The sequence below is a fragment of the Anaerotignum sp. genome, from assembly GCF_030625865.1.
Lineage (GTDB): Bacteria > Bacillota > Clostridia > Lachnospirales > Anaerotignaceae > Chakrabartyella.
Map to the genome: position 1 here is coordinate 1 of NZ_DAOUQB010000024.1, position 49013 is coordinate 49013.

The window sequence follows — 49013 nt, forward strand, 5'->3', positions numbered from 1 at the left end:
ATTTAATTGAATCAGGAAGAACCTCATTAATTTTTTCTACCAGATAAGCCACACGCGCCTTATTATCGCCAACTTTGCCCTCTGCGTCGGTGAGATTCTCAAGTTCATCTATCATGTCTTGCGTTGTTTCCAGTTCTGACACTTGCGCTTGAACGTTATCCAGTCTTGCTTCTTTTGCTTTTTCCCACGCTTCAATTTCCTCATTCGTGGAATCAATTACTTTTTGGTTCTCTGATACTGTTTCTTCTTGCTTAGAATTAAAGTAAACAACTGTTGCCGCTAACGCCCCTAAAGCAATAGCCGCAAGTCCTATAGGGTTAGCCGCTATAGCTGCATTAAATAACACCCAAGCCTTTGTGCCTAGTCCAGTAGCTGCTGTCTCTGCTATCTGTGCCGTTGCAAGTGCTTCTGTGGCTGCTGTTGTAAGGTCTTTAATTAGCTTCGCCGCTTTAATAGCTACTTTATAACTCGCAAACGCCGTTGTCGCACCGACTATGACAGATGTTAATTCTTTTCCATGGTCAACCATATACGCAAAACTATTTATCAGTTTCGGCAATCCATCAGCCGCTAATTCTGCCGTCGTTGCCAATAAATCCCCTGCGGCATCGGCAATTTTATCCACACTTTTGTCAAGTTGTCCACTGTTCAAGCTTTGCAAAACCTTGTTTAGGCTGCTTGTTGCTTCTTGTGCCGCATTTCTCATAGGCAACTGGAATTTTTCATAAACCTTTATCCCGACACTCTCAGCGGTACTGCCAAGTATGGTTAAATCGCCTTTGAGATTATCATTTACGGTTTTAGCCATATCCTCGGCGGCACCATCGGCATTCTGAATAGCCCCTGTCAATTTGTTGTAATCTGCTTCACTAGCATTGACAATAGCCAATAAACCAGACATGGCCTCTTTTCCAACTAATTTCTCCGCATTAGATAGCTTTTCTGCTTCGGTCATTTTTGCAAAAGCTTCTCTCAAACTGCCCATGGTTTGCGATAAAGGAACCATAGTACCGTCTGCTTCTTGCATTTTAAGAGTATAATTCCCTAATTCTTTCCCTGTTAGTTGTACATCACCAGTCATATTTGAAAACATGGTTCTTAATGCTGTACCAGCCGTTTCTGACTTAATACCAGCATTAGCCATTAAACCAATCGCTACGGCTGTATCTTCGATGGAATATCCCAATGCACCAGCCAAAGGAGCCGCATATTTGAATGTGTAACCCATCTTGGAAACGTCAGTATTTGCGCTACTTGCCGCCGCCGCTAAAACATCAGCAAAATGACTGCTGTCTTCGGCTTTCAGTCCAAATGCCGTTATAGCATCGGTCACAATATCTGATACACTTGCCAAATCTTCACCAGATGCAGCTGCCAAATTCATGACACCAGGTAACCCCGAAATTGATTGTTGCGCATCCCAGCCAGCCATAGCCATATACTGCAAGGCATCTGCGCTTTGTGTAGCACTAAATTGAGTGGTTGCGCCCATTTCCTTGGCTTTATCGGATAAAGCTTGTAAATCATCTCCTGTTGCGCCAGATATAGCGGCAACCTTACTCATGGATGATTCAAAATCAGACCCTACCCGAATAGCCGCCACCGACATAGCCGTTATTGCACCTGTAGCCGCCGTCAGCCCTATACCAATTGCTTTCGCTCCCATTGCGGCCGCTGACTTCATGCTATTTACGCCATTATTGAATCCGCTCTGGTCGACTTCCGTGTTAAACCTTAAATATCCGTCATAACTGTAAGCCATTTAATCCCTCCTTTCTAAAATTTGCATGAAAAAAGCACCCAAGTTAATGAGTGCTTCGTAATTACTTTCCGAGATATGACTTTAATTTATCTAATTCGTCTTTTACTACTTGTGTTCCGTCTGATACATCGTCAGATTTGTGGACGTCCCAAGCTAAAGTGCCTATTTTTCCTTTTACAGATGAATCTTTCGGATAATCTTCATCTATAATAGCCCTATCTTCAATATCATCTAATTTTTCATATGCTTCATCCACGGTTAAATCTGCCGCCAAAAACTGTTCTGTCACATCAACCGCCTTTAAACCTAAATTATAAACATCTTCGCTCACATTTGCGGGCTTTCCGCACCCCGTCAAACACAACGCCAAACACAGCGCAATTAATATTTTTCTCATACAAATCCCCCTATTCTGGTATTTTTTCCAGAATATCACAAACTGACAATAATTACAATATACCTTTCAACTTACCGTCTCCCATTAAAGCTTGCTCTAATGCTTCTTGCTTCTCTTGTTCGGTCTTGGAAATAGGGATTGCATATTGTTCTTTCATCTTTTTGTAGAAGTCCATTTGTTCTTTTCCAACGCTGTTAATATCAACCGCCCTGTAGCCCATTATCTTAGATATAGCGCAGTCCTCATTTAAGCCCTGAAATAACGCTTTAAACTTCCACCAATGCAAACGGTCAACCTCGTTCAAATCAATGCCGTATTGCCCTAAAAATGCGCTGTAGATATAGGGCGCATCGTAGTCAAATGAATATATTCTATCTTGGTTGGTATTCCTTCCACGCTTCTTCCTTTTACCCCGTTCTTCTTCTCCACAACGATAGAACCATTGTATCCCCTCCAATGCTTCTTGCCAATCGTCGGGAATGGTTGGATAAAATAACCGCAAGGCAAGCAAAGGTTTTTCCTCTGCCAAAACCTCATTGTCCAACATCATCATTTCGTATAATATTGCCGTTCTAAATCCCCAGTTTATGGCATATTCTTTGTCTTTAATATAGATTGAGTGGGGTAAATCATCAATTAACAGGTTCATTTCACGCGCTTAGGGGAGTAAGGGGATTCTTCGTTAATGACCTCCATAAACTGCTCAACCAAGAACGTGTAAACATCAGCATGAAATACCGCTGTTTTGTCTTCTGCAAAAATCTTTTCGCTTGCTGTAATGTCACCAATAATATCATTGATGGCTTTTTCAAAGATTTTCTTGTTGGCTTCTACGATTGCATTGTATTCATCCTCAGGGGAAAGCCCTTTTTCGATTGTATTTGCAACATTTTTATTTTCCTCTGCAACCCTCTGAAATACGAATCTGATATGATCCTTACCAAAATCAACATTAAACTTATTGCCACCAATCTCAATTTCCCTTACTGTAGTTCTTTTCACAAATTTTTTCATATTAAAATCCTCCTTATAATGTTGGAATTATTTTCTTATCTAAATTATATCATAAATAGCCCACCCTGCAAAGCAAGGTAGGCTTTAAAATTAAACTGCTGTAAATGTTTTTGTTGATGTATCAAATGTGCCTTGAATTGCGTCACCTACGCCGTACAAGGTACCTGTTACTTTCACTGTTTCACCGCCAGCGCCTGTAATACCTGTCACGCTTGCTGCAACCGTGAATTTTCTCGCTTCATAAGTATTTTCCAGTGTAGGATGCGGCGCAAATAAATCAACTCTGATATATTCCAATTCCGCATCTGCGCCTGTTTTCTGATTCTTGCCGATTGTATATAAAGCCATTACCGCATCCTCTGATGCAATCAAGTCAGTATCGAAAGGAAATTGCGTCTGATAGCTTTTAATATGGGTTGTTTGTGATACTTGGTTGATGTAAGTTTTACTGTCCTGCTGTGCGTTGGGATTCTCGTCCAAAGTGTTAAAACCTACACCCATAAGTGACCATGCTGGTGTTTCTGCTGTGCCTGTGTTCAAATAATCTGCAATTTGATTTCTCATTACTGTTTCTGCCATTTATATCATCCTTTCTGCATATAAACTAAGCGGCATTGCACTTGGTACCTCGCCGCATTTTCTGTGTTTTCGAGTAAATATCCTGCTCCTTGCGCCTGTATTTCTATGGGTGTTTTATCGGCTTCAAGCGAAGGAAATTCTTTGTTACTGTTCTTTTGGTCAACCCATGCGGCGAAATCCTCATAGAATGTACTATTTGCTAAATTCGTGTCCACGTCTGAACCGTACGGCTCCACACTGCCGAAAGCAAAAACAAACTGTCTTACGGAACTACCATCCACATATTTTTTAATAATCGGGTCGACAGAGAGAGAATCAATGCTGTATTCCGTGGGAGTACCACTTAAATAGTCAACATTAAATACTCCATCTTTAAGATAGGGACACTCGCAAAGGAATGTTCTCACGCTATCCATTAAGCTTGCCAAATGCCCTCACCTCTCTCAATAATGATTTGCCGTGATTCTTTTTCATCTTCGAAAACCAATACGCCCCACGCCTTGGCGCACCGTTATATTTAATTAACTCAGCTGTTACTACTTTGCGTTCTCCTTTTTTTGCCCATGCAGAGCCAGTGGTAGGACTAACCATAACTTTGCCGTAGTACAAATATCTTGCATATGGTGCGTTGTAGGTAACTTCACCGCTGCCTATAACAGTGCCTAATGTTGCTGATCTGGTCAGAGTACCAGTCTGGAAAGGCGTATATGGCGCAGATAACGTAATTACTCGGCTGTCGATGTATTTTTGTATCACGCCACCCTTACCCAATCCATGACGTTTGGCAATCTTAGAAGGACTATCCAACTTAACTTCATATTTCATTTCGCTGTCACCTCCCAGTGCTGCATATCGGAACTACCATAGTCGAAAGTGTCAATGCCTGTAACGGTCAATGCATCATTTAATCCTACTGGGGTAGTCGCTGTTGTTGCACCTCTTAAAATTTTATCCTCTGGTTTTAAACTGAATTCAGATACAGCCGAAAACGGAATGAATACAATCGTTTCATTATCCTGTACCATACCAGATTTGTTATTTTTAGAACCAATAGAACCCTGCCAATATACGCCGCTAATGAATGCCTTAACCCAATCATTCTTTCGGGTAGCGGAGTTATATTGTTGGCTGAAAATCGTACAATCCGCGTTAGGTGTCAATTCCATCCACCCCCAAATACAAAAGGTCTGTGCGGCTTAAATATCGGCTCACAGCCTTATATAGTCTTTGGTCTTCCGTTGGTGCAATGGATGTGCCAACAATGTAATTCCTTGTAATTTTCCCAACTGTTTCAGATACCACACCGCCACCATTTTCATTTAACTGATAGGATTCAGCCACGGCACAGCAAGCCTTTTTTAATAAGTCTGCTGTATCATCATAGGTTGACGCTCTGCCAAATGTAGCATAGTCAATATATTCCGACGCTCTCTCGGCTAATCTCGCAAAGTCAGCTTCGGGGATTGCATTACCCCGATAACCGCTCTGATAAAATTCATAGGTTGTGTATGCCATTTAACCACCTCCTTATGCGTTCCAATTTGGCGCCCGTTCGCCAGTGTAGGCAATCCAATACATATAAATGTGCTGAGGGGCTGTCTCAGAATCACCACCAGCTGTATCATGTTCGGCTAAGGTAGTCTCGTTTGTCTTCGTGCTAGCTAAATTAATCTGATGTTGGTGTTCGCTGTTCGCCGAATCTATTTTATGCCTATGTTGTAATCTTGAAGAACTTACAGTGTAATTGTAAGGTAAACAAGGCAACTTATAACTAGTACCTGAAAAAGAGTTAAAAGGAAAAGTTCCCCAAGTTGCACCAGTTACATATGGGTAATAGTTGTTATTTGTAGTACCATCTGCATAGGCATCATCTGTATATCCTTTGCCCTCAGATATTGAGCCATGAACATGCAATCCTTTTCTGTTATCAACATTAGTTACAGTATCAAGCGTAGTTCCGTTACTTGTATTTAAAAGTGTATGACTATGCTTATATTCTGGTATCCGAAAGTTTCCACTTTGAGGTTGTGCAGTGCTACTATCTTTGGTTGTGCCAACCTGACTATCATCACTCGCACACCTTACAAATTGCTCTCTCATATCATCTGTATCATTTGTGCCGTCACATAATTGCCACCCTCTTGGGATTTCTGCTTTTGTCCCTCTAAATGGTAATGACATTTTGCAGTTGTACAATGCTTCGACCAGCCCGTTAAACATTACAGACATATCATCTTTAAAAAATCGGTTGGGCGAACTTTTATTAATATGCATAATATCACCCCTTGTACTCTACATAAATAGATGCCGTGGTGCTTGCAACCGCTCTAAAACTCTGCAATTCAGCCCAGCCTACTAATGTAATTATATCCTCTTCATTGGCTGTGAAACTGTTGTCTTTTGACGGCTCTGTTCCGCTGGTCGTAAAGTAGACTGTGCCGCTTTTGACAGTCACAATACCCCGTGCCGCATTTTTGTAAATACTTGCTGTTAATCCTGTTACAGTTGTGGCAATTTCAAGTGTTTCTTGCCCAATATGTATATTTTTAAATGCATCCAATCAAATCACCTCTCTCAAAAGAAAAGAGGGTTATTTGCCCTCTTTTTTGTCCAACCGTGCTTTTAGTTCTGCATTTTCTTTTTTCAAAGTTAAAATCTCTTTTTTCAAAGCCTTACTTTCATCAACTTCCTTTTCTGGTTTTACGTGCAATCCAATTTTACGCATATGCCTACCTCCTTATGCTTTATGGGATAAGTAAATCCCTGCCACTTTGTTTGCATACACATCGACAATTCCATATTTACGGTACTTTACAATATAGCTGTCTGCGTCGGGGTTACTTGCAGGGTCGATAACATTACCTACAACGTGCTTATCAAATTTAATGATTGCTGGCTTGTGGATAATCATAAAGTTGATGTCCTTGCCTGTTGCTGATTTCTGGTAGTGTCCAGCTTCTTCTCCTGCCGTAGAACCGTCCAACAAATCAATGTCAGTGTAAAAACGGCTTTGAGGAACAGTTTTCTTTGTGGTAAATGCCGCTAAAATCTCTCTTGACTTCGTGGTATCTAATGCCATTACGCTGTTCATTAATGTTGGTGTAGCATAAAGCAAGCGGTTTTCCTCTGGTACCTCGTCCTCGTCCATTTTATTCTTTGCTACAATTAAAGCCGCAAGGAAAGCTTCCGCATCTGCATATGTAGCCGCCGTGGCTGTGGAAATTCCTGTAATCCCCGCTAATGTTGCGAATGTGAATGCATCTGCTTCCGGTGCAACTTTTTCTCTCTGTAGAGATGCGCTTGCCTGTCCGAACGCAATATTAAATGTCTCCTGGTCATCCATGGTATCAACGGAGATTTTTGTACCTCTGTCGTAGTTAAAAGTGGCTGTTTTCCAAGATACATTAACCGCACCAGTAGTATATCCACTATTTCTGGTGTAATCACCTAAACCCGTTGTACTGATCTGTGGATACAAAATCTCGTTTGCATTTGCCCCAGCACGCATCATCGATCCATCACTAATAAGATCAGCGGTAACAGATGCATTTTTATAAACCTCGTCCAATAAATTGGTATAATTTTTTGCTAATACAATACTATTTGCCATGTTTTAAACCTCCCTTATTCTTTAGGGGCTAATCCCATGATCGCCCTCATTTGATTTTCTTCAACACTTGTCATACTTGCACTTCCCATACCTGGCATATCGCTAGGCTTATTAGGATTTTCAAAATAATTCTTATCTTTCGTCAATACTTCCAGAATATCCTTATCACCCTTTCCTTTGTTTGCTTCATCTGCCAGAGCCTTTCTAAACTCACCAAAAACAGCATTTTGCGTCAATTCATCCCGCCATTTCTGTTCACCGACAACGGAATTAAAGCGGTTTTGGAATTCTTCATGTTCTTTCGCTTCTTTTGCTGCCTGATCTGCGGCGGCTTTTTCATCCGCGATTGTCTTTTTCAGCGTTTCCAGTTCAGTTTTAAACTTCTCCGCATCACCACTGGAAGACTGCAACTCTGTAATCTTTGTCTCGTATTCAGAAATCTTAGTCTTAGATTCCTCCAATTTTGTTGACATTTCGGTTGTTTTTGCTTTTTCTTTCTCAATGTCCTTGCCGTTCTCTGCCATAATCTTGGAGATTGCATCATCCTCTAAACCAAGCGATTTCAAAAATTCTGTTTTCATATATTTATACCCCTTTCGCATTAAGTAGTTTTAGGTGTTTTACTGTCCACCACGAATTGACTGTTTTAAGTCTAATCTACTGACTAATAAGCCCTTTAACGTCTTGCCAAGGACGAGATAATCGGATCACCTCCAAGCTAAAAGCCAATAAGTAACTTTTTCACTCCGAAATCACCCCCTCAATATTTTTATCCCTTAATTGCTTTGTTACAATTCTTGTGCGTTCTGCCTTGGTAGGCAGTCCAGCCTTATCGCTGACTTCCTTATATTTATTCGATAAAATACGAATATCTGCAGTTGCTTCTCTTGTTCCGTCCACATCTTTAACAGCTTGAAATATCTGTTTTTCCTCTCTTTTGTAGCGCAGAGCAGTTTCTAATTTCCGTTGAATCTGTGTACATTCATATCTGGTGTATTCTTTGCCGTCAATTTTGATAATTTTATTGCTATGATGTTCTATACGCTTTAACGCACCTTCTGAATATGTGGGGCTACTAATCCCCAAAATGATTGGATAGGCAATATGGCGGCAATTCCATTCTCCAATAGGTCTGGTAAGGCTTTTTTGTAAACTGTCAAAATCTTTATTGCTGTACTGGTTACCCTGATACGGTATATGGTCAGGGGCGCATGGGCTATGGGCTGATATTTCCACCCCATCTGCGCCAAATTCTTCCCCTGTAGCCCTTGCAGTTTCTTGGGCGATATAGCTGATACCGTCAAGCACATTCTGCCTTACAGCGGAATCTAAACGCTTTGTATAGCCTTTTTCATATTTAATTCTTAAGCCGCTTTGGCTCATTTCTCTGATTGCTTTTTTAATTACTGTGTTGTAATCCTCTGCACCAGTAGCGGCGGCGGTAATAGCCTTATCAATCGTCTTTTTATAAAACGCTCCTATCGACTGAAAGTCTTTCCCTCCACCAATACCAATTGCCTTTGTATTACTTAGGTTTAACAGGCTGTTTTTGGTTGTCTTGGCGGCAGATGCTATAATAGTTTGCAACGTCTTGTTTTCAGCCAGCGGAATTTGTTTTATCCCTTTTGCATCATAAAACGGCTTTGACCAGTCATAACCCTCTTGTGCCACTGAATTAAATAATTTCTCAATATCCTTGAGACTTTTCCCTGATTCCCTGGCTAACTCTTTGGTAATCAAATCCACATCATAACCATAGGTATAAAGCTGTTGCAATCGGTTTGCATAGGATGGTATTAAATCGCCTGTCTCTTTCAGTGATTCAGCCATATCTTTCAACAGCCCTGCGCCAACATCTCCGAATCTTTCACCGAAAACATCAGCTAAGAAGCTTAATTCCTCTTCGGTAAGCATTCAATCACCCGATTCCTAAATCGCTTAATGTAGGCTCATTTTTCTTAATTTCATCAATCATGGATTGTGATTCATCGTATGTCTCATTCGGATTCATCCATTGTCTTAACTCAACCTTGCTCTTGATTCCCATTGCCTGTGCGTCCTTAAGCTGTGCCCATGTTTCTGTACTGCTCTCGATTAATGAATACGACCAGTCAAAAGCAACATCATATTCCCCTTGCGGCGATAACCCGTAGTAATTGGCAAGAACATTGCAAGCATAAATATAATCTCTTGTGCCGTTTTCAATGACCGTACGAATATCGCCGATCATTGCGTATGTATCATATAGTCCTGCCTTAATTTCCGTTGCTGTAGCCCCTCTGGTTTCGGGTGCGGTTAAAACGCCTTTACTGGTTCCGATAGCACGCTCTAATAGTTCAAATAAGTATTGTAGACGGCTATAATAACTACTGTCTCTAATATCAGGGCTAAATGTCTCAAGCATGGTATCTGTGTCATTACCATGAGCGGCAAAAAATAGCTTGCTAGGCATGATATATTTCCCTGTTTTCGGGTCTTTCTGAAACATTCTTTCATCAGCGAATACCTTAACCGTTTTTAGGTTGTATTCGTCTTGAATTTGGCTCATGCATTCCTTAATTTCCGCAATAATTGAATCACAACCGTAAGTAATTGGCACGCCGTAAAAGTCACTGAATTGTCGGTTGTCTACAGGAGACTTCAAATAAGCAAACAACACACGGTCAACACCCGTTATCGCCCTGTCCTCAATCCCTTCCCATTGCTCAATAAATTCGTCTTTTCCACTTTCATTTGTTACTCTGTTTGTAATAAATATTGTTTCATTTTCAATTTTGTAATCTGTCCACCGATAATACTTGACATTATTCTGTGTCACGCTGTCAGCCAATACCGTAGCAGAGGTAATTTTGTCACCTTGTTTCTCATGGATCATAATTCTATCCTGCGTCAGCACATCGAAATGAATCGCTCCGTCTTGCACATATGGAACAACAGCGCAGCCGCCAGTCCCAAGCATTCTGGAAGTAATCCGTTTTATCTTTGCCCACATATCAACCGCACATTCGTCCAAAAAAGCCACTCTCGCATTTTCCCCTACAATATCCGCTGTACTTTCGCTAACTGACAGAGTGGTCATTTTGGCGGCGAATATGGCTGTGAAATTAACTTCTTCGGCGTTTTCGAATTGGCTCGCATATGTTGCGTTGCTTGTTAAATCACTGTCTGTCGTGTCTGTTTTATTGCGACCAAACAGCTTTAAAATATATTCCCATAATGTCTTTAACACTTAATCACCCACCAATCTATAGATATTGTATTCAAAGCTATATTCGTCGGCATCTAAAATATCAATGTCGCTTGTGCCATCATCCAGACGCTTATCTTCCAGGCTCTTATCATCCCATACCGCAGTTTTCAAACCATTTACTAAATCGTCACATTCGCCCTCAACGATGTGATACCGTTCGCCGCCCATTAATAATAGTGTGCATCTAATACGGTCGTTTATAGGGCGTTTAATACTGTTGTAGACAGGGTAAGGCGTATGCTGTCGGTAGCTGTTAATCATGGTCTGCTCTGCGCTATCACAGTAAACACCATCGGGATAGCCGTAATCTTTTATAATACCTTCGACAAACTTTACAAACTCAGCTTGCAGTTTATCAAAACTCATTCCCGTTGCCTTTATGCTCTTGGCTCTAAGCTTGTAAAGATGATTGTCAAAGCTGATACCGGATGCTACAAATGCATGATTTGATTTGTTACCGCCAAAGTCATGACCTATGTTGATGCTTGAGAATCTAGGCAAATCTTTCTTTGCGATCATGTACTTTTCTGGACAGTCAGCAAACATTTTATAGATGAGCCCCTCAGCTAATGCCCATTTACCCAATATGTAGCGGTCGTAAAGAACCGTCCCGTAGTATTCTTTCTTTAGGTTTTCTACGAACTCTTTACTTAAAAATGGGTTATCATCTAATGTATAATGCCTTAAATAAATATCTGCATCACTCTGTAGAAACTTATAAAACCAATGGTTGGGGCTTTCTGGATTGCAAGTACCATCAAAACAGCTATACGGCTTATCAAGACGAGATTTAAGCATATTGAAAACATCCTCGTGCCATGTCACAACCTCGTCACCGTAGCAATACTTGATACTTGACCCTCGAATGCGGTCGACCTGATTAATTTTATCTGCACCCAAGCAATAACACTTTTCTCCAAAAAGCATTGCCGTATTGTCAGAGCGAATATCCGATACCAAAGCAGGAGTAAATATCTTTTGGAGCGGCTCAATTATATTTCTTTGCAATGTCCCCTTTGTATTGCCAAGTATAACTACAAGCCCCTCTTTGCCTGCTACAGCCCGAATTCTGCGTGGAATGATATAATAATCAAGATAAGTCTTACCCGAACGTGTAGCCCCTGATTTGATGTTCCAACGGCTGTGAGCATTGTTCCAGAAGTCCTTTTGCATATCACTTAGCTGCATTGTCAATCCCCTCCAAAATTAAGTCAAGCTTTTCAAGAGCATCTTTATATTCCTCAACCTTATCAAACATACCCAAATGCTTTCCAAGTAGTTCAAGAGCTTTAACTTTATCATTAAGTTTAACCTCAATTCCGTTTGCACCTTTTTTGATACCAGCAATTGCCCCTATTTTTTCTTCCTCAATTTCATCTGTTGATTTTATAAAAACATGGCCGTCATAAACAGAAAGAAAGTCAGTCACTTTGGCAAAGCCTATTTTAGCCAATTCAGCAACTACTTTATCCTGTGTTATCTCAGTTCTCTTCTGCCTGTCCTTCATGCGTTTTTCTATATATTCCGAAACCTTGACATTCCTCAACAGCCGACTTCCAGCTTGTGCAGCTACATCGTCATTCTTAATTTTAGGATACGCCTTTTTATATGCTCTGGTGGCATTAAGGTCGATTAAATATTCATTTGCAAACTTCTTTTGTTTTTCGGTCGTAAATACCACCCCTTTCTATTTTTACTAAATAGGCGTTGTGGGATTCGAACCCACGACTAACTGCGTATAAGACAGGTACTCTAACCAACTGAGTTAAACGCCTACAAAAAAGGACGCCGACCTAAGCCAACGCCCCTTTCCGAGGAATATCATGAATTATTAACACTATCATAATAACACAAAAGTATGTCCCTTTAGTTACCCTTTTTATCAGACAATATCTTAAAGAACCTTCTTCTTGCTTCGTAAAACTGTCTGCGACCGCACATAACATCTAAATATTCATACGCCACTCCATCCACCACATTAGTGATTATGTACGGATAAATCTCGCTGTCAGCTTCGATTGCAGACTGGACAATGATTTCTATATCCCTTTCTAACTGCGCCCGTCTACACGCTGTATCTGCCGTTCTATCAGACGTTTTATTTCCTCCACCGCATCCTCCAAAGCTAGGAGAGGATAACTCGGTAATTGACCGTAACTGTGATTGTTTCTCTCGGTATTGACGGCAAAAGTATTTCAGTTCCCTGTATCTGTTCGGCGATAGTTCAAGTATCTTTAAATCTCTTTCTTTCAATCAATCACCCGCCCTTTTGTTCCACGCACTTATCACATCAGCGCACCTATCATCACAAGGGAAATATTCCATATCGCAATTATAGCAATGAATAAAGCACGGAGCAGTATCTTCTTCAATATCATCACTATCCAGAACCCTCAAGAATCCATCATCATCGTATGTCACTGCTTTAACATCCCCGCCGCAAAACGGGCATTTCTTCAATTCCTCCATACCTCACACCCCCCTAAAACGGCATATTCCTTCTATCCAACCAGACCGCAACGTCAATTATCAGCCGAAAGAGAAAACCTTTTAATTTGCCCATTGTTGTAGCTTTGAAACCTCCCCCTGACAACTCTCTTGCTATGAACTCATTACATTCTTTTATAAATCCGCACATTTTACGTTCTTCGCTCATAACGCACCGCCTTTCAAACATTTATTTTAATTTTCAGTCTGTCAAATATCAGCACCGTAAGTATAAAAGTCACAATGCTATCTATATCATTCGGATTGGTATGACCGTACATCGCTGTTTCTGCAAATCCCCAAGCAATTGCAATTGTCATATATATCCCAAGAGAAATGAACCAAACTAGAAACAATCTTTTTAGAAAACTTCTTATTCGCTCACGTGTTGTTGTTTTATTCAACACTCCGCACCACCTTTCATTTCCTCCAACTTCGCCTGTGCTTCGGCTTCGGTGAGGAATACAGTTTTGCCAAAATCTAAATCACTAAATCCTGTCAATCTACTATAAATTCCGTCTACAATCTTCCACCTATAACTTACAAAGCCTTGCTGTATTGCAATTTCTGTCACTTCATAGACTGACATTATATTGCGGTTTATATTTGCTTCAAAGACCAAATCCCCTGGAGCGCATAACAGTTTACACGGCAACTCCACCGCCTTACTTAGCCTTGCTTTGAGTTCGGCGGCAGGCAGTGTTTTTAATTTGCACACAGCCTTTAAAATTCCATTGGCAAGTTCAATTTCCCCGTTGGCGTGTTTCTGATCTGCGTATTGCCGTAAAGATTTTTCTGCGATTTCCGCATCTATGTACCGCATCCCTATTCCCCCTTTTTACAAAAATCTCTACAAATTCCTTTTCCGACAGAAAATATTTCTCTTCCGTCAACATCTGCACTTTCGATACTGTAAAAATTATCTCCACAGACTTCCATAACATTCAAAAGTAAGTTCGTCACGTCTGTGCTTGTATCATCATCAGTGAGATTAACTTTGATTGTTAATTCCTTCATCCCTATTCCCCCTCCATCATCTCGCCCACCTGAGCGATATGCTCGATTTTGTTGACGTTAACAAGATCGGGTTTGTATCGGTATGCAAGCCATGTTTTGCCGTAGTCTCTCTCCAAAAATATATATATCTCATCTGTCCAAATTCCAACCGTTCCCATCATGGATAATGCAAGTATTCCCCATTGGTTTTTTTCTTCGCCGTCAATAGATACGCAATATATTGGTTCATCTACCATGCTTTCCAATTCATCAAGCGTCAGCGGCTTTGGGTTCTCCCGTTCTAGTTTTTCTTGCACGGCTTGAATGGCTGTATCCATATAACACTTGGCTAGTTCGGAAATCCACACTTGTTTCCATTGTTCCATGAAGGATATCGAACCCTTTATTTTTTCAATCTCATTCACTCCACATCCCTCCGTTCGCCATAGCTGCAAAATTCATTCGTGTGAACCTGATATGAACCCCTGTATTTGCATCCGTATTTTATATAAGGCTTTTCACCTTTATCCTCATAGTGCCGTTCGATTAAATTAATACATTCCCCGCACGTTACAGGCTTTTCTGCTTTCAACCGCTCATTCTCGGCTTGAAGCTGTTCTAACTGGTCTGCGGCAATATTAGCCTGTTCCGCATTGAAAACAACCTCGTCATTTTTAGCTATCCACCGCAACGCCTTTACCGTTTCCTCAATGCTCATTTAGCACCTCCCAAACTATCCCTATACTTCCTGCACATTGCTACCACTTGGATTGCTTCGGCGGCACATTGCAACGCATGACTCTCAATCATTTCAATGCGTAATGACACATCACTGTTATTTTTTATTTGATACCATAGGCTCTTTGCATTTTCTTTTAACGATTCTGCTTCATCAACCGTTTCCTCAATTTCCTCTTTCAGCACTGCATATCCCTCATGCGGAGAAGCGAACAAAGGAAACTTTTGGTTTGCAAATAACAATTCCTCATTGGCTAAATCTCCAATATCACGTAATAACTCAGGTCTAATCATATCAAGCCCTTCTCTCTTATCCTCTGTTCAAACACATTATGTGTCACCCACGATCTAACCGTATTTCCTTTAATTCCAATTGCTTCTCCGAATTCGTCAATGCTTAATTCTTTTCCATCCATTTTGATTCCCCAAAACGTCCTCTTGTTATCAGCAGTTGACCGTGAAACAAGATGTATTTTGTGTTTTTTCGGCTTAACAATATTTTTGTTTAAATCCGCAACGCTCCCTGGCTTAGGCGTTATTTCGTCAGGTTGCCATCCAGTATTTTCATAGGCTTGAAGTTTTTTCAAATAATCTATTTTGTGTTCTTTATGTTCGTCCGTTATTCGATCCCTTTTTTTCATTCTGTATCTCCCTTCGCTGGATTGTCGTGGATTGAGCCAATAACTTCGATGACCGGAACATACCTTTGCAAATCTATCCAAAACATATTATTTTTAATTGACTGAAAAACAAAAGAACCATGCAGATAGACGCAAATCATAATGCCGTAGTCAATATCGTTTATGAAATCCCCCTCAAAAATCTTAACCCCGTTCTTATCCGTCAGACCAGTCCACTGTCCGACGGTTTCGGTGATAATGGTAACTGGTTCCCTCGTCAGCAAATCAGTTCTTATGATTACTTTTTCATATTCTGTAGGCAATGAACCATATTCATATCTATCCCAAGCTGTTTCTATTTCTGCAAGATAGCCATACACCCATTTCCCGTTATCTTTCCGTTTACCTCTAAACAAAATCTCTCGCATTGTTATTCCCCCTTCTCAATTCGCTCAAACTCAATCACCCAAACCCATGGGTTAGCGTCCCAGCTGTATGTATCAAGGTCTTGTTTTTTGATTGTGCTATTCCATAATTCAGCAAACTGCTCTTCGCTTGGACTTTCCACGCCCTCTTTAATGGCGTCCTCTTGTGCCATCTCCTGCAACCGTTCAACCCTAACACCAGTCACTTTCAGGAAGATTCTTGCGGCTTCTTTGGGCATGTGGATGGATGGTATCCACACATTGTCTTTGCATTGTTTTTCGTTTCCCCAATAACCAAATGTTGGCTCACCGTCCGCTTTATATCCATATCTATTTTTGCCTTCTAAAAATCCATCCGGAAGCCATCTGTCGCACCACGTTTCCCGAACATACGGTACATCACCAACTTGATATTTCGGTTTTACAACATTACTTCGCACTCCCCAAACGTCATGCGCTCCACGAGAATACAAGCAAACTCCCGTTTTAATGTGTCCTGTAAAATATTCCCCTAACGAATATCCGCTATAGTTCGGATTGTATCCGTCTTTCATCACAAACTGAAAAGGATTCCGCCTTGTTACCGTCTTTCTGCCGTCCAAAATAGCCTTTGTCATTTCTGTATTGAATAAAATTGGTTTCAACTATATCACTCCTTATCGTGAATACCTATTCTCGTCCAAATTTGCCCCGCTGTATCCATTTTTATATCTTCGGTGACTAATTCTTCACCTAAAAACTAAAACGCCTGTAACAGCCTTAAAATGGCTTAGGCTTGTACGCCTTGATAAATATCAATTTCTTGTCGTTATATACCGCTGTACCCTCGCCCCTTGCCAACCGTTCTCTCAGACTGATATAGCTGAGGTAGTTATCATTGGCGGCTAATCTGATATTGTCGTATGTGCCGACAGGTTCTCGGGTGTCGTAGTCCAGCTGAATTATTTTTGGCATCGTCAACCCTCCATCAAAAAGGTAAGTCCGAATCTTCGATAGTTTCGTCAATCGGATAGAAGCCATCTTCGCTATTATTTTGCTGTTGATTTCCCGAAACGCTTTTTCCCGCATCGGATTTTTTCTCTGCAAAATACTGTTCCTCAACCACAACGTCCGTACTCCATCGTTTTTTCCCTTCGTTGTCATCCCAGGAACGAACTTGCAATCTGCCGACAACGGAAATCATCATGCCTTTGTGTAAATACTTCTCCGCAAACTCCCCAGCCTTGCCAAACGCTACGCAGTTGATGAAATCAGCATCCAGTTGATTTTCTTGCTTAAATCTGCGGTTGACCGCTAAAGTATATCTTGCTACCGCCTTTGGTTCTGCTCCCTGTGAGTATCTTATTTCAGGATCTCGCACTAGGCGGCCCATAAGAATAGCCTTGTTCATCACTTACCCTCCATCAATCTAATTTGCAATTCCTCATTTTCTTTTCTGGCAATAGCCTTTCTGACGTCCTCTTCCGGCATCTTAATCGGGATGCACATTTTAAAAATCCTGCTTTTCAATCTTTCGTCATGTTCCAGGTTCTCAATTTCGCAGTTGCTAGTAAAAATCGTGATTTTACTGTGCTTCATCCGATTATCGAATATCCCGAACAATATTTCATTTACCCATGGCGTTTTATTCTCCACGCCGATATCGTCAATTATCAGCACATCAACATCGGTCACAGATTCAATCACTTGACTTTCTGTGTATTCGGTGTCCTTGTTGTAGGTGTTTTTAATCTCCTGCAATAAATCAATGCTAGTGATAAACTTTACTTGTCGTCCAATTGTGTTAAGCAACACATTTCCCAAACTTACCGCAAGCCTTGTCTTTCCACTTCCTCTTGTTTTTGAGTAGAAATAAATCCCCTTGCCATCACGTTCGAATTCTTCAAAACTGCGTATGTAGTTGGCTGTCATTTGTTTTGCTTTTCTGGCAAGCTGTGTATTTGATTCATTTTCATAGCAATTTACTTCGAATGAATTTACTGTCAACCCTGTAAACTCCGTCGGTATATCTGCAAACTTAAGCCTGTTCTTTTGCATTGCATCTTTGTGACACTGACAAAATGCGTCATACAAGATACCAGTCTTTTTTTCCACGAGATGAATTATCCCTGTGCCATCGCACTGCCCATACGGACAATCAGAAGTCGCATTCAATATCTTGTAGTCCTCCCGGTTTATTTCCTGCTCTTTCGAGGGCGATTCGATTAAGTCGTTCCCCTTCTGTTTCTTCAACTCGTTCTGAGCGTTCCGCATTATCTGTTCTATGCTTTCCACTGCTGTCACCTCGTTTTTCTAATTTATCCCATGCGATTCCTTGCCAACCGTTACCCATGCACTCCGTAATTAAATTAATAACCGCATTTTCGCCATATTTTAAAACTTGGTTTTTAACCTGAGTGCATAAATTTCTTAGTCCTGTTTCTTTGTATGACTTCCTGTTTTCTTTTTTGTATGCAACCCATTCAAGCATTTTTTCTCCAAGAGAATAGGAAAAGCATTGCTCCTTGATGTAAATGGAGGGTGAAAACGAAGTTTTCTTTTCTTTTGGTTCTTCATCCTCTCCCTTGCCCTCTTCTAAACCTAAACCTAAACCTTTATCTAAATCTAAACCTAAACCTAAACCTAAACCTGTGTTATCATTTTGTTTACATTTTGGAAACATTTTGTTTCCATCGTTCAAAGAGTATGATTTATTGCCTTTTATCAGCAATTTATTCATTTCCTCTTGATACACTGTAGGTGTATACCTGTCCCCTTGAATGGTGTTATGCATCCTCCAATGTTTAATAACGATTACGCCATCATCAAACACAAGAACGAACCTTTTTGCAATAAGCAGCTTCAAATCATCATCACTCGCACCTATCATGCGCTGTATTCTCTTTGGGTTCCCTATAAACCCATCATCATCAGCACGCATATTTAGGTGAAGGTATAAACATTGGCTTGATAAAGGCATATCTAAAAATGCATCGCTGTCTAAAATGTGTATTGTAAACATTCTTTTTTGTGCCACTATTCCACCTCCTGCACCCACACAACCGTCTTAGGGGTTTCGGAGTATTCCTTCTTGACTGATAGCATCCAAATTTGACTATCGTCTTTGTACGCACAACCGCTCAAACCGTCTAATACTGCTTTTGCCATGTTGTCCAGGTCTGGTTTTTTGGTGTGCTGAATTTTACCTATCAACATAAACTCTTTCGCTCTCTTCGTGGTGCTTTTGGGTATCGGCATATAAAAGGCTATCTGCACCGCTAAAGGCTTGTCTGTGGGGCTTAAATTGCCATATACTGCATCCCAACATTGCTGTATGTATTTTTCGTGTTGCTTTGTTTTCGGCGGTGTGTAGGTACCGTGTTTCGACCACCGAGGGCGACCCTTAGGGACTGGTGTACCTAGTATTTCAATTTTAAATTCCATGTTTCACCTCAATTCTCGTGCTGGTGCATATAAATATACTCGCTCTTATCGCCGAGATTCCTATACAACCAATCGTTGCATTTTTCTAGGCTCAAATGATTTTTCAAAACGTCATATTCATAGCAATGAATACCTTGGCTCTCTTTTTCCTTTATCCGTTCCAAAATCTCTGGCTCCGAATAATTTGCTTCGATCATGTACAAATCATAGTTAGGTGCTTCTATGCCGTTTAGGCTGTTTGTGTCTGTTGCATAAAACAACGCATTATTCGCAATCCATACATGATATCCACAGTTTGAAACATTGTGTAATAACCGTTCTGGCATAATTGTAAACTTAGGATATATAAAACAATAACCAGGTGCATACACGTCAATTTGTTCCTTTTTAACACCACATTTCAGTAAATCCGTAACCAACCATTCACAGCACCCAAACCGCAATGTCGGGCGTTCAAAGGCTAATTTTCTGATGGTTGCCTTATTAAAATGGTCTCCGTGAATATGGGTTAATAAAACAAGCTGAATATCTCGGTAGTATTGCAGGAGTGCCTTAAACGGCACCCCGCAATCTATCAAAATTACTTTGTCTATTACCGTCGCATTGCCTTTACTGCCTGTAGAAATGATATTATAGATCATCCATGGACACCTCTTCTGGTTCTTCCGGCTGTGGTTCCGGTTCTGGTGTAAGGTCTGTGATGTCTGGTTCGTCCACATATTGAGGTGTACCATCTTTGTCAATCATGGTTTCATCAGCTTCAAAAGCTTGTCTTAAATCAATACTCATTATTCCCCACTTGCTGATTAACTGACGCAACATCGTTTTGTATGCCATACCGTCAAAGTCCTTATACCAAAAGCTGCTATAAAGCCATTCTGTACTCTTATCGTAATTTCCTCTTTCAAAATCTTCGAAAGATACTTTTTTGACAGGCCCATTTTTTGTATTTATAGTGTAGGCATTGAGGCTGAAAGCTGGACTATATTTATTTGCATGGTTAGCCATCTTTTCTTTAGACCAATACATGATTTTTTTGAATCCATTGAGATACTCAAACATTGCATAATAACCGATTGTTTCAGCCGCTTCTCTCTTCATATCATCTTGGATCATATTAACTTCGATTATTTCATTTAAAGGGTCGTAGTTGATTAATTCGCCTTTTTTGAGCGCAACCACATTAATATGTTTGTAATATCCTGACCGTTGCGCTAACTGGATATAACCTTTGTATCCAAGAATAAACGTAGCCACTGTTCTGTTATTTTTTTTATCTTTAAACGGAACCATATAGTATTGCCCCAACTGCGGACTAGGTGACAATTCAAGGCTTTCTCCGAGCAATGCACTTGATAAAATTGTTCCTGCATCACATGTTTGTAAGTCTGGATTGATAGCCACCGCCGAACTAATAGAAGCGATAAACCGTTGCGCCCTTTTAGGGTCTTGCAAGGTGTTATTGATAAGGTTTTTATATGTATCAGTCTGGATTGCTACGGAAAACTTGGGTCTTTGTGCTACTTGATTACTCATATTTATATCCTCCTTCTACTAAAAAAGCTTTTAATTCTTTCAGTTTGCTGATTGGTGCTGTTACCTTAAACGACAACGTTCTTACTGGGTCTGGTGCTTTTTCTGACTCCTGCGGTCTTGGTTCTGGTGCAGATACAGCTTGTTTTGGAGGTTCTAACGGCGTAGAAGCGACATTTTCAACCTTCTTAGCAGCTTCGGCTTGCGCCTGTCTCTTAGCTTCAATTTCTGCCTGTCTGGCTTTTTGTTCCTCAATGGCTTTATGGCGTGCAACCACTGCCGTAATTGATTGAGAACAATTCAAATTGTTTTTATACTCCACAAGGATTTCTTCTTTAAATTCCTGTGTATCAATCAAAGCCAAATCATCAGCAATGCGGTCAATAAATTGTTGCGCCTGTTCTTTCAAAGACTTCACACTCGCGGACAATGTGACGTTAATTTTTGCATCTTTAAAATATACAAAATCTATATTTTTACTGCATAAATATTCGTCAAAATATGCCTTAACCTCCGTTTCTTTTTGGGTTTTTAACTCTCCCTCGACCTCTCCAATACGCTTCTTGAGTGTGGCATCTGCAACAGTCAATTTGTCAGATACGCAAGCTTTGTAAACATTCAAAAAATTATCATATGGTGCCATAATTACATTTTTTACCGTCTTACGCTGTTCCTCGAGTTCGTTGTATTTTTTATTTAACTCAGCCCTTGCCGCCTTTACAGCCTTGATATTATCCTCTGTACAAGGCAATGCTAATGCGCTGTTTACCTTCGTGTCGATTTCGTCAGATAGGCTTTTCAGCCGTTCTTTAATGATGGGCAACTGTTCCACAACAATTAAATCTTGCGGTTGATTGATTTCGTCAATCGTCACATTTTGTGATTCTAAATCAATGATGGAATTAACATATTTCAATTTATCGCCGTACTTTTCGCTCTCTTCCTGTGGAACATCGGTGGAAGTAACAACCAGCTTTTTCCCTTCTTCCGTGGTAACAACTTCTCCCTCTGCCACTTCTTCTCTACTGCCATATGTATATTCTCTGCCTTTCGGTGTTCCGTCATCGTTTAAAAACTTGCATTTGATTAACATTTGACATCCTCCTTTTTCCCACCTAACATTGCATAAATAACCTTTGACTCTGGATATTCTGCAGCCTCTATGTATGTAAGCGTAGCCTTAACTCTACCGTTCAACTCTTGCAACTCCTGCATATCGTTTTCGGGTAGTAATTCGGTAGTTAAATTTTTATTTACAACTGATTCCATAAAATCACTCCTTTTCCGGTTCGAGTTCGGCGGCTTTAAGTTGTAAATTTTCAAGCAATTTGGGGATGTTTAATCTGTTAATCGTCTCCACCGCCAACTGGTCTTTTAAGTTTTGTTCAAGTGTTTTTAAAACCATTTCTTCTGATTCCGTTTTAGCTTTTTTAATCATTGCGCTAACTTTAGAAGCAAGTTCTTTTTCCAAATATTTATCGATAAAATATTCATTTATAGAGATTTTTCTGTCTCTTTCATATCTAGCTTCGCTACCATCACTATCAAACACCTTACGATTCAAAAATGCTTCGTAACGCTCGCCTACATATTCGCTCATGGATTTATACTCTATCTCACTTCCCCAAGTGCTTTTCTTGCAAGGGATTTTCATTTTTGAAATTTCACCTTCGCAAATCATTTTGATAAAATCGTCAACTTTTTGCTGGATAATTTCTTCTGATTGTTTGATTTTTTCGGAAATTACATCATCAACGGCCTTTACAGATTCTTCGGTTGCTTTCTTGAGTAGTCTTTCTTTCACACCCGAAATCACTTGCGCCTTTATTTCATCATCGATAGAAAATTCTTCGTCTTCTATCCAATCAAGTTCTACTTCAATATTAAATTTTGCCATTTGACATCCTCCTAATTATGTTCTACAATTACAGTGACTTTTTATCAATGTCCCTTTCTGGTGTTGCAGCACCTATGGGACTTTTTTAATTTCATTATGTCCTGCGTAATTTCATCTATCTGCACCACGAGTGACCATGTAACAACCACGATGATAAAACCGCACAGTATAGGCCAACTTGTCCACAGTGCATCTATAGCGGCATAAATAAATGCGATATTAGCCGTAATTGCAACCAACCATATAATTAATGCTTTGATAGATTGAATGGCTCTACGACGCTTATAATTGGTCATAGTTATCAACTCCAATCTGCTTCTGGTTCTGCTTCTGGTGACACAGATTCTTCCATTTCTTCTTCATCCAGTACGATTTTACAAAAACCCCTTTTAAGTTTTAATAAAGTAACTTCAAAGCCGCTCATATGTCTTAAACTTTCAATATCGGAGCCTAATTTAAAATCAATATCCCATTTTTCGCCATCAAATCTCGACCAGTTGCTAATGGGAATCAAGAAATTCATATTTTCGTCATGTTCGCACTCGAAAATGATGTTTGCCTTTTTAATGTCAGACCATCCGCGACCTTCTTCGTGTTCAACAACCATCGTTACATCAACATATTCATAGCTGGGGCCATCGTCAAAAACAACCTCTAACCCATTTGTTTCGACTTCTTTCGCAACATAATTGCACCACATCCCGAATAGTTCAGAAACCTTGATAACCCTGCGACTTTCATCTTCAATCATTAATTCTTTGAAGTTTTCCAATAACTTTTTGTTATCAACCAAAGCCGTACTGTTGACGATTTCGGTTAAAATTGAATCAAGTTTGATTAAGTGAGCGGAAAAATCGTGACGCTCAATTGCAGGAATCATAATCTCTTTGATTTTTTTCTCGATAACTTCGCCTACATCGCCATAACTTCTAAATAATTTTTCCATGGCATTGCTCACGCCACTTTCCAGCTTTTCAGCAATGATTTTTTCGATAGTGCCATCTGACAATTTTTGCTGAATTACGTCTTTGATGCTTTCTTCTAAGTTCATTCCTTATCCCCCTCAACCATCGTTCTGAATTCTGCCAATTTTTCTTCTAACGCGGCTGTCAATTCCTCGCCGTATTCGTCAATGTTAATCCGCTCTTTGATGCGGTCTAACAGGCTTGTTACCTCTATAGCGGAATGGTATGGTTTAAAAATAATCGTGCCGTTTTCGATGAAAATTTCCATCGGATCACCATTCTTAATTCCCAGCGCGTTCCTCGCTTCGGCTGGGATGCAAACTCTGCCTAAATCGTCAATTTTGCGTATAAATCCTATCATGTGTTTTCCTCCTTTTCGAATAATGTTATCTGTGCATCTTCGAACGCGAATCTTTGCTCAAAATCATGCACGGTCGTTCCATTTGGTTTAAATGTTACAGGGCTATCATTGTCCCATTTCAGCATCAACGCCCAATATTCGGGATATTGCTTGCGGAGCAAATGTAATTGCGCTATTGGTTGATTATGGCAGAACCAGCAGCCACCTCTTGCTGAATGTGCATAAATTGGGCTTAAAAGGTCTAATTCTTCACATATTTTTCTAGCTTCTGTTTCGGATACTCCGCACTCAACTAATGGCGATATTTTACGTTCTGTTAAGTTATGGAAACGATTGGGTTCATCTGCAGCTATGCCAATGTAGGCAATGTTGTTTCTATTGAGTTTTTTTAATTCCGGTATTTTAACATCGCTGTTACACCAAGGTGCGCGAATGGACGGGAAACCATATATTAAACCTACTCGTTTTCCTCGCATATACCGCCTATAAAAATGATGCTCATAGGTTTCTTTGTTGTGAATATGCTCAACCTCAATCCCATACCGTTCTTTAATAATCTTGTCCGCTTTTTTCTTAAACTCCATCATTGGAGGCAAATCCGCTGGGATTGTATCCGTTGCCATGATTTCAACATGTACAATCCTGTCCAGTGGCATATTATGCTGTTTTATTACTTCCAGCATGGCTATACTGTCTTTGCCGTACGAAAGGCTCGCTATGTACTGCAATTCTTTTCCTCCTTTTCGCTCTGCACCTCGGGTAATAATACCCATGCGACGTATCGGTTGTATTTGCGACGTTCCACTTTTCGCCGCATTCAGAACAACATATGTAGCGTAATTGGGATTTCAATATCTTCACCACCCTTGTACAATCCGCTGATACAACAACGCTTTTTCTGCTTCGGTGCAGCCTTGCGTATGTGGGATAAATCCCAACACTTTTTCTTTGTCAGGCTCGCCGAATAAGGAAAGAAAGAACTCCGCTATTTCCTCAGGCGTGCCGTTGAGTTGCAAATTTAGGTTCATGTTATTCCTCCTTTAATAACCAATGCGCTCTATGGTGTCTGTACCGTTTTGAAAGGGTTAGTAACAGTGTATCTATTAAAAACCAGTACAAAATAAAATCTTTCATTTAAAACTCCTTTCTTGAAATGCTTTAATATGTATTACTCCTGTGTGGTGACCGTTCTTCTCTCGTCCTATACTGTCTTATCTTTCATCAACTGCGCGGCTACTTCGTTTGGATTAAGTCTGTATTCCTCGCAGAACCTATCCAGATTAATGTAATATGTATATCTGCTACTGCGCTTTAATGCCGTTCCCCATGCGAAATCGCCCATTTTCAACCCATCCCTTACAAACTGCTCGTTTGCTCCCATGAGAATGGCGGCTTGTTTTGTGGTTAAGCGTTTTTTCATAGTGAATCACCTCGATTCAAAAACAAATTGATAAAATAAACTTGTCCTTTGCCTGTGACTTTGGTTGTTTTATTAATACTGGTGTGTCCGTCGGAATGGCATACGGTTGTTTCTTTGGTTTTAAACAAAGACATTTCCATGCTCTTTTGTGTCGGGCTATTCCAATCTGTCCCTTTGCGCTTGATAAGATAACCTTTGTCTCTAAGCCATTCAAAAAGACGTTTTTCGCCGATTTCGATGCCGTTCTGCTTTAACAATTTCGCTAACTCTCCAATCAAAATATCTGACTTTGCGGTTGATACTGCATCAGCAAAAATAACTTTTGGCTTGTCCTGCTCAATTTGTGCTGTCAAGCTATGTATTTTATGGTCTGCAATCTGCAACGCTCTAGCCATTACTTTTTCTGGACTATTCCAATCCTTTTCAAGTTGGATAAAATACTGTCTGGCTTGTTTGCCTTTTTCGTTGCGTTGGAGCATGGAAATCTCTTTCGCCATTTCGATAGTGAGTTGGTGGTCTTGACTTGGTCTGCCGCCTTGGGGTTTTACTGAAATTTGAGTAAAACTTGTAAAATCAACATTTTCAGCAAAGCCATACTCGACCATTCTTGGGAACCAATCGTTATATCTTTCTTTTACTCCCAAAAATTCGTGTAGGTCACGCCCTAAAACTGTTGGACGGTCTGAGTTGCAATTTACTTTTATTAATTGGTTCACTTGCATTCCTCCTTTCTAAGACGCTTTGTTGTCGGTAACTTCTTGCTCGAACAGATAGAAAAAATCACAGTTGAAAAGATTTAACATTGCGGTGATTTGTGCCCTGTTGAAGTTTCCGTTCTTTTTCTTGGATTCATATGTAAATCTTGCAATTCCAAGTTTTTCGGCCATTTGAGCATTTGTAAGACCTAATCTCTTCTGTTCTGCTTCAAGGTTTCTAAACATATTTTCATCTCCTTTCACATATACTAAAGTTTGCATTTTGCAACTTCCAATCACAGTATAGTTGCATTTTGCAAACTTGTCAATAGCTTTTGTTAAAAAATGTTTGCATTTTGAAAACTTTTTTTATTGACTTCCATTTATTTAATGATGTACAATTTAAATACATTAAGGAGGATGCAATATGTTATTTGGAGAAAAAATTGCGGAGGCAAGAAAAGAAAAAGGAATGACACAAGAGCAGTTAGCGGAAAAGATAGGCATAGCAAAGTCTACGCTAACAGGATACGAAAAAGGAAATAGAGAGCCGGATTTATTAAAAATAAAAAAATTGATTTCAATTTTGGAAATTAATCCTGATTATTTATTTGAAACAAACAAATATAAAGAGGAAAAACCAATTGACCAGCCCACCTTCTCCCCTGACACGCTGGCAGTGGCTGGGGTTTATGAATCCGCAGATATAAGGACTCGAAACAAGGTTCGCTGTATCTTAGATATGGATTTATTAGAGAAAGAGCCGTATGAGGAACAGGACAATTGGAAAGAAACGTCTTAAAATTTGAAAAATTTAAGCGTAGAAAAAATTACCCTACCTTATGGTAGGGTAGATGGAGGATGATATAATGAAACTACCAAACGGATATGGCTCCGTCTATAAGCTGCAAGGCAACAGAAGAAAGCCATTTGTGGCAAGAAAAACAGTAGGGTTTGAACAGAATAAGGAAAAGAAAAAGTCCTACCCAGTGTATCAAATTATCGGGTATTACGAGAAAAGAAGTGAAGCCTTGGCGGCTTTAGCGGAATTCAATAAGAATCCATACGACATTGAAGCGAGGAATACTACTCTTGCGGATATGTACGAAACATTTAAAAAACGACGCTTTGACAAAATATCAAAATCAGGCAATGATATTTACAATGCCGCCTACAAGCATTTAAAGCCCCTGTGGGATTGTAAAATAATTGACCTTAAAACATACCACTTCCAGGAGTTAATTGACAACCTAGACCGAAAACGGCAAACCAAAGACCATATTAGGACATTGTTAAATCAGATATTTGATATTGCCATAGAGTTAGATATTTGCAACAAGAATTATGCTAAATTTATCACATTGGAAACGAAACAGAAATCGGAAAAACACAAGGCGTTTACCAATGAAGAAATAAAGTTAATTGCGAATAATGTGGACAAAGTACCAAATATGGACATTGCCCTCATGTTAATTTATACAGGGATGCGCCCGAATGAATTATTGAAAATGAAGAAAGAAGATGTGTTTTTAGAAGAGCGGTATATGGTGGGTGGTTCGAAAACCAAGGCAGGAAAGGACAGAATTATTCCTATCCACAAAAAAATACTGCCATTAATCGAAAAACGATATAGTGACAGTAAAATTTATTTGATTGAAAGCCAAGGCAAGCATATTACCGTAGGTGGATATAGAGACAACCTTTGGCAAGATACCATAGTAGCCTTAGGATTGAATAATTTGCCCTATGATTGTCGTCATACGTTTGCGTCCTTAATGAATACGGCTGGGGCTAATTCGCTCGCTACAAAGCTAATTATGGGGCATAGTACACAAGATATAACAGATGGCACATACACCCATAAACAGCTTGATGAATTGCTAAAAAATATTGACCTGTTGGAATGATATTTGTTACTAGCGTGTTACTAATTCATAAATATTCATCCATTTATACAGCTTGTTAATTGCCTGTAAAATCAATGTTTTCTCCATTTTTACAGGCGTAAAAAATCATAAAATATTTAACAAAGATTTAAGCTTTCTATAATTTTAAAGGAAAAACTTGCTATGATACATAGTTTTTTTATAATTTCCACCGATTTTGAAATAAAACGTCATACTTGAAATACTCATTGTCTTGTTCTTGCCAAAACAAATGCAATTGTTTTATGGAAATAAAATCATCTTTCTTATTTAATCACTTTACGAATATCATCAATATGTCCTAATACCATAAGGTGTTCTTCGGCATGAAAAGTATAGTCAACCCGAGGCATAGGGTAAATTTGCTCCCCTATTTTTGTTGCCATGATATTCATATGATATCGTTTTCTAAAATCCAGTTCACTAATGGTTTTCCCAATCCATTCTAGCAACGGCTGTATTTCCATAATATAAAAACCATCTGAAATTTCAATACAATCAAAAATATTATCAGAACTTGCCCGAACAGCAACACGATCCGCACCATTTTTTTCAGGATAAATAACCTCGTCCGCACCATTACGCACTAAAAACTTCGCCTGTATATCCTCGTCTGCCTTACTGTAAACTTTTTTTGCTCCCATTTCTTTTAACAAACTCGTAATTTGTAGACTATTTTGAAAATTTGTACCCATGCAGACAAAACAAGCGTCAAAAGAAGAAACATCAAAACTGCGCAGTACATCAGGGTTGGTACAGTCTCCAATTTTAGCACTGGTAACATACGGAAGCATATCCTCAAGATTCTCTTGTTTCTGGTCAACAATCATGATTTCGCAATCCTGTTTCTCAAAGCTTCGACACAAATGGTGCCCAAAAGAACCCATGCCAATAATTAAAAATGCTTTCATATCATCTCACCTTTATCCGATAATAATTTTCTCTGTAGGTAACGTAACGGGGGGTTTTGCCTTTTTTTCCAACAAGGCCGATGCCAAAGAAACACTTCCCACTCGTCCTAGGAACATCAATAACGTAATCACACAAGCCGAAGCAGCCGTTAGCTCCCTGGTGAGTCCCGTGGACAATCCCACCGTTCCCATAGCCGAAAATACTTCAAACAGCACATCTATCCCTGAAAAGGGTTGTATCGCACAAAGGAGCAAGGCTCCGATCAAAGCAACCCCCAGATTAATTGTAAAAATAGAAACTGCCTTTCCCAAGGCATCCACCATAAGGCTTCTTCCAAAAACATTTGCATGAACTTCTCGTTTTGCCCCTGAAATCATATATAGTATCAAAACAGCAAAAGTTGTGGTTTTGATCCCCCCCGCTGTTGACCCGGGGCTACCACCAATAAACATTAAAAGCATTGACAGCAACTTGCTTCCTTCACTCATCCCAGCGGTATCAATGGTATTAAACCCCGCCGTTCTGCAAGTAACGGACTGAAACAAGGCCGTTAAAACACGCTCTTTCATGGGTATCCCAACCCCTGTTGCGGAACGCTCTAAAATAAAGAACAAAAATGCACTGCCAAATATCAAAATAGCTGTAGTGGCCAATACGATTTTTGTGTGCAAATAATATCGTCTCCACTTCAAACGATGATTATAGACATCTTCCCATATAAAAAAACCAATACCGCCAATAATAATCAAAGCCATTATTGTAAAATTAATCAAAATATCATCAGAATAAAACACCAGGGAACCAAAGGGTTCTTTTATTCCCATCAAGTCAAACCCGGCATTACAAAAAGCAGAAATCGAATGAAATACACTGTAAAATAAACCTTTTGTAAATCCAAACTCAGGAATAAAACGAATGGCCAACAGTGCCGCCCCAATTCCTTCAATGATAAAAGTCCCCGTAACAATTTTTCCTGCCAGTTTTACAATTCCGCCTAATTGGTATGCATTAATGCTTTCTACCATTACCTCACGCTCACGTAAGCTTATTTTACGTCGAACCAGCAACATAAACCGCACACCAATGGTCATAAATCCCAGACCACCGATTTGAATGAGAAACAAAATCACCGTCTGACCAAACAAGGTCCAATGGGTACTGGTATCTACCAACACAAGCCCCGTCACACAGGAAGCGGAAACAGCGGTAAACATTGCCTCCAGCAGTGTAGAACTTCCATCCATGGTGGAAATAGGCAACAATAACAATATCGTTCCAATCACGGCTACACAAAAATAGCCTAATGCAACAATTTGTAAGTTGGAGAGACGCAAGTGTCTTTTTCCATACTTTTTCATAAAAACAATCTCCCCCATTCATTGGCCTAAGGGCGTTCTGCTTCGATTTTTCTTTTTGTATCCTCTACCGCCGCCAAACGCAGACGCAATAACACGGAATCCGCCTTTTCTGCTTCTAGCCTGCCATAAGTCTGATTTAATTCATATTCCAAAGGCAACCAGCTGGAAATAGGCGCTTCATTATGCTGAATCACCGCCTCCAACTTGTCCAAAGCTTTATAAATTTTAGCCTCTTTCGTTTCTAATGTCAACATTTCTTCAAATAATGTCTTAAATTTATCTCTTTGAGGCTGGGGTAAGGTATCCATCAGTCCAAAAACCATCTTATCTTCATAAACAGAATCCGCCTGCGTTTTCAAGAAGGATGGAATATCTCCTGTAATTGCCTCTCCCAAATCATGCAGGATACACATTCGTATGATTTTGTTGAAATCCGCATCAACAATCTCATCCTCCAACAAAAGCGCCATTAACGAAACACGCCAGCTGTGTTCTGCCACACTCTCTGGCCTTCCCTGGCTTGTTACCGAGTGTCTTGTATTATTTTTTAAATTTTCTGCAACATGAATAAAATCAAAAAATTCTTTTTCTGTCATTTTCCCGACTCCTCTTTGATTGCCTTCTTCCAACAACGATAGCACATGGGTCGATAACTTTCATTTCCTCCCAAAAAGACTTGCTCGCCTTCCGTCACAACATGACCCTCCTGGTCTAACCTGGCATTAACCGTAGCCTTTTTGCCACATGCGCAAACCGTCTTTAATTCAGAAATAGAATCTGCCAACTCGAATAATCTGGCACTTGCCGGAAAAAGCTTTGTGCGAAAATCCGTCCTTAGTCCAAAGCAAAGAACAGGTACATGGTATGTATCCACAATTTCTCTTAATTGGTCTACCTGTTCCGCCGTTAAAAATTGTGCTTCATCAATAATGACGACTTCATAAAATTCTTTTTCCCGTGCCTGAAAAACTGCAAATAAATCCTCATTTTCTTTTATAGCATCACCCGTTTGCTCTAAGCCTATACGACTCCGGATGACATTTAAACCATCTCTTGTATCTCTTGCAGGCTTAATCAGCCAAACTCGCATTCCTTGTTCTTCATAATTAAACTTTGTAATCAACGCCTGCGCCGATTTTGAGCTCCCCATTACTCCATACTTAAAATACAACTTAGCCATATTAACCCTCCATTAGTATTTCCATTTTTCCGTTCTTCATCATATCATAAACACCAAGAAAATTCGAGTTTTTTCTTTCCTGGAATTTTCTGCGTAAAAAAAAACAGGGATAAAACATCATCCCTGTTCACTCATAAAATTAGAATTCCGGTTCAATTAGACCATAGGATCCATTCTTTCTCTTATAAACAACATTTACCTCGTCAGTCTCCCCATTGCGGAAAACAAAGAAACTGTGTCCAATCAATTCCATCTCCATAACAGCCTCTTCGGCATCCATGGGCTTTACTTCAAAATGCTTTATCCTTTCAATTTTGTACAGAGGATCATCATCCAAATCAGTCTCCGGAACCAAAATTGTCTGATATTCTGCCAAATAGTTGTCTGAATTCTGACGTACCTTTGTGCGCATACGTTTTTTATAACGAACAATCTGTGAATCTAAGATATCCACTGCCTTGTCCAAAGCAGCCATCATATCTGAATCACTTACTTCTGCGCGAATTATTCTCTTGTTCATAGGAATCGTCACTTCTACGGTTGAAACAAGCTTCTCCAAACTTAAAGTAATGGTCGCTACAGCATCCTCAGGAAACAGCTTTTTAATACGATCCATCTTGCGCTCTACGGATTCCTTTGTTTTGTCCCATACGTCAATGTTCTTTCCGATGATGTTATATAACATAAACAACAACTCCCTTCGTGATCCCTTAGCAGGATCTTGTTCCATTTCCTCTTAATTTTTAAAGAGGATATATAAAAGGCTACCCTTTTATAATATTATAATTCGCCATAAAAAGAAAAAATCCTTTTATCCCGAAGAAAAAAAACAAAAAATTCTATATTTTTTTATTTTCCCAACTTTTTTTTTGGAAAGAACACAAAAAAAGTGTACATTCTCGGCGTTCGGTTTACAAAAAATTATTTTTCTCTAAAGCTAATTTCGAATTATAGTATAATTTGTCCTAATTTTAGTATTTTTTTTCTTCGACAAAATAAGGCACTTCTTGTTTTTTTCTACAGGTTGTACCCATGGCTTCCTGTGGATAATGTGTATAACTTTGTGTATAACTTGAAATGAAAGGATTTTTATTGTGGAAAAAACAATGCTGTTTTCCACAAAATTCACAAATTAAAAAATGTTGTGTTTCGACACCAGCTCTACATAAAACTTTTTATCTCTGTTCGCAAATATTTGTTCTTCTTATTTTTTGAACAGAATTTTTTCGTTTGTCAAACGCTTTTTCTCCATTTTGCACGAAAAATTTTTTTCAATTCACATCCTCCAAATAGGGTATTATGAAAAATTATAGCTTGCTACAATCCCACAGATTTTCATTTTGCCATCCTTTGTTACCCCTCGATCACCTTGCTCGGCTCCATTTCCATTTAAGCATAGTAAAAAAATTACACCATCAAGGCTGATAGGATTTAATCAATCAAAATAAGCAGACAGCTGTTTTTGCTGTCTGCCCAAAACGATTTGCAGATTTATATTCTTCTTACTTCATAGCTCTCTTATATTCTTCCATAGCATATAAATATGCCTCTTTCGTTTCTTCATCAAAGCAAACCATTACCACCTGTTTAAAGAAAGAATCCTTCTGTAAAAACTCACATATGGTTCTTACTGCAACCTTCGCCGCACGTTCAACAGGAAAACGATACACACCAGTACTGATTGAAGGAAACGCAATGGTTTTTACCCCATTTTCTTTGGCAAGGGACAAGGCATTTTTATAGCAGTTTTCAAGCAACTGATCCTCTCCCCATTTACCACCTCTCCAAATAGGACCTGGCGTATGAATGACATAGCTGGCTTTAAGTTTGTAGCCCTTTGTAATTTTTGCCTCACCGGTCTTACAGCCACCAAGGGCTTTACACTCTTCTAAAAGTTCTGCCCCGGCAGAACGATGGATTGCACCATCCACGCCGCCGCCCCCCAAAAGGGACGTATTTGCTGCATTTACGATAGCGTCAGTTTTTGCCTTTACGATATCTCCTTTTATGATAGAAAAACGTTGCATATCCATAACCCCCCTATCTCTGGAAACAGCTATTCCTTTATGGTTCATTGTAGCTGTTTTCTAAAAGTTCGTAAAGGCATTTTTGCAAAAAACTATTTTTTTACATATTTTCTTCTGCATTGAGTAGAATCCTTAATCCTGAACCGTCTTTTCAGGATCCACAGTTTCTCCGTCTTTTTCAACTGCAAATTCCACATGACTACCTAACGCAACCGTATACTTTGTAGGTTCACCTACCGTACCAATTGTTTGTCCTTTTGTTACAGTCTCGCCGACTTTAACGGAAATATCATCCGCCAGCTGACTGTATGTAGTCAGCCAACCGTTATCATGCTCAATTATAACGCTGTTTCCCTGCTCTTCATCTTTTGTAATTTCCTTTACTTTTCCTTTTTCCGAAGCTTTCACAGCTTCCCCTGCATCGGCAGAAATACTTATGCTGTCATTGGTATGATACTGATTCAAGGTCGGGTCATAAATGGCACAATCGACACTATAGGGCATTACAACCTCCCCCTGAACAGGATAATCAAAAACAGGCTCTGACGTTTCCGTCTTGGGAGTGGAATCTGGCTGGGTAGCAGGGGGCGTATTTTCTTCATTGCTCTGTGTTTGTTTTTGCTGCTTGGTCTCGTCTACCGTAGGAGTTTGGGCTATGGTAACAGGTTGTAAATCTCCCACATCCACTTCACTCTCCATTAACTGAGACTGCGTTGCCTGCGGCACTGTCTTTTTATAGTCCATTGCCTGCCAGACGACGCCTGCGCCAACTGCTAATAAGCAAAGGCATCCGCAAATTGTTGTAGTCCACATTAATGTTCTTTTTTCTTTATTTCTCATTATTTGCACCTCCAAGGCTATTGTTGCCAGCCTTTTTGGCTTTTATGCAATATTTTCAAACGAAATCCCCTGATAATAATGACATAATATTTCCCGATAATCCATGCCATCCTCTGCTAAAAAAGATGCACCATATTGGCTCATTCCTGCACCATGACCATAACCATGGGTTACAAATACAAAACAATCTCCTTGTCGCTCCACCTCAAAATTTGCACTGCGCAGCCCCAGTGCCTCCCGAACTTCTTTGCCCGTTAGAATTAAGCCGCCTACCCTTATTTTTTGAATGTAACCCGCTTCAGATCTTACTATAATATGAAACGCTAACTCTCCTTCATTTTCATTCAATTCTCCATATTCTTTCAATTTATCCCAAACATCTTTTGCTGAAATGGTACAAGTATACTCATTATTGGGTGCATTTTTATCCTCTTCGCTATCAACGCTTTTTAAATAGGGCAAAGCACTGGTCCATACATTTTCGGATGCCTCTGTTTTACCGGCACTTTGCGCATGAAATACCGCCAAAATCGGCTCACCATCATAAACCATAATTTCCCCTTGGGTTTCCTTTACCGCTTTTCGGATTTTATTTGCATTTTCAATATAATTTTCTCCCCATTTTTTCTTTTGTTCTACAACAGAATTATAAGCTTGTCCTACATCATAAAGCACTTCCTCTGAACCCACCTCCTGCATTTTTCGCACTTGATAGGTGCGGGCGGCTACAGCTTGCGCCTTCAATGCTTCCTCAGGAAAGGATGCTGGCATTTCTGCAGAAACTACCCCTACAATATATTCCTCTAGTTCTGGCGAAAACACATCCTCAATTCCAATTAGCGTTTTTGCTTCCTTCACCTCTTCTGGAGAAAATCCTCCCCAAAGCATGGTAATCAACAACGGAAGAATAATCACCGCTAATATAATATATCCAAATAGGATTGCCAAAAGCTTCTTTGCCATACGCTCACTTCCTCTCCTTCCAACATATGAACGAGAAAGAAGTTCCATGCTTTTCATCGAAAAGTTGTGCTGCAAAATAAGCTTTTTGAAACCCATTGAAAACTCATGTTAAAGGCGTTGGGTTTAAATATTTTTTATGTCATTTGGCATTTTCATAGTGTCATCTTAAAAAATAATCTTATAATAGGCTTAAACTCCAAACAAATATAATGAAACATACAAAAAGCCCAACTGCATCACTCCCAATGTGTTCTGCAATTTGGGCTTTTCAATTGTAACAAACATTTTACCAGTGGTTCCCTTGATCATACCAACATGAAACCGTTAAATCTTAAACCAAAATAGCCAGATTCCCAGTGCCGTAAAAAAAATGCAACCAATGATACCAATCTTAGCATCCCGCCTATCAATTCTGCGTACCCGTTTTAAAAATTGAGAACTATCCAATTCCGTAATATACTGCCCGCCAAAAAGTCCGATTTTTGTCTTAAGGTTTAATATCGGCTCTTTCTGCAGCATATAAAAAGTACGGCGAGTCATTCTAAAATGATAGGTAATACCATTTTGGATTCCCTCCAAAAAATAACCTTTTCCAATTCCTTTTTCCACACCGCTTTCACTGGCAATATAAAATTGGCACGACAAGAGGGTAAGCTCCTTTTTTTTGCAATATATTCGCTCTATTGTTGTAAATACCATTTGGGCAAATACCCAATTCACTGCCAACATCGGCGCCAACGTTAGCAGCATAGTCCAAATATTCCACCGATCACTTTTCCATCCTTGCACATTTAACATATATCCTTGAATTTGCGCTTCTGCAAAAGAATACAAGAACATGGCGAACAAAATTGCGTATAACATACCAAATACAATGCTGTGTCGCTTTCTAAGCTTCGTATTCCACATCTTTACATCCAGCAGTGAACGTCGGCAAACCAAAAACATCACAATACAAATTAATACCATTAAGCCGTTAATTTCCAAACCGCTTTCATAGGTAATTGTCATTGCAAAAATAGGCATTAACCATATACAAATAACGGTCCATCCCCACCTGCCAGACGTAGCGGAAATAAAAATACACCAATATATTATTATCAAGGTGACAAAGCCCAACCACGCCATATTACCTTCTCCTTAACTGCAAACTTAGATGCCTCTAAAACTGTCGGGACGGAACGTACTCCGACGGCGACTGGTTTCAATCTGCGCCAAAATTTTTTCTTTATCTCGATTTAATGTACCGCCTAAAGCAGTATAATTCGATGCATGATTTGAACGGAACATGGTGCCTTCTGCATCTACATTGCGAATAAACAATTCTGTCTCATCCAAAACTTCCTGGGGGTCCAAAAGTTTAATTTCACCTCTTTGCACCTGATCGTATATCTCCGTGCCGGGTTCCACCATTAATGTCAAGAAACCAACATACTCGGGCTTAATTGCAGAAATAACTTTTGCACTGCCCAAAGCATGCTCCTTCCAATATTTTTTTCCGCCTAACCCGGAAATCACAGTCATAGAAAGGGTCATCCCCGCTTCTCTGACTTTTACCCCAGCCTCAATCATCTCAGCGGCAGTAACACCCTTTTTCACATCTTTTAAAACCTCATCCGAGCCGCTTTCCAGCCCCATATAAACCATATCCAAGCCGGCTTCCCGCAAAAGGCGTAAATCTTCCGGGGTTTTATTCAAAATATCCTTTGGCGCACCATAAACAGAAATACGTTCCACTTCAGGAAAATATTCGTGGCACTTGTCAATAATATACAGCAAATCTTTGGTCTTAACAATCAGTGCATCCCCATCTGCAAGAAAAATTCGACGCACTTTAATACGGCTATAATAGTTTCTTGCCATTTCCAGATCTTCCGCCACTTCTTCTAAGGGGCGAATACGGAAGATTTTGTCTTTATACATATTGCAAAACGTACAGGTATTTCTGGCACAGCCAATGGTAAGCTGAATAATCAAACTTCCAGCTTCACTTGGTGGTCTGTATACCGTTCCTTCATATCTCATTATATCATCAACTCCTATCATCGTACTATTTTATCTATTATACAGGGATTCCCATGAAATTATCAATACCCATTTCTTACAATTGACAGATAACATAATTTTGAATATAATAAAGCTTGTACTTTTGGTTTTTGTATATTGTTTTACGGTGGTTTGAGCAAAGGAAACCTTGAATAAAAATGCATCCTTCCGGTTGTTTTTGTCCTTGGATATTTTTGCTTTTTGCATCTTAATCCAATAAGTATAACAAGGGTCGAGTATTCTCGGCACACCCATTCCTTGTCAATATTTGGCGGGTTACAATATACGAAGCAAAAAAGAGAGATTATCTTTGATAATCGAAAACGAGGGCAGCTTTTGCGCCCTTGTTTTTTTATTTTAAAAATATTTTATTCTCAAACAAAAATCCCTCTGTTGCTGTGGTATTTCTACCAAAGAAACAGAGGGGTTTTACTTAATTAAATCATTTTTTCGCAGACTGTAACAAGCCATCACTGTTAAACGTAAGTTTTACAGTTTTGCCTACTGCCAAGTCATTCAATTTATCTGTATCAATGCCGCTGATGCTAATCGTTGGCTTATTAACGGTATTAAACGTAAATTTATGGCCATCTGCTGTGAGAATTCGTAATGTGTGGTCATCCTCATCATATTCCTGGAAGGCGCCCTCAGCAGCTCTGGTATAAACGTTAATTCGCTCAACCATATCCTTTTCTGTTAAACTCACTTCTGCATATATAGTAATATCTTCATCATCTATTGCCTCTTTTACACGGTCCAAAGAAGTTGTTGTCATACTAAAATTATGAACCTCTGTATCCGAGCGGCTCATCCATCCGTAAACTTTAGAACTTCCCGTAAATTTCAAACCGTTTTCAGCGGATTCCGCAGTCCCTTTTTCATCAATAAGCCCTTTTTCATAGGCATTTTCATTAACTGCAATTTTTTGCACAATGCCATCGCTATCAAAGCTTAGTTTGAGAGTAGAACCTACATAGCCCGATGTTCCAATATCCTCGTAGGTATAATCATCCGTTCCTGTAGATGGCTTCCTTTTTGTGGTAAAGGTGATTTTTTTACCATCACTGGTTATAAGAATCAGTTCTCTTTCATCAATATCGTAAGAATCTAACTTGCCGATGGCAGAAGTCGGTCTTGCTTCAATAGACTGGATCACATTTTTGCTGTCAGCCTTAATCTCTGCATAAAGGGTAACCCCGCTGGATTCTGCCATCTTTTTAAATACTGTTAAAGAACTTACTTTAGAGCCTAGAACAGTTAGAGGATATTTTACCGTATTTCCGTCAGAATCCGTACCAGTAATGGCATCCACATCTTTATCCTCACTAATTTTTACATTATATTGGTCTAATAAAGTATAGGACACAGAGGAATTTTTAAATTTCAAAGTATTTCCGGAAAGTGAAGCAATCTCCGCCTTCCTCTCTGCGACGGAGTCATCGCCGGATGCCCATGCAGATTTTTTTGTAGACAAATATACCTTATTTATTTTCCCCCCGCTGTTAAATAACACCCAGGAATAGACAGTTTCATCATTTCTATCGTTTGTATCAAAGTAGCTTTCTGCATTGGAAATTTTGCACGATACCCACTCTTCGTCATCGTCATCCCACTTGTAAAAAGTAATATTGGATACAGGGTTTGTAGAGCCAAATTTATAAGTTATCTTGTCATCGCCTACTCCCAAAATCATTTGAGAATCCGTAAAATTCTTCACCTTATAAGTTGTTACGGAAGTATTGTTGTCAGCAGTAAAGCTTTCCTCAGATACTACTACTTTTGTTGCTTTTCCTTCTTTGTTTACCGTAACCTTAGTATAAACAGTTCCGCTGTTTGCCAAAGACTTCAACTGTGACAAAGAAACAGACTTATCATTATTGTAAAATTTACATGCAGAATCAAAATAAATCATATTGGTAGCACTTGAGTCGGTGGGGCTATAGGTAATATAGGTATTTTCCATATTTTCTACAGTACCCGTTCTTGTATATTGTTCCGAAAAAGTCACATAAACCTCTGTAACAGTAGTCTTTTCCACCTGGGTTGTGTATCCGCTGCTGTCTTTGCCTTTTTCAACGGTGGTTTTGGTATTAATGCCTGCATAAGCATATTTATCATTGTTTTCGTCTAATTTTTCTTCCAGTTCTGATCTTCGAACACTTTTGTTATCTAAATAAAACAGACATCCACTTGCAAAATCTAATTTTTCACTTTCTCCGGTATTATCATTCTCAATAGTAATTACATCACTCTTTAAAGAAGTGATATAACCTGTGATATTATATTTTTCCTGCATGGTAGATCCTTCTTGCACACGTATTGTTTCCAAAGAACCACTATTATAAGTAAAACTGATCTTATCCCCAGACTTTAAACGTGATAGAGACAATTCCTGCTTGGTGTTTCCATTATAAACCTTTACAAGGTCAGGCACCGCATAAAAAAACAATGAATCCCCGCTATCTGTTTTTATAGTCAGTTTATAGGTACTGCCACTTCCCTCAAAATCAGTAATCGTTCCTGTGGTCTCCGTTCCATTTTTTAATATTTCGTAGGCTTTATTCAGCATGACAGCCATTTCTGCACGATTAATATTATTTTTGGGATTAAAATTATTGTTGTTGTCCCCGCTTATGATTTCAAGACGTGCCAAAAGATCGACTAAAATAATGGAATCGGAAGAAATACTCCAAGAATCATTAAATTTTTTGGCTGCCTGTGTATCTCTATCTATGTCGTAGCGTACTGCCATTGCATTACCAAACATCTTTGCAACGTCTTCTCTTGTAGCAAGATTACTGGTTTTGCCACTCATAAACTTTGCCACATCTGCTGTGGTAATAATACTGTTTTCCAACCCGTAAGAAACAGCACTTTGTGCCCAAGTTGGAATATTATATGATTGCATAAAAGAAGTATATTTGTATTGTACCGATGCATCCATCTGTTTCGCTGTTCCAGTTTTTACTAAAACAGAATATAACATTTGGATTGCTTCACAATATGTAACGTTATTTTTTGCACGGAATGTGTTATCCTCATATCCGCTTAACAATCCTAAATCGGCAACGCTATTAATGACTGTTTTTGCGCCATCCCATGGGACATCGCTGATATCTTTAAAATTTGCGGCATATCCTGTCACTCCCATGCAGGAAGATGCCATCACCGCTGCCAAAGCCAGTGCCATTTTCTTTTTCATGAATTTACCCCCTTATATTCTTTTGGAGATTCCATATTTTACTCTTAATCACAAGTTTAACATATATTTTAAGACATGCCTAGACCTTTCCATCTTAAGGATTTATTAATTGCTTACAAATTAGCAGAAAAAGGAATTTTTTTTCTTACAAATTTACCATAAACACCAAAAGTATCACATTTATGAAAATAGTGGACATTTTTTTCTTTTATTATTGAGGAATAAATTACCACATATTTAATAAAAATTTGGCTCTTTATTTTTTTTAAAAAAGCCCAGTTTTTGTAATTTTTATTGACAAGAAATTACAAAAGCTGAGGCTTTTTAACCTTTTGGAATTCAATTTTCTTCATTTATTTTGCTCGTTTTCGTTCCATCTCTTCCACCAAAGAAACAATTTTTTGGTTGGTGGTGATAGACGTATTATTAATATATTCATCCGCCTGCCGTGCAGCATTATCCGCTTCCCGGATAATTCTGGTGGCATCATCCTCCATTCCCTCTTCTATGCGTAAACCAATAATTGCCGTATGCCCTTCAACAACTACCGCATTTCCAGAAATCCCATTAATTTGATGTAGCAGATTTTTAATGCTTAATGCTCGCTCCTGAAACGTTTTTTCACCTAACATTTCATCTGCCTTGACTAAATGCGCTCCAGCCAAATTATTCTCTGTTACCTTTGGAGAACATCCACTGCAAACTAATATTGATAATATAATAGCACTCAGTTTTTTCCACATTTTTCGCCGCCTCCCTTTTTCTTTAGTATGTCATGAAAACAAAGATTTATGAAAAGCAACTTATGGCTGAAATTTTTGAATTTTGCCCTAAAATAGGGTATACTTATTTTAAATACGAAGGAGGAAAATTCATGGAGTCTAAAACGAGAAACCATTATCGTATTGCTGTAAAGGATATTCATGCTTCACCAGAAAACGGAATTTATATTACAAAAAACGAAGCAGCAAAATTTTGTATTTTTGGTAGTATTCTATTTTTATTTTTAACAATTTTTGCTGCTTTCCTAGGAAAAAAATAATGTCTGCCTTACTTCTTCCTTGCCAATTCATTGCCTTTTCGTTATAATGATTTCAGTATGAGCGAAACCCATGGAAAGGAAGAATAACATGAAACTCGGTATTGTAGGTCTGCCCAATGTGGGCAAAAGTACCTTATTTAATTCAATGACATTGGGAAAAGCAGAAGCGGCAAATTATCCATTCTGCACAATCGACCCTAATGTAGGCGTAGTAACCGTTCCCGATGAACGTTTGACAAAATTGGCTGAAATGCACACATCCGCAAAAGTTGTTCCCGCAGTAATCGAATTTGTTGATATTGCAGGCTTGGTTCGCGGGGCAAGCAAAGGAGAAGGATTAGGAAATAAATTCCTCTCTCATATTCGTGAAGTCGATGCCATCGTCCACGTTGTCCGTTGTTTCGAGGATGCCAATGTGGTACATGTAGACGGTTCTGTTGATCCCATTCGAGATATTGAAACCATCAATTTGGAGTTAGTATTCTCCGATTTAGAAATTTTAGATCGCCGAATTGCAAAAACGGGAAAAATGGCAAAAGCAGATAAATCCTTACAGCATGAAATGGATATTTTGCAAAAATTGAAAGACGCTTTGGAACAGGGCATTTCTGTAAGAGCAATGGAATTTGATACCCCTGAAGATAAAGCTTTTGTAGAAACCCTTACGTTGCTCACTTCAAAACCCGTATTATACGCAGCCAATGTACTGGAAGATCACTTGGCTGATGACGGTGCTAGCAATCCTTTCGTAGAAAAAGTGAGAGAATATGCCAAAATTGAAGGTAGCGAAGTATTTGTACTTTGCGCAAAAATTGAAGAGGAAATTTCAGATTTAGACGAAGCGGATAAAAAAGAATTTCTGGAAGAATTGGGTGTGGAAACCAGTGGTCTTGACCGTCTGATTGCCGCAAGCTATAAACTTCTGGGCTTGATCAGCTTCTTAACTGCCGGGCCTCAAGAAACTCGTGCTTGGACAATTGTAAACGGAACAAAAGCGCCCCAAGCGGCAGGCAAAATTCATAGTGATTTTGAGCGTGGCTTTATTCGTGCGGAAGTTGTTGCCTATAACGATTTAGTACATGCCGGTTCCAATACAGCGGCAAAAGAACAAGGCTTACTTCGTTCTGAAGGCAAGGATTATGTTTTCAAAGACGGAGATGTTGTTCTCTTCCGCTTTAATGTTTAATTTTTAAAAAATCTATAGAAACCCCTATTTTCATAAGAAAATAGGGGTTTCTTTTGTAAAAGGCAATAAAAAAACGATAACCATCTTTTATATGATTATCGTTTACTCACGGACTATTTTAAATGAATAAGTTACTGTGCTTCTTCATTATTTTTATCTTTTTGGGTCTCATCAGAAGAAACTTCTTCTTTGGGACTTTCCCCTTCTACCAGCTCTTCTGCAACCTGTTCTGCTTCTTTGTTTTCTTCATCTTCCTCCAACAAATCGGCATCATAATCCCCCAGGGTGGATTTCAAAAAACTTTCCGCATCATCAATTTGCTCCAACTGCATTTGTAACGAATTAAGAACCGACTCAACATTTCTAGCATATTCTTCTTCTTCGGCTGAAGGGGTATTGTCTACAGGGGCGGTCTCTGCTTCCTGTTCTTCCATTTCATCCTCGTCAGTCCAGTCCTCAGCGTAATCTCTGTTTTTTCTTTCTTTCATTTTCTCACGGTAATTTTTTACATCCGTCTTGAAACCATCCATCATTTCTGCCATACGGAACGCCGTACTTCTTACTTTAGGTTCAAAATCCTCAGCCTTTTCAGAAGCCTTATTCGCCATATCTTTTACTATTGGCTGAATTTTTTCCGCCTTTTCTCCTACCGCTTTGGCTACAGAGTTTAATGCCTCCCCAGCTTTACCTAGAGCATCACCCACGGTTTTACTGATTCCATCTTTATCAATTCCTGAGCTGCTTTGCAATATAATTAATAATCGCTCTGCCTCATCAACATTGATAATTCCTTTTTCCAGCATATTCAAAATTGCCATGCGTTCTTCCTTCATAGGTTGTTCCTCCTCTTCTTTGGAGTTGTTACAAATATAATATTCATCAGGTTTATTTTCGCTTTTTCCAAAGACAAACAAAATACTTTCCACAATACGTCTTGACGCCTGACCGTCACCAAAAGGATTTTTCGCTTGTGCCATTTTTTCATATGCCCCTTGATCATCCAAAAGCTCCTTGGCTGCAACATAAATGGCTTCCTCATTGGTTCCCACAAGCTTTAGCGTCCCGGCTTCCACTCCTTCCGGCCGCTCTGTAACATTTCGCAGAACCAAAACCGGTTTGCCCATAGAAGGAACCTCCTCTTGTAAACCGCCGCTATCGGTCAAAACAAGAAAGGATCGGCACATTAAATTATGCATATCCTTTAAATCCAAGGGTTCCGTCAAATGTATTCTTTCCATCTGACCAAGGATTTTATGCACCGGTTCCATTACCGCAGGATTTTTATGTACCGCATAAACAACCTCTACATCGGGATATTCTTCTACCAAACGCTTAACGCTACGGCAAATGTTTTCCAAAGGGTCCCCAAGATTTTCTCTTCTATGGGCAGTCATAGCGATAACACGTTTGTTTTGAAAATCAATATGATTCAACTCTTCCACGGAAAAGGTATATTCTTCTTCAATGGTGTGAGATAACGCATCAATCACCGTATTTCCCGTGACAAAAATACTGTTTTCATCAATATTTTCTTTTAAGAGATGTTCCTTTGCCAAGGGGGTAGGTGCAAAATGCAAATCCGTCAATGCCCCTGTCAACCGACGATTCATCTCCTCAGGAAATGGCTGATATTTATCATAGGTACGCAATCCCGCTTCCACATGGCCTACTTTTGTTTGGTTATAATAAGCTGCCAACGCCCCCGCAAAGGTAGTCGAGGTATCTCCATGTACCAAAACAATGTCCGGTTTCTCCTTGGAGATCACCTCTTCCAGCCCCGTTAACGCCCTCGTGGTAATTCCAGCCAGTGTTTGGCGTGTCTGCATAATATCCAGATCGTATGCAGGTCTGAGATCGAAAATCTCCAGAACCTGATCCAGCATCTCTCTGTGCTGTGCTGTAACACAAACAATACTTTCTATTTGTTCATTTTTTTCCAATTCCTTCACAAGGGGGGCCATTTTGATTGCCTCCGGTCTTGTTCCGAAAACACTCATTACTTTAATTTTATTCATTGTACGAGCCGCGCTCCTTTATATCTAATTTGAGCTTTTATTTAATGTAATTTGTAATGGAACCAATGCCATCAATTTCGCATCTTACCGCATCGCCTTTTTGCAGAAATTTGGGAGGATCAAAGCCCATGCCAACCCCTGCGGGAGTACCCATAGCAATCATAGTACCTGCCTTCAGCGTCATGCCCTGAGAAAGCTGGCTAATCACTTCTGCAATGCCAGTAATCATCATGGCTGTATTACTATCTTGTCTTAACTCATCATTTACAAAACAACGAATCCCCAACGCCGGTGGATTCTCAAACTCGTTTTTCGTCACAATCCAAGGCCCTATGGCTGTAAACTCATCTAAGCCTTTTCCAAAATACCATTGTTTATGCGCAGTCTGTAAATTTCTTGCACTAAAATCATTGATAATGGTATATCCAAAAACATAATCAAAGGCATCTTTTTGGGAAACATTTCTTGCATCCTTGCCAATGACTACGCCCAGCTCAACCTCATAATCCAAGCCATCCACGATGTCCCAATGGCCATCAATCATCTCTTCATCGGAAACAGCAAGATTTACACGCTTAGAAAAATAAATGGGAACCGGTCTTTCCCCACCAAATGCTTCATCATGGAACTTCGCAGCTTCCTCCGCATGGGCATAATAATTAATCCCCAGACAAATGATATCCTGCTTGGGAACGGGAATGGGAGAAATGATCTTTACCTCTCTCACAGGGATACCCCGCATCAATTCCTTATTTTTCTCTAACTTTTTTTCTTTTTCCGGTGTCATCAAATCTAAAAATTCATTCATATTATGTGCAGTACAGCCCAGATAATTTACAGGCACTATTTCCAAACCATCATTTTTCAATACACCGACTTCTACTCTGCCACCACGTTTAAATGTTAAAACCCTCATATCAAACACCCTCCTTTTTTCCGTTTTCTTTCGTAAACGAATTTACTTCTAGTATACATCATACCATAAAATATGTACAAAGCAAAGAACATTCCTAAGTTTCAAAAAGTATACACATGCATATAAGATACTTCCCCCTCTCGATTTTTGCATAAATATACTTCCCCCATTCATTAATCCCATTAAAATTTGACAAAACTTTATTGCAGAAAAGAGGCATTTTAAGACTAATAGACAAAAATTCTCTTTTGTTTTTATTTTTGCTGTTTTCTATTGCATTCTATTCTTTCATTATGTATAATTCATTTATATTATTCATTTGGAATTCATTTTTGAAATATAAGGAGGATAAAATAATTATGAAAGAAAAAATTGTATTGGCATATTCCGGCGGTCTTGATACTTCCGTTATTATTCCCTGGTTGAAAGAAAACTATGATGCAGAAGTAATTGCTGTTTGCGGTGACGTTGGTCAGGGCAAAGAAACAGACGGCTTAGAAGAAAAGGCGCTTCGTACCGGTGCAAGCAAGCTTTATATAGAAGATTTGACAGAAGAATTCATCACAGACGCAATTTACCCTTGTATCAAAGCAAATGCTGTTTATGAAGGCAAATACCTTTTGGGTACATCCATGGCAAGACCCATTATCGCTAAAAAATTGGTTGAAATCGCAAAAAAAGAAGGCGCAACTGCAATTTGCCATGGCGCAACAGGAAAAGGAAACGATCAGGTTCGTTTTGAATTAACAATCAAGGCTTTGGCCCCCGAGCTGAAAATCATCGCTCCTTGGAGATTGGATACATGGGGTATGGAAAGCCGCGAAGATGAAATGGCTTACTTGGAAGCAAGAGGCATTCCTTTCCCCGTAAAGAAAGATGATTCCTACAGCCGTGACCGCAATATCTGGCACCTGAGCCATGAAGGTTTGGAATTGGAAGATCCCGCAAACGAGCCAAACTTCAAACATATTCTACAGATGGGCGTTTCTCCCGAAGAAGCACCGGATGTACCTGAATATGTAACCGTTGCTTTTGAAGCAGGTGTACCTGTGGCAGTAAACGGCGAAAAAATAGCTCCCGTTGCTTTATTGACAAAACTGAATGAAATTGGCGGAAAAAATGGTATCGGCATCACAGACATTTGCGAAAACCGTGTTGTAGGTATGAAATCCCGTGGTGTATATGAAACTCCCGGCGGCGCCATTCTTTACTATGCACATCGTGAATTAGAATATCTTTGCTTAGATAAAAAGACACAGGCTTTTAACGAAGTTGCAAGCAATAAATTCACAGAATTGGTATACAGCGGCGAATGGTATACCCCATTAAGAGAAGCTCTCAGTGCTTATTTTGATTTTACAAACGCCACTGTAACAGGCTCTGTAAAAATGAAACTGTACAAAGGAAATATTATTTCCGCAGGCTCCACATCTCCTTACAGCTTATATAATGAATCTATGGCAAGCTTCACAACGGGCGAGTTGTATAATCATAAAGATGCAGACGGATTCATCAACCTGTTCGGTCTGCCCTTAAAAGTTCGTGCAATGATGATGCAGAACAACGAAAATAAATAAAATCAGGAAACCTTCTTTGGGGCTTTGCCCCATACCCAAATGTCTTTAAAAGACTGATCGGGTTTGGGACAAGGCTCTTTCATTTTTTAATAAGAAAGGATGCATAAATATGAAACTTTGGGGCGGTCGCTTTACAAAATCCACCGATAGCTTTACCGACCATTTCCATTCCTCTATTTCCTTCGACAGCCGTATGTATCATGAAGATATCACTGGAAGTATGGCTCACGCAGCAATGCTTGGCAAACAGGGCATTATCCCTAAGGAAGATTCGGATTTGATTATAAAAACCTTGCAGGAAATTCTTACGGATATTGAAAATGGCCATATAACCTTTGACGAAAAAGCAGAAGATATCCATATGAACGTGGAATCCATTTTAATCAGCCGTATCGGCGATGTAGGTAAACGCTTGCATACAGGTAGAAGCAGAAACGATCAAGTGGCTTTGGATACCCGCATGTATACCAAAAAAGAAATCAAAGCAATTCAAGCTTTGGTAAAAGAACTGATGACAGTTTTGAACTCCCTGGCTGAAAAGCACACGGAAACCATTATGCCCGGCTATACCCACCTGCAAAGAGCCCAGCCTGTCACCTTAGCACATCACCTTTTGGCATATATCGAAATGTTCAAGCGTGACTATGACCGTTTGGCGGATAGCTATAAACGTACCGATGTACTCCCTTTGGGCAGTGGTGCTTTGGCCACAACAACTTACCCCTTAGACAGAGAATTTGTTGCTAAACAATTAGGGTTTTCTGCGATTACGCAAAACAGTATGGATGGTGTTTCCGACCGTGATTTCTGTATTGAATTGGTTTCTGATCTGTCCATTTTGATGATGCATTTAAGCCGTTTCTGCGAGGAAATTATTCTCTGGAGCAGCCACGAATTCCGTTTTATCGAATTGGATGACGCTTATTCTACAGGTTCAAGCATTATGCCCCAGAAGAAAAACCCCGATATGGCTGAATTAATCCGCGGCAAAACAGGCAGAGTATATGGTCACCTTATGGGATTTTTGACCACCATGAAGGGCTTACCTTTGGCTTACAATAAGGATATGCAGGAAGATAAAGAGGCATTGTTTGATGCCATAGATACCATAAAAATGTGCGTGCCTGTCTTCACCAATATGATTGCAACGGTTACCGTACGTGAGCATAATATGCTGGAGGCAGCAAAAGGCGGTTTTACCAACGCCACAGATGCAGCTGACTGGTTAGTAAAGCAAGGCGTTCCTTTCCGTGATGCCCATGAAATTATTGGGAAACTGGTTTTATACTGCATCCAAAACAACACCAATCTGGATGACCTTTCTCTGGAAGAATATAAAGCTATCTCCCCTGTATTTGACGAAAGCGTTTATGCCGCAATCTCCGTAAAACAGTGTGTTGAAGCTAGAAACGTAATTGGCGGCCCCGCAAAATCGGTAACCACCATGGCAATCGAAGCAAATAAGGCTTATCTTCGTTCTTTAGTATAAATAATTACAACCACCTGCTAAGTGAAGTTGTAAAATGAAAGTAGACAAGGAATATGACCACCTTGCCTACTTTTTGTTTTATAATTATTTTGAAAGGATGTGCTATTATGGGAGTTCCTAAAGGAACCAAAAGAAGAAATTGGACTTATGAAGAGAAAATGCG

At 39.5% G+C, this 49013-nt stretch carries 67 protein-coding genes and 1 tRNA gene; 6 read left to right on the top strand and 62 right to left on the bottom strand.

Features of this window, described 5'->3' with window-relative positions:
- The 48 genes from P9Q65_RS08230 to P9Q65_RS08465 form a co-directional block, all read right to left on the bottom strand.
- Nucleotides 1–1762 (bottom strand): phage tail tape measure protein (locus P9Q65_RS08230; protein ID WP_304508914.1); only part of this gene is annotated, 1762 nt, incomplete at its 3' end.
- 61 nt (nucleotides 1763–1823) lie between these two features.
- On the bottom strand, nucleotides 1824–2159 hold the full coding sequence (locus P9Q65_RS08235) for a hypothetical protein (RefSeq protein WP_304508915.1): 336 nt from the start codon (nucleotides 2157–2159) through the stop codon (nucleotides 1824–1826).
- 52 nt (nucleotides 2160–2211) lie between these two features.
- A complete protein-coding gene (locus P9Q65_RS08240) occupies nucleotides 2212–2808 on the bottom strand; it encodes a bacteriophage Gp15 family protein (RefSeq protein ID WP_304508916.1) in 597 nt (198 codons plus the stop codon).
- Nucleotides 2805–3173 (bottom strand): hypothetical protein, encoded by a 369-nt coding sequence (locus tag P9Q65_RS08245; protein WP_304508917.1) that lies wholly within the window; start codon nucleotides 3171–3173, stop codon nucleotides 2805–2807. The genes P9Q65_RS08240 and P9Q65_RS08245 overlap by 4 nt, the downstream gene beginning before the upstream one ends.
- Before the next feature lie 90 nt (nucleotides 3174–3263).
- Nucleotides 3264–3752, bottom strand: coding sequence for a hypothetical protein (locus P9Q65_RS08250; protein WP_304508918.1), 489 nt, complete (start codon nucleotides 3750–3752; stop codon nucleotides 3264–3266).
- A gap of 5 nt (nucleotides 3753–3757) precedes the next feature.
- On the bottom strand, nucleotides 3758–4180 hold the full coding sequence (locus P9Q65_RS08255; RefSeq protein WP_304508919.1) for a hypothetical protein: 423 nt from the start codon (nucleotides 4178–4180) through the stop codon (nucleotides 3758–3760).
- Nucleotides 4161–4577: a minor capsid protein gene (locus tag P9Q65_RS08260; RefSeq protein WP_304508920.1), complete on the bottom strand. Its 417-nt coding sequence runs from the start codon at nucleotides 4575–4577 to the stop codon at nucleotides 4161–4163. Before P9Q65_RS08260 ends, P9Q65_RS08255 begins: the two co-directional genes overlap by 20 nt.
- Nucleotides 4574–4912, bottom strand: a complete 339-nt coding sequence (locus tag P9Q65_RS08265; protein WP_304508921.1) for a DUF6751 family protein — start codon at nucleotides 4910–4912, stop codon at nucleotides 4574–4576. Before P9Q65_RS08265 ends, P9Q65_RS08260 begins: the two co-directional genes overlap by 4 nt.
- The gene (locus P9Q65_RS08270; protein WP_304508922.1) at nucleotides 4902–5267 is read right to left on the bottom strand and encodes a hypothetical protein; all 366 of its coding nucleotides are present in this window, start codon (nucleotides 5265–5267) and stop codon (nucleotides 4902–4904) included. Before P9Q65_RS08270 ends, P9Q65_RS08265 begins: the two co-directional genes overlap by 11 nt.
- Before the next feature lie 12 nt (nucleotides 5268–5279).
- Nucleotides 5280–6026 carry a hypothetical protein gene (locus P9Q65_RS08275; RefSeq protein WP_304508923.1) on the bottom strand — a complete coding sequence of 249 codons (747 nt, stop codon included), beginning with the start codon at nucleotides 6024–6026 and terminating at the stop codon, nucleotides 5280–5282.
- 4 nt (nucleotides 6027–6030) lie between these two features.
- Complete coding sequence (locus P9Q65_RS08280) at nucleotides 6031–6312, bottom strand: hypothetical protein (protein WP_304508924.1); 282 nt, start codon at nucleotides 6310–6312, stop codon at nucleotides 6031–6033.
- A 30-nt stretch (nucleotides 6313–6342) separates the two neighbouring features.
- A complete protein-coding gene (locus tag P9Q65_RS08285; protein ID WP_304508925.1) occupies nucleotides 6343–6477 on the bottom strand; it encodes a hypothetical protein in 135 nt (44 codons plus the stop codon).
- 12 nt (nucleotides 6478–6489) lie between these two features.
- Nucleotides 6490–7362 (bottom strand): hypothetical protein, encoded by an 873-nt coding sequence (locus P9Q65_RS08290; protein WP_304508926.1) that lies wholly within the window; start codon nucleotides 7360–7362, stop codon nucleotides 6490–6492.
- A 14-nt stretch (nucleotides 7363–7376) separates the two neighbouring features.
- Complete coding sequence (locus P9Q65_RS08295) at nucleotides 7377–7943, bottom strand: phage scaffolding protein (protein WP_304508927.1); 567 nt, start codon at nucleotides 7941–7943, stop codon at nucleotides 7377–7379.
- A gap of 160 nt (nucleotides 7944–8103) precedes the next feature.
- The gene (locus P9Q65_RS08300; RefSeq protein WP_304508928.1) at nucleotides 8104–9276 is read right to left on the bottom strand and encodes a phage minor capsid protein; all 1173 of its coding nucleotides are present in this window, start codon (nucleotides 9274–9276) and stop codon (nucleotides 8104–8106) included.
- Between the two features lie 4 nt (nucleotides 9277–9280).
- Nucleotides 9281–10591 carry a phage portal protein gene (locus tag P9Q65_RS08305; RefSeq protein ID WP_304508929.1) on the bottom strand — a complete coding sequence of 437 codons (1311 nt, stop codon included), beginning with the start codon at nucleotides 10589–10591 and terminating at the stop codon, nucleotides 9281–9283.
- Nucleotides 10592–11800 carry a PBSX family phage terminase large subunit gene (locus P9Q65_RS08310; RefSeq protein WP_304508930.1) on the bottom strand — a complete coding sequence of 403 codons (1209 nt, stop codon included), beginning with the start codon at nucleotides 11798–11800 and terminating at the stop codon, nucleotides 10592–10594. It lies immediately after the preceding gene.
- Complete coding sequence (locus P9Q65_RS08315) at nucleotides 11787–12293, bottom strand: terminase small subunit (protein ID WP_304508931.1); 507 nt, start codon at nucleotides 12291–12293, stop codon at nucleotides 11787–11789. Before P9Q65_RS08315 ends, P9Q65_RS08310 begins: the two co-directional genes overlap by 14 nt.
- Nucleotides 12294–12313: 20 nt before the next feature.
- Nucleotides 12314–12387 (bottom strand) — tRNA-Ile (locus P9Q65_RS08320).
- Nucleotides 12388–12478: 91 nt separating this feature from the next.
- Nucleotides 12479–12865 (bottom strand): hypothetical protein, encoded by a 387-nt coding sequence (locus tag P9Q65_RS08325; RefSeq protein WP_304508932.1) that lies wholly within the window; start codon nucleotides 12863–12865, stop codon nucleotides 12479–12481.
- Complete coding sequence (locus P9Q65_RS08330) at nucleotides 12866–13081, bottom strand: Lar family restriction alleviation protein (RefSeq protein ID WP_304508933.1); 216 nt, start codon at nucleotides 13079–13081, stop codon at nucleotides 12866–12868.
- 13 nt (nucleotides 13082–13094) lie between these two features.
- Nucleotides 13095–13268, bottom strand: coding sequence for a hypothetical protein (locus tag P9Q65_RS08335; RefSeq protein WP_304508934.1), 174 nt, complete (start codon nucleotides 13266–13268; stop codon nucleotides 13095–13097).
- Nucleotides 13269–13281: 13 nt separating this feature from the next.
- Nucleotides 13282–13419 carry a hypothetical protein gene (locus P9Q65_RS08340; RefSeq protein WP_304508935.1) on the bottom strand — a complete coding sequence of 46 codons (138 nt, stop codon included), beginning with the start codon at nucleotides 13417–13419 and terminating at the stop codon, nucleotides 13282–13284.
- Nucleotides 13420–13499: 80 nt separating this feature from the next.
- Nucleotides 13500–13922 (bottom strand): hypothetical protein, encoded by a 423-nt coding sequence (locus P9Q65_RS08345; RefSeq protein WP_304508936.1) that lies wholly within the window; start codon nucleotides 13920–13922, stop codon nucleotides 13500–13502.
- A gap of 2 nt (nucleotides 13923–13924) precedes the next feature.
- A complete protein-coding gene (locus P9Q65_RS08350) occupies nucleotides 13925–14116 on the bottom strand; it encodes a hypothetical protein (RefSeq protein ID WP_304508937.1) in 192 nt (63 codons plus the stop codon).
- A gap of 2 nt (nucleotides 14117–14118) precedes the next feature.
- Nucleotides 14119–14481, bottom strand: coding sequence for a hypothetical protein (locus P9Q65_RS08355; protein ID WP_304508938.1), 363 nt, complete (start codon nucleotides 14479–14481; stop codon nucleotides 14119–14121).
- Between the two features lie 35 nt (nucleotides 14482–14516).
- Nucleotides 14517–14813 (bottom strand): hypothetical protein, encoded by a 297-nt coding sequence (locus P9Q65_RS08360; RefSeq protein ID WP_304508939.1) that lies wholly within the window; start codon nucleotides 14811–14813, stop codon nucleotides 14517–14519.
- Nucleotides 14810–15127, bottom strand: coding sequence for a hypothetical protein (locus P9Q65_RS08365; protein ID WP_304508940.1), 318 nt, complete (start codon nucleotides 15125–15127; stop codon nucleotides 14810–14812). The genes P9Q65_RS08360 and P9Q65_RS08365 overlap by 4 nt, the downstream gene beginning before the upstream one ends.
- Nucleotides 15124–15474 (bottom strand): hypothetical protein, encoded by a 351-nt coding sequence (locus tag P9Q65_RS08370; protein ID WP_304508941.1) that lies wholly within the window; start codon nucleotides 15472–15474, stop codon nucleotides 15124–15126. Before P9Q65_RS08370 ends, P9Q65_RS08365 begins: the two co-directional genes overlap by 4 nt.
- Nucleotides 15471–15881, bottom strand: a complete 411-nt coding sequence (locus P9Q65_RS08375) for a YopX family protein (RefSeq protein WP_304508942.1) — start codon at nucleotides 15879–15881, stop codon at nucleotides 15471–15473. Before P9Q65_RS08375 ends, P9Q65_RS08370 begins: the two co-directional genes overlap by 4 nt.
- A gap of 2 nt (nucleotides 15882–15883) precedes the next feature.
- Complete coding sequence (locus P9Q65_RS08380; protein WP_304508943.1) at nucleotides 15884–16522, bottom strand: hypothetical protein; 639 nt, start codon at nucleotides 16520–16522, stop codon at nucleotides 15884–15886.
- A gap of 115 nt (nucleotides 16523–16637) precedes the next feature.
- Complete coding sequence (locus P9Q65_RS08385) at nucleotides 16638–16883, bottom strand: hypothetical protein (RefSeq protein ID WP_304508944.1); 246 nt, start codon at nucleotides 16881–16883, stop codon at nucleotides 16638–16640.
- Entirely contained in the window at nucleotides 16846–17268 is a 423-nt protein-coding gene (locus P9Q65_RS08390) for a single-stranded DNA-binding protein (RefSeq protein WP_304508945.1), read from the bottom strand. Before P9Q65_RS08390 ends, P9Q65_RS08385 begins: the two co-directional genes overlap by 38 nt.
- Nucleotides 17268–18032: an ATP-binding protein gene (locus P9Q65_RS08395; RefSeq protein ID WP_304508946.1), complete on the bottom strand. Its 765-nt coding sequence runs from the start codon at nucleotides 18030–18032 to the stop codon at nucleotides 17268–17270. Before P9Q65_RS08395 ends, P9Q65_RS08390 begins: the two co-directional genes overlap by 1 nt.
- Entirely contained in the window at nucleotides 18016–18894 is an 879-nt protein-coding gene (locus P9Q65_RS08400) for a phage replication initiation protein (protein ID WP_304508947.1), read from the bottom strand. Before P9Q65_RS08400 ends, P9Q65_RS08395 begins: the two co-directional genes overlap by 17 nt.
- Nucleotides 18894–19301 (bottom strand): RusA family crossover junction endodeoxyribonuclease, encoded by a 408-nt coding sequence (locus P9Q65_RS08405; protein WP_304508948.1) that lies wholly within the window; start codon nucleotides 19299–19301, stop codon nucleotides 18894–18896. The genes P9Q65_RS08400 and P9Q65_RS08405 overlap by 1 nt, the downstream gene beginning before the upstream one ends.
- A gap of 8 nt (nucleotides 19302–19309) precedes the next feature.
- Nucleotides 19310–19942, bottom strand: a complete 633-nt coding sequence (locus P9Q65_RS08410) for an MBL fold metallo-hydrolase (protein WP_304508949.1) — start codon at nucleotides 19940–19942, stop codon at nucleotides 19310–19312.
- Entirely contained in the window at nucleotides 19932–20837 is a 906-nt protein-coding gene (locus P9Q65_RS08415; protein WP_304508950.1) for a recombinase RecT, read from the bottom strand. The genes P9Q65_RS08410 and P9Q65_RS08415 overlap by 11 nt, the downstream gene beginning before the upstream one ends.
- Nucleotides 20830–21927 (bottom strand): DUF1351 domain-containing protein, encoded by a 1098-nt coding sequence (locus P9Q65_RS08420; protein WP_304508951.1) that lies wholly within the window; start codon nucleotides 21925–21927, stop codon nucleotides 20830–20832. The genes P9Q65_RS08415 and P9Q65_RS08420 overlap by 8 nt, the downstream gene beginning before the upstream one ends.
- The gene (locus P9Q65_RS08425) at nucleotides 21921–22103 is read right to left on the bottom strand and encodes a hypothetical protein (protein ID WP_304508952.1); all 183 of its coding nucleotides are present in this window, start codon (nucleotides 22101–22103) and stop codon (nucleotides 21921–21923) included. Before P9Q65_RS08425 ends, P9Q65_RS08420 begins: the two co-directional genes overlap by 7 nt.
- Nucleotides 22104–22107: 4 nt before the next feature.
- Nucleotides 22108–22731 (bottom strand): hypothetical protein, encoded by a 624-nt coding sequence (locus P9Q65_RS08430; RefSeq protein ID WP_304508953.1) that lies wholly within the window; start codon nucleotides 22729–22731, stop codon nucleotides 22108–22110.
- A gap of 301 nt (nucleotides 22732–23032) precedes the next feature.
- Nucleotides 23033–23782 (bottom strand): hypothetical protein, encoded by a 750-nt coding sequence (locus P9Q65_RS08435; RefSeq protein WP_304508954.1) that lies wholly within the window; start codon nucleotides 23780–23782, stop codon nucleotides 23033–23035.
- Nucleotides 23779–24057 carry an AbrB/MazE/SpoVT family DNA-binding domain-containing protein gene (locus tag P9Q65_RS08440; protein WP_304508955.1) on the bottom strand — a complete coding sequence of 93 codons (279 nt, stop codon included), beginning with the start codon at nucleotides 24055–24057 and terminating at the stop codon, nucleotides 23779–23781. The genes P9Q65_RS08435 and P9Q65_RS08440 overlap by 4 nt, the downstream gene beginning before the upstream one ends.
- On the bottom strand, nucleotides 24054–24785 hold the full coding sequence (locus tag P9Q65_RS08445; protein WP_304508956.1) for a hypothetical protein: 732 nt from the start codon (nucleotides 24783–24785) through the stop codon (nucleotides 24054–24056). The genes P9Q65_RS08440 and P9Q65_RS08445 overlap by 4 nt, the downstream gene beginning before the upstream one ends.
- 129 nt (nucleotides 24786–24914) lie before the next feature.
- A complete protein-coding gene (locus P9Q65_RS08450) occupies nucleotides 24915–25085 on the bottom strand; it encodes a hypothetical protein (protein WP_304508957.1) in 171 nt (56 codons plus the stop codon).
- A 173-nt stretch (nucleotides 25086–25258) separates the two neighbouring features.
- Nucleotides 25259–25477: a hypothetical protein gene (locus tag P9Q65_RS08455; protein WP_304508958.1), complete on the bottom strand. Its 219-nt coding sequence runs from the start codon at nucleotides 25475–25477 to the stop codon at nucleotides 25259–25261.
- Nucleotides 25474–26193 (bottom strand): phage antirepressor KilAC domain-containing protein, encoded by a 720-nt coding sequence (locus P9Q65_RS08460; protein ID WP_304508959.1) that lies wholly within the window; start codon nucleotides 26191–26193, stop codon nucleotides 25474–25476. The genes P9Q65_RS08455 and P9Q65_RS08460 overlap by 4 nt, the downstream gene beginning before the upstream one ends.
- Before the next feature lie 15 nt (nucleotides 26194–26208).
- Nucleotides 26209–26418, bottom strand: a complete 210-nt coding sequence (locus tag P9Q65_RS08465; protein WP_304508960.1) for a hypothetical protein — start codon at nucleotides 26416–26418, stop codon at nucleotides 26209–26211.
- 181 nt (nucleotides 26419–26599) lie between these two features.
- Between P9Q65_RS08465 and P9Q65_RS08470 the strand changes: the two genes are divergently transcribed.
- Nucleotides 26600–26974, top strand: coding sequence for a helix-turn-helix domain-containing protein (locus P9Q65_RS08470; protein ID WP_304508961.1), 375 nt, complete (start codon nucleotides 26600–26602; stop codon nucleotides 26972–26974).
- Between the two features lie 67 nt (nucleotides 26975–27041).
- On the top strand, nucleotides 27042–28079 hold the full coding sequence (locus tag P9Q65_RS08475) for a tyrosine-type recombinase/integrase (RefSeq protein ID WP_304508962.1): 1038 nt from the start codon (nucleotides 27042–27044) through the stop codon (nucleotides 28077–28079).
- 284 nt (nucleotides 28080–28363) lie between these two features.
- On the opposite strand, the gene P9Q65_RS08480 is transcribed toward P9Q65_RS08475, so the two are convergent.
- The 12 genes from P9Q65_RS08480 to P9Q65_RS08535 all read right to left on the bottom strand — a co-directional run bounded on the left by P9Q65_RS08480 (nucleotide 28364) and on the right by P9Q65_RS08535 (nucleotide 41368).
- On the bottom strand, nucleotides 28364–29008 hold the full coding sequence (locus P9Q65_RS08480) for a potassium channel family protein (RefSeq protein ID WP_304508963.1): 645 nt from the start codon (nucleotides 29006–29008) through the stop codon (nucleotides 28364–28366).
- A gap of 12 nt (nucleotides 29009–29020) precedes the next feature.
- Nucleotides 29021–30367 carry a TrkH family potassium uptake protein gene (locus P9Q65_RS08485; RefSeq protein ID WP_304508965.1) on the bottom strand — a complete coding sequence of 449 codons (1347 nt, stop codon included), beginning with the start codon at nucleotides 30365–30367 and terminating at the stop codon, nucleotides 29021–29023.
- 26 nt (nucleotides 30368–30393) lie between these two features.
- The gene (locus tag P9Q65_RS08490) at nucleotides 30394–30963 is read right to left on the bottom strand and encodes an HD domain-containing protein (RefSeq protein ID WP_304508966.1); all 570 of its coding nucleotides are present in this window, start codon (nucleotides 30961–30963) and stop codon (nucleotides 30394–30396) included.
- A complete protein-coding gene (locus tag P9Q65_RS08495; protein ID WP_304508967.1) occupies nucleotides 30960–31547 on the bottom strand; it encodes a thymidine kinase in 588 nt (195 codons plus the stop codon). Before P9Q65_RS08495 ends, P9Q65_RS08490 begins: the two co-directional genes overlap by 4 nt.
- 139 nt (nucleotides 31548–31686) lie before the next feature.
- Nucleotides 31687–32232, bottom strand: a complete 546-nt coding sequence (gene hpf, locus P9Q65_RS08500; RefSeq protein ID WP_304508968.1) for a ribosome hibernation-promoting factor, HPF/YfiA family — start codon at nucleotides 32230–32232, stop codon at nucleotides 31687–31689.
- 817 nt (nucleotides 32233–33049) lie between these two features.
- Complete coding sequence (locus P9Q65_RS08505; protein ID WP_304508969.1) at nucleotides 33050–33574, bottom strand: O-acetyl-ADP-ribose deacetylase; 525 nt, start codon at nucleotides 33572–33574, stop codon at nucleotides 33050–33052.
- Between the two features lie 132 nt (nucleotides 33575–33706).
- Entirely contained in the window at nucleotides 33707–34414 is a 708-nt protein-coding gene (locus P9Q65_RS08510; protein ID WP_304508970.1) for a M23 family metallopeptidase, read from the bottom strand.
- Nucleotides 34415–34456: 42 nt separating this feature from the next.
- Complete coding sequence (spoIID, locus tag P9Q65_RS08515) at nucleotides 34457–35377, bottom strand: stage II sporulation protein D (RefSeq protein WP_304508971.1); 921 nt, start codon at nucleotides 35375–35377, stop codon at nucleotides 34457–34459.
- Nucleotides 35378–35701: 324 nt separating this feature from the next.
- Nucleotides 35702–36505: a hypothetical protein gene (locus P9Q65_RS08520; RefSeq protein WP_304508972.1), complete on the bottom strand. Its 804-nt coding sequence runs from the start codon at nucleotides 36503–36505 to the stop codon at nucleotides 35702–35704.
- 24 nt (nucleotides 36506–36529) lie between these two features.
- On the bottom strand, nucleotides 36530–37402 hold the full coding sequence (locus P9Q65_RS08525; protein WP_304508973.1) for a radical SAM protein: 873 nt from the start codon (nucleotides 37400–37402) through the stop codon (nucleotides 36530–36532).
- Between the two features lie 463 nt (nucleotides 37403–37865).
- On the bottom strand, nucleotides 37866–40625 hold the full coding sequence (locus tag P9Q65_RS08530) for an S-layer homology domain-containing protein (RefSeq protein WP_304508974.1): 2760 nt from the start codon (nucleotides 40623–40625) through the stop codon (nucleotides 37866–37868).
- 353 nt (nucleotides 40626–40978) lie between these two features.
- Nucleotides 40979–41368 carry a YhcN/YlaJ family sporulation lipoprotein gene (locus tag P9Q65_RS08535; RefSeq protein ID WP_304508975.1) on the bottom strand — a complete coding sequence of 130 codons (390 nt, stop codon included), beginning with the start codon at nucleotides 41366–41368 and terminating at the stop codon, nucleotides 40979–40981.
- 131 nt (nucleotides 41369–41499) lie between these two features.
- On the opposite strand from P9Q65_RS08535, the gene P9Q65_RS08540 reads away from it, so the two are divergent.
- Together P9Q65_RS08540 and ychF are read left to right on the top strand one after the other, a co-directional pair.
- The gene (locus tag P9Q65_RS08540) at nucleotides 41500–41667 is read left to right on the top strand and encodes a hypothetical protein (RefSeq protein WP_304508976.1); all 168 of its coding nucleotides are present in this window, start codon (nucleotides 41500–41502) and stop codon (nucleotides 41665–41667) included.
- An 88-nt stretch (nucleotides 41668–41755) separates the two neighbouring features.
- Complete coding sequence (gene ychF, locus P9Q65_RS08545; RefSeq protein WP_304508977.1) at nucleotides 41756–42853, top strand: redox-regulated ATPase YchF; 1098 nt, start codon at nucleotides 41756–41758, stop codon at nucleotides 42851–42853.
- Nucleotides 42854–42984: 131 nt separating this feature from the next.
- Here the strand turns inward: ychF and wecB are convergent, their stop codons facing one another.
- Nucleotides 42985–44868, bottom strand: coding sequence for a non-hydrolyzing UDP-N-acetylglucosamine 2-epimerase (gene wecB / locus P9Q65_RS13445; protein ID WP_330695311.1), 1884 nt, complete (start codon nucleotides 44866–44868; stop codon nucleotides 42985–42987).
- 37 nt (nucleotides 44869–44905) lie between these two features.
- Nucleotides 44906–45784 (bottom strand): fumarylacetoacetate hydrolase family protein, encoded by an 879-nt coding sequence (locus P9Q65_RS08555; RefSeq protein ID WP_304508978.1) that lies wholly within the window; start codon nucleotides 45782–45784, stop codon nucleotides 44906–44908.
- Nucleotides 45785–46143: 359 nt separating this feature from the next.
- Between P9Q65_RS08555 and P9Q65_RS08560 the strand changes: the two genes are divergently transcribed.
- Both P9Q65_RS08560 and argH read left to right on the top strand, forming a co-directional pair.
- Complete coding sequence (locus P9Q65_RS08560; RefSeq protein ID WP_330695312.1) at nucleotides 46144–47361, top strand: argininosuccinate synthase; 1218 nt, start codon at nucleotides 46144–46146, stop codon at nucleotides 47359–47361.
- A gap of 109 nt (nucleotides 47362–47470) precedes the next feature.
- The gene (gene argH / locus P9Q65_RS08565; RefSeq protein ID WP_304508979.1) at nucleotides 47471–48850 is read left to right on the top strand and encodes an argininosuccinate lyase; all 1380 of its coding nucleotides are present in this window, start codon (nucleotides 47471–47473) and stop codon (nucleotides 48848–48850) included.
- Nucleotides 48851–49013 lie beyond the last annotated feature (163 nt).

Coding starts and splice junctions, on each gene's coding strand:
- P9Q65_RS08505 (WP_304508969.1), bottom strand. CDS start 33,574: ATGCAACGTTTTTCTATCATAAAAGGAGATATCGTAAAGGCAAAAACT.
- P9Q65_RS08510 (WP_304508970.1), bottom strand. CDS start 34,414: ATGAGAAATAAAGAAAAAAGAACATTAATGTGGACTACAACAATTTGC.
- P9Q65_RS08520 (WP_304508972.1), bottom strand. CDS start 36,505: ATGGCGTGGTTGGGCTTTGTCACCTTGATAATAATATATTGGTGTATT.
- P9Q65_RS08465 (WP_304508960.1), bottom strand. CDS start 26,418: ATGTTTAGAAACCTTGAAGCAGAACAGAAGAGATTAGGTCTTACAAAT.
- P9Q65_RS08300 (WP_304508928.1), bottom strand. CDS start 9,276: ATGCTTACCGAAGAGGAATTAAGCTTCTTAGCTGATGTTTTCGGTGAA.
- P9Q65_RS08425 (WP_304508952.1), bottom strand. CDS start 22,103: ATGGAATCAGTTGTAAATAAAAATTTAACTACCGAATTACTACCCGAA.
- P9Q65_RS08235 (WP_304508915.1), bottom strand. CDS start 2,159: ATGAGAAAAATATTAATTGCGCTGTGTTTGGCGTTGTGTTTGACGGGG.
- P9Q65_RS08415 (WP_304508950.1), bottom strand. CDS start 20,837: ATGAGTAATCAAGTAGCACAAAGACCCAAGTTTTCCGTAGCAATCCAG.
- P9Q65_RS08295 (WP_304508927.1), bottom strand. CDS start 7,943: ATGAAAACAGAATTTTTGAAATCGCTTGGTTTAGAGGATGATGCAATC.
- P9Q65_RS08390 (WP_304508945.1), bottom strand. CDS start 17,268: ATGAACAAGGCTATTCTTATGGGCCGCCTAGTGCGAGATCCTGAAATA.
- wecB (WP_330695311.1), bottom strand. CDS start 44,868: ATGAATAAAATTAAAGTAATGAGTGTTTTCGGAACAAGACCGGAGGCA.
- P9Q65_RS08350 (WP_304508937.1), bottom strand. CDS start 14,116: ATGAAGGAATTAACAATCAAAGTTAATCTCACTGATGATGATACAAGC.
- P9Q65_RS08485 (WP_304508965.1), bottom strand. CDS start 30,367: ATGAAAAAGTATGGAAAAAGACACTTGCGTCTCTCCAACTTACAAATT.
- P9Q65_RS08335 (WP_304508934.1), bottom strand. CDS start 13,268: ATGAGCGAAGAACGTAAAATGTGCGGATTTATAAAAGAATGTAATGAG.
- P9Q65_RS08540 (WP_304508976.1), top strand. CDS start 41,500: ATGGAGTCTAAAACGAGAAACCATTATCGTATTGCTGTAAAGGATATT.
- P9Q65_RS08455 (WP_304508958.1), bottom strand. CDS start 25,477: ATGAAAAAACGCTTAACCACAAAACAAGCCGCCATTCTCATGGGAGCA.
- P9Q65_RS08560 (WP_330695312.1), top strand. CDS start 46,144: ATGAAAGAAAAAATTGTATTGGCATATTCCGGCGGTCTTGATACTTCC.
- P9Q65_RS08480 (WP_304508963.1), bottom strand. CDS start 29,008: ATGAAAGCATTTTTAATTATTGGCATGGGTTCTTTTGGGCACCATTTG.
- P9Q65_RS08420 (WP_304508951.1), bottom strand. CDS start 21,927: ATGTTAATCAAATGCAAGTTTTTAAACGATGACGGAACACCGAAAGGC.
- P9Q65_RS08450 (WP_304508957.1), bottom strand. CDS start 25,085: ATGAACCTAAATTTGCAACTCAACGGCACGCCTGAGGAAATAGCGGAG.
- argH (WP_304508979.1), top strand. CDS start 47,471: ATGAAACTTTGGGGCGGTCGCTTTACAAAATCCACCGATAGCTTTACC.
- P9Q65_RS08410 (WP_304508949.1), bottom strand. CDS start 19,942: ATGATCTATAATATCATTTCTACAGGCAGTAAAGGCAATGCGACGGTA.
- P9Q65_RS08435 (WP_304508954.1), bottom strand. CDS start 23,782: ATGAACTTAGAAGAAAGCATCAAAGACGTAATTCAGCAAAAATTGTCA.
- P9Q65_RS08530 (WP_304508974.1), bottom strand. CDS start 40,625: ATGAAAAAGAAAATGGCACTGGCTTTGGCAGCGGTGATGGCATCTTCC.
- P9Q65_RS08245 (WP_304508917.1), bottom strand. CDS start 3,173: ATGAAAAAATTTGTGAAAAGAACTACAGTAAGGGAAATTGAGATTGGT.
- P9Q65_RS08340 (WP_304508935.1), bottom strand. CDS start 13,419: ATGACAATTGCAATTGCTTGGGGATTTGCAGAAACAGCGATGTACGGT.
- P9Q65_RS08345 (WP_304508936.1), bottom strand. CDS start 13,922: ATGCGGTACATAGATGCGGAAATCGCAGAAAAATCTTTACGGCAATAC.
- P9Q65_RS08475 (WP_304508962.1), top strand. CDS start 27,042: ATGAAACTACCAAACGGATATGGCTCCGTCTATAAGCTGCAAGGCAAC.
- P9Q65_RS08240 (WP_304508916.1), bottom strand. CDS start 2,808: ATGAACCTGTTAATTGATGATTTACCCCACTCAATCTATATTAAAGAC.
- P9Q65_RS08370 (WP_304508941.1), bottom strand. CDS start 15,474: ATGAAAAAAAGGGATCGAATAACGGACGAACATAAAGAACACAAAATA.
- P9Q65_RS08290 (WP_304508926.1), bottom strand. CDS start 7,362: ATGGCAAATAGTATTGTATTAGCAAAAAATTATACCAATTTATTGGAC.
- P9Q65_RS08275 (WP_304508923.1), bottom strand. CDS start 6,026: ATGCATATTAATAAAAGTTCGCCCAACCGATTTTTTAAAGATGATATG.
- P9Q65_RS08470 (WP_304508961.1), top strand. CDS start 26,600: ATGTTATTTGGAGAAAAAATTGCGGAGGCAAGAAAAGAAAAAGGAATG.
- P9Q65_RS08260 (WP_304508920.1), bottom strand. CDS start 4,577: ATGAAATATGAAGTTAAGTTGGATAGTCCTTCTAAGATTGCCAAACGT.
- P9Q65_RS08250 (WP_304508918.1), bottom strand. CDS start 3,752: ATGGCAGAAACAGTAATGAGAAATCAAATTGCAGATTATTTGAACACA.
- P9Q65_RS08430 (WP_304508953.1), bottom strand. CDS start 22,731: ATGGCAAAATTTAATATTGAAGTAGAACTTGATTGGATAGAAGACGAA.
- P9Q65_RS08365 (WP_304508940.1), bottom strand. CDS start 15,127: ATGATTAGACCTGAGTTATTACGTGATATTGGAGATTTAGCCAATGAG.
- spoIID (WP_304508971.1), bottom strand. CDS start 35,377: ATGGCAAAGAAGCTTTTGGCAATCCTATTTGGATATATTATATTAGCG.
- P9Q65_RS08310 (WP_304508930.1), bottom strand. CDS start 11,800: ATGCAGCTAAGTGATATGCAAAAGGACTTCTGGAACAATGCTCACAGC.
- P9Q65_RS08375 (WP_304508942.1), bottom strand. CDS start 15,881: ATGCGAGAGATTTTGTTTAGAGGTAAACGGAAAGATAACGGGAAATGG.
- P9Q65_RS08360 (WP_304508939.1), bottom strand. CDS start 14,813: ATGAGCATTGAGGAAACGGTAAAGGCGTTGCGGTGGATAGCTAAAAAT.
- P9Q65_RS08495 (WP_304508967.1), bottom strand. CDS start 31,547: ATGGCTAAGTTGTATTTTAAGTATGGAGTAATGGGGAGCTCAAAATCG.
- P9Q65_RS08270 (WP_304508922.1), bottom strand. CDS start 5,267: ATGGCATACACAACCTATGAATTTTATCAGAGCGGTTATCGGGGTAAT.
- P9Q65_RS08405 (WP_304508948.1), bottom strand. CDS start 19,301: ATGGAATTTAAAATTGAAATACTAGGTACACCAGTCCCTAAGGGTCGC.
- P9Q65_RS08330 (WP_304508933.1), bottom strand. CDS start 13,081: ATGGAGGAATTGAAGAAATGCCCGTTTTGCGGCGGGGATGTTAAAGCA.
- P9Q65_RS08525 (WP_304508973.1), bottom strand. CDS start 37,402: ATGAGATATGAAGGAACGGTATACAGACCACCAAGTGAAGCTGGAAGT.
- P9Q65_RS08285 (WP_304508925.1), bottom strand. CDS start 6,477: ATGCGTAAAATTGGATTGCACGTAAAACCAGAAAAGGAAGTTGATGAA.
- P9Q65_RS08555 (WP_304508978.1), bottom strand. CDS start 45,784: ATGAGGGTTTTAACATTTAAACGTGGTGGCAGAGTAGAAGTCGGTGTA.
- P9Q65_RS08355 (WP_304508938.1), bottom strand. CDS start 14,481: ATGGAACAATGGAAACAAGTGTGGATTTCCGAACTAGCCAAGTGTTAT.
- ychF (WP_304508977.1), top strand. CDS start 41,756: ATGAAACTCGGTATTGTAGGTCTGCCCAATGTGGGCAAAAGTACCTTA.
- hpf (WP_304508968.1), bottom strand. CDS start 32,232: ATGTTATATAACATCATCGGAAAGAACATTGACGTATGGGACAAAACA.
- P9Q65_RS08535 (WP_304508975.1), bottom strand. CDS start 41,368: ATGTGGAAAAAACTGAGTGCTATTATATTATCAATATTAGTTTGCAGT.
- P9Q65_RS08490 (WP_304508966.1), bottom strand. CDS start 30,963: ATGACAGAAAAAGAATTTTTTGATTTTATTCATGTTGCAGAAAATTTA.
- P9Q65_RS08440 (WP_304508955.1), bottom strand. CDS start 24,057: ATGATAGGATTTATACGCAAAATTGACGATTTAGGCAGAGTTTGCATC.